General features: G+C 69.5%; 49 protein-coding genes (1 of these 49 only partly in view). 23 read left to right on the plus strand and 26 right to left on the minus strand.

Features of this window, described 5'->3' with window-relative positions; genetic code table 11:
* Positions 1–128 precede the first annotated feature (128 nt).
* The 3 genes from ACFU95_RS11260 to ACFU95_RS11270 are packed head-to-tail and all read right to left on the minus strand — an operon-like array spanning position 129 to position 3554.
* A complete protein-coding gene (locus ACFU95_RS11260) occupies positions 129–1412 on the minus strand; it encodes a cation:proton antiporter (protein WP_383825095.1) in 1284 nt (427 codons plus the stop codon).
* Positions 1413–1446: 34 nt separating this feature from the next.
* Positions 1447–2580 (minus strand): ABC transporter permease, encoded by a 1134-nt coding sequence (locus tag ACFU95_RS11265; RefSeq protein ID WP_383825098.1) that lies wholly within the window; start codon positions 2578–2580, stop codon positions 1447–1449.
* Between the two features lie 38 nt (positions 2581–2618).
* Positions 2619–3554 (minus strand): ABC transporter ATP-binding protein, encoded by a 936-nt coding sequence (locus ACFU95_RS11270; protein ID WP_383825101.1) that lies wholly within the window; start codon positions 3552–3554, stop codon positions 2619–2621.
* A gap of 56 nt (positions 3555–3610) precedes the next feature.
* Here ACFU95_RS11270 and ACFU95_RS11275 point away from each other — a divergent pair, with 56 nt between their 5' ends.
* A complete protein-coding gene (locus tag ACFU95_RS11275; RefSeq protein WP_383825105.1) occupies positions 3611–4027 on the plus strand; it encodes a hypothetical protein in 417 nt (138 codons plus the stop codon).
* Positions 4024–4332, plus strand: a complete 309-nt coding sequence (locus ACFU95_RS11280) for a transcriptional regulator (RefSeq protein ID WP_383825108.1) — start codon at positions 4024–4026, stop codon at positions 4330–4332. Before ACFU95_RS11275 ends, ACFU95_RS11280 begins: the two co-directional genes overlap by 4 nt.
* A 199-nt stretch (positions 4333–4531) precedes the next feature.
* Here the strand turns inward: ACFU95_RS11280 and ACFU95_RS11285 are convergent, their stop codons facing one another.
* From ACFU95_RS11285 to lxmK, 4 genes are all read right to left on the minus strand, one after another.
* Positions 4532–4696 carry an LxmA leader domain family RiPP gene (locus ACFU95_RS11285; RefSeq protein WP_383825111.1) on the minus strand — a complete coding sequence of 55 codons (165 nt, stop codon included), beginning with the start codon at positions 4694–4696 and terminating at the stop codon, positions 4532–4534.
* A gap of 181 nt (positions 4697–4877) precedes the next feature.
* On the minus strand, positions 4878–6167 hold the full coding sequence (locus tag ACFU95_RS11290) for an NAD(P)/FAD-dependent oxidoreductase (protein WP_383825115.1): 1290 nt from the start codon (positions 6165–6167) through the stop codon (positions 4878–4880).
* A gap of 28 nt (positions 6168–6195) precedes the next feature.
* Positions 6196–7164: a T3SS effector HopA1 family protein gene (locus ACFU95_RS11295; protein ID WP_383825118.1), complete on the minus strand. Its 969-nt coding sequence runs from the start codon at positions 7162–7164 to the stop codon at positions 6196–6198.
* A 1-nt stretch (position 7165) separates the two neighbouring features.
* Entirely contained in the window at positions 7166–8272 is a 1107-nt protein-coding gene (lxmK, locus tag ACFU95_RS11300; RefSeq protein ID WP_383825121.1) for a class V lanthionine synthetase subunit LxmK, read from the minus strand.
* A 160-nt stretch (positions 8273–8432) separates the two neighbouring features.
* Between lxmK and ACFU95_RS11305 the strand changes: the two genes are divergently transcribed.
* The 11 genes from ACFU95_RS11305 to ACFU95_RS11355 all read left to right on the plus strand — a co-directional run bounded on the left by ACFU95_RS11305 (position 8433) and on the right by ACFU95_RS11355 (position 19457).
* Positions 8433–9713 (plus strand): M16 family metallopeptidase, encoded by a 1281-nt coding sequence (locus ACFU95_RS11305; RefSeq protein ID WP_383825124.1) that lies wholly within the window; start codon positions 8433–8435, stop codon positions 9711–9713.
* Positions 9710–10969, plus strand: coding sequence for a M16 family metallopeptidase (locus ACFU95_RS11310; protein ID WP_383825126.1), 1260 nt, complete (start codon positions 9710–9712; stop codon positions 10967–10969). The genes ACFU95_RS11305 and ACFU95_RS11310 overlap by 4 nt, the downstream gene beginning before the upstream one ends.
* Before the next feature lie 71 nt (positions 10970–11040).
* On the plus strand, positions 11041–12018 hold the full coding sequence (locus tag ACFU95_RS11315; RefSeq protein WP_383825129.1) for an LLM class flavin-dependent oxidoreductase: 978 nt from the start codon (positions 11041–11043) through the stop codon (positions 12016–12018).
* Positions 12015–12626, plus strand: coding sequence for a flavoprotein (locus tag ACFU95_RS11320; protein WP_383825131.1), 612 nt, complete (start codon positions 12015–12017; stop codon positions 12624–12626). The genes ACFU95_RS11315 and ACFU95_RS11320 overlap by 4 nt, the downstream gene beginning before the upstream one ends.
* Positions 12623–13585, plus strand: coding sequence for a hypothetical protein (locus ACFU95_RS11325; RefSeq protein ID WP_383825134.1), 963 nt, complete (start codon positions 12623–12625; stop codon positions 13583–13585). The genes ACFU95_RS11320 and ACFU95_RS11325 overlap by 4 nt, the downstream gene beginning before the upstream one ends.
* Before the next feature lie 57 nt (positions 13586–13642).
* Entirely contained in the window at positions 13643–13945 is a 303-nt protein-coding gene (locus tag ACFU95_RS11330) for a transposase (RefSeq protein WP_383825137.1), read from the plus strand.
* 76 nt (positions 13946–14021) lie between these two features.
* Positions 14022–15812 (plus strand): ABC transporter ATP-binding protein, encoded by a 1791-nt coding sequence (locus ACFU95_RS11335; protein ID WP_383825140.1) that lies wholly within the window; start codon positions 14022–14024, stop codon positions 15810–15812.
* Between the two features lie 143 nt (positions 15813–15955).
* A complete protein-coding gene (locus tag ACFU95_RS11340) occupies positions 15956–16234 on the plus strand; it encodes a glutaredoxin domain-containing protein (protein ID WP_383825143.1) in 279 nt (92 codons plus the stop codon).
* A 706-nt stretch (positions 16235–16940) separates the two neighbouring features.
* On the plus strand, positions 16941–17219 hold the full coding sequence (locus ACFU95_RS11345) for a polyprenyl synthetase (protein ID WP_383825146.1): 279 nt from the start codon (positions 16941–16943) through the stop codon (positions 17217–17219).
* Positions 17209–18264: a polyprenyl synthetase family protein gene (locus ACFU95_RS11350; protein ID WP_383825149.1), complete on the plus strand. Its 1056-nt coding sequence runs from the start codon at positions 17209–17211 to the stop codon at positions 18262–18264. The genes ACFU95_RS11345 and ACFU95_RS11350 overlap by 11 nt, the downstream gene beginning before the upstream one ends.
* A 32-nt stretch (positions 18265–18296) precedes the next feature.
* Positions 18297–19457, plus strand: a complete 1161-nt coding sequence (locus ACFU95_RS11355; protein WP_383825641.1) for an oxygenase MpaB family protein — start codon at positions 18297–18299, stop codon at positions 19455–19457.
* Positions 19458–19804: 347 nt separating this feature from the next.
* On the opposite strand, the gene chvE is transcribed toward ACFU95_RS11355, so the two are convergent.
* Positions 19805–20890 carry a multiple monosaccharide ABC transporter substrate-binding protein gene (chvE, locus tag ACFU95_RS11360; RefSeq protein ID WP_383825152.1) on the minus strand — a complete coding sequence of 362 codons (1086 nt, stop codon included), beginning with the start codon at positions 20888–20890 and terminating at the stop codon, positions 19805–19807.
* Between the two features lie 793 nt (positions 20891–21683).
* Between chvE and ACFU95_RS11365 the strand changes: the two genes are divergently transcribed.
* Together ACFU95_RS11365 and ACFU95_RS11370 are read left to right on the plus strand one after the other, a co-directional pair.
* A complete protein-coding gene (locus tag ACFU95_RS11365) occupies positions 21684–22352 on the plus strand; it encodes a glycoside hydrolase family 11 protein (protein ID WP_383825155.1) in 669 nt (222 codons plus the stop codon).
* Between the two features lie 70 nt (positions 22353–22422).
* Complete coding sequence (locus ACFU95_RS11370) at positions 22423–23121, plus strand: polysaccharide deacetylase family protein (protein WP_383825157.1); 699 nt, start codon at positions 22423–22425, stop codon at positions 23119–23121.
* 192 nt (positions 23122–23313) lie between these two features.
* On the opposite strand, the gene ACFU95_RS11375 is transcribed toward ACFU95_RS11370, so the two are convergent.
* The 8 genes from ACFU95_RS11375 to ACFU95_RS11410 all read right to left on the minus strand — a co-directional run bounded on the left by ACFU95_RS11375 (position 23314) and on the right by ACFU95_RS11410 (position 33311).
* Complete coding sequence (locus ACFU95_RS11375) at positions 23314–24654, minus strand: ferric reductase-like transmembrane domain-containing protein (protein ID WP_383825160.1); 1341 nt, start codon at positions 24652–24654, stop codon at positions 23314–23316.
* A gap of 247 nt (positions 24655–24901) precedes the next feature.
* The gene (locus ACFU95_RS11380) at positions 24902–27688 is read right to left on the minus strand and encodes a glycosyl hydrolase (protein WP_383825163.1); all 2787 of its coding nucleotides are present in this window, start codon (positions 27686–27688) and stop codon (positions 24902–24904) included.
* 226 nt (positions 27689–27914) lie between these two features.
* On the minus strand, positions 27915–28337 hold the full coding sequence (locus ACFU95_RS11385; protein WP_383825166.1) for a roadblock/LC7 domain-containing protein: 423 nt from the start codon (positions 28335–28337) through the stop codon (positions 27915–27917).
* Positions 28334–30499, minus strand: coding sequence for a nitrate- and nitrite sensing domain-containing protein (locus ACFU95_RS11390; RefSeq protein ID WP_383825169.1), 2166 nt, complete (start codon positions 30497–30499; stop codon positions 28334–28336). Before ACFU95_RS11390 ends, ACFU95_RS11385 begins: the two co-directional genes overlap by 4 nt.
* 321 nt (positions 30500–30820) lie before the next feature.
* Entirely contained in the window at positions 30821–31156 is a 336-nt protein-coding gene (locus ACFU95_RS11395) for a hypothetical protein (RefSeq protein WP_383825172.1), read from the minus strand.
* On the minus strand, positions 31153–32508 hold the full coding sequence (locus tag ACFU95_RS11400; RefSeq protein ID WP_383825175.1) for a hypothetical protein: 1356 nt from the start codon (positions 32506–32508) through the stop codon (positions 31153–31155). The genes ACFU95_RS11395 and ACFU95_RS11400 overlap by 4 nt, the downstream gene beginning before the upstream one ends.
* Positions 32505–32846: a hypothetical protein gene (locus ACFU95_RS11405; protein WP_383825178.1), complete on the minus strand. Its 342-nt coding sequence runs from the start codon at positions 32844–32846 to the stop codon at positions 32505–32507. Before ACFU95_RS11405 ends, ACFU95_RS11400 begins: the two co-directional genes overlap by 4 nt.
* A gap of 60 nt (positions 32847–32906) precedes the next feature.
* Complete coding sequence (locus tag ACFU95_RS11410; protein WP_383825181.1) at positions 32907–33311, minus strand: hypothetical protein; 405 nt, start codon at positions 33309–33311, stop codon at positions 32907–32909.
* A gap of 167 nt (positions 33312–33478) precedes the next feature.
* On the opposite strand from ACFU95_RS11410, the gene ACFU95_RS11415 reads away from it, so the two are divergent.
* Positions 33479–36829, plus strand: coding sequence for a BTAD domain-containing putative transcriptional regulator (locus tag ACFU95_RS11415; protein WP_383825184.1), 3351 nt, complete (start codon positions 33479–33481; stop codon positions 36827–36829).
* 61 nt (positions 36830–36890) lie between these two features.
* On the opposite strand, the gene ACFU95_RS11420 is transcribed toward ACFU95_RS11415, so the two are convergent.
* The 4 genes from ACFU95_RS11420 to ACFU95_RS11435 form a co-directional block, all read right to left on the minus strand.
* Positions 36891–37460 (minus strand): SAM-dependent methyltransferase, encoded by a 570-nt coding sequence (locus tag ACFU95_RS11420; RefSeq protein WP_383825187.1) that lies wholly within the window; start codon positions 37458–37460, stop codon positions 36891–36893.
* Between the two features lie 115 nt (positions 37461–37575).
* Positions 37576–38220 carry a LuxR C-terminal-related transcriptional regulator gene (locus tag ACFU95_RS11425; protein ID WP_383825190.1) on the minus strand — a complete coding sequence of 215 codons (645 nt, stop codon included), beginning with the start codon at positions 38218–38220 and terminating at the stop codon, positions 37576–37578.
* Positions 38184–39512 carry a histidine kinase gene (locus ACFU95_RS11430; protein WP_383825193.1) on the minus strand — a complete coding sequence of 443 codons (1329 nt, stop codon included), beginning with the start codon at positions 39510–39512 and terminating at the stop codon, positions 38184–38186. The genes ACFU95_RS11425 and ACFU95_RS11430 overlap by 37 nt, the downstream gene beginning before the upstream one ends.
* Before the next feature lie 60 nt (positions 39513–39572).
* The gene (locus ACFU95_RS11435; protein ID WP_383825195.1) at positions 39573–40790 is read right to left on the minus strand and encodes an MFS transporter; all 1218 of its coding nucleotides are present in this window, start codon (positions 40788–40790) and stop codon (positions 39573–39575) included.
* Positions 40791–40888: 98 nt separating this feature from the next.
* On the opposite strand from ACFU95_RS11435, the gene ACFU95_RS11440 reads away from it, so the two are divergent.
* The 3 genes from ACFU95_RS11440 (at position 40889) to ACFU95_RS11450 (ending at position 43326) form a co-directional block, all read left to right on the plus strand.
* Positions 40889–41872 (plus strand): ArsR family transcriptional regulator, encoded by a 984-nt coding sequence (locus ACFU95_RS11440; RefSeq protein ID WP_383825198.1) that lies wholly within the window; start codon positions 40889–40891, stop codon positions 41870–41872.
* Between the two features lie 9 nt (positions 41873–41881).
* The gene (locus ACFU95_RS11445; protein ID WP_383825201.1) at positions 41882–42391 is read left to right on the plus strand and encodes a glutathione peroxidase; all 510 of its coding nucleotides are present in this window, start codon (positions 41882–41884) and stop codon (positions 42389–42391) included.
* Between the two features lie 65 nt (positions 42392–42456).
* A complete protein-coding gene (locus ACFU95_RS11450; protein ID WP_383825204.1) occupies positions 42457–43326 on the plus strand; it encodes a MerR family transcriptional regulator in 870 nt (289 codons plus the stop codon).
* Between the two features lie 149 nt (positions 43327–43475).
* Here ACFU95_RS11450 and ACFU95_RS11455 read toward each other — a convergent pair whose 3' ends face one another.
* The 3 genes from ACFU95_RS11455 to ACFU95_RS11465 form a co-directional block, all read right to left on the minus strand.
* Complete coding sequence (locus ACFU95_RS11455) at positions 43476–43667, minus strand: DUF397 domain-containing protein (RefSeq protein ID WP_030050570.1); 192 nt, start codon at positions 43665–43667, stop codon at positions 43476–43478.
* Between the two features lie 216 nt (positions 43668–43883).
* Positions 43884–44741: a helix-turn-helix domain-containing protein gene (locus ACFU95_RS11460; protein WP_383825207.1), complete on the minus strand. Its 858-nt coding sequence runs from the start codon at positions 44739–44741 to the stop codon at positions 43884–43886.
* A gap of 369 nt (positions 44742–45110) precedes the next feature.
* Complete coding sequence (locus ACFU95_RS11465; protein WP_328881031.1) at positions 45111–45866, minus strand: GPP34 family phosphoprotein; 756 nt, start codon at positions 45864–45866, stop codon at positions 45111–45113.
* A 233-nt stretch (positions 45867–46099) separates the two neighbouring features.
* Here ACFU95_RS11465 and ACFU95_RS11470 point away from each other — a divergent pair, with 233 nt between their 5' ends.
* Positions 46100–48691 carry a D-alanyl-D-alanine carboxypeptidase gene (locus ACFU95_RS11470; protein ID WP_383825210.1) on the plus strand — a complete coding sequence of 864 codons (2592 nt, stop codon included), beginning with the start codon at positions 46100–46102 and terminating at the stop codon, positions 48689–48691.
* Between the two features lie 191 nt (positions 48692–48882).
* Positions 48883–50739: an MFS transporter gene (locus ACFU95_RS11475; RefSeq protein ID WP_383825212.1), complete on the plus strand. Its 1857-nt coding sequence runs from the start codon at positions 48883–48885 to the stop codon at positions 50737–50739.
* Positions 50740–50759: 20 nt separating this feature from the next.
* Here ACFU95_RS11475 and ACFU95_RS11480 read toward each other — a convergent pair whose 3' ends face one another.
* Positions 50760–51599: a hypothetical protein gene (locus ACFU95_RS11480; protein ID WP_383825214.1), complete on the minus strand. Its 840-nt coding sequence runs from the start codon at positions 51597–51599 to the stop codon at positions 50760–50762.
* 76 nt (positions 51600–51675) lie between these two features.
* Between ACFU95_RS11480 and ACFU95_RS11485 the strand changes: the two genes are divergently transcribed.
* Complete coding sequence (locus ACFU95_RS11485; RefSeq protein ID WP_383825216.1) at positions 51676–52461, plus strand: SDR family oxidoreductase; 786 nt, start codon at positions 51676–51678, stop codon at positions 52459–52461.
* A gap of 126 nt (positions 52462–52587) precedes the next feature.
* On the plus strand, positions 52588–54156 hold the full coding sequence (locus tag ACFU95_RS11490) for a sodium:solute symporter family protein (RefSeq protein ID WP_383825219.1): 1569 nt from the start codon (positions 52588–52590) through the stop codon (positions 54154–54156).
* 82 nt (positions 54157–54238) lie between these two features.
* On the opposite strand, the gene ACFU95_RS11495 is transcribed toward ACFU95_RS11490, so the two are convergent.
* Together ACFU95_RS11495 and ACFU95_RS11500 are read right to left on the minus strand one after the other, a co-directional pair.
* Entirely contained in the window at positions 54239–55354 is a 1116-nt protein-coding gene (locus ACFU95_RS11495) for an ADP-ribosylglycohydrolase family protein (RefSeq protein ID WP_383825222.1), read from the minus strand.
* 209 nt (positions 55355–55563) lie between these two features.
* Positions 55564–57671, minus strand: the 3' portion of a protein-coding gene (locus ACFU95_RS11500) for a tetratricopeptide repeat protein (protein WP_383825225.1). It continues 1213 nt past the right edge of the window; the window shows 2108 of its 3321 coding nt (coding positions 1214–3321); the start codon falls outside the window, past its right edge — the gene reads right to left on this strand; the stop codon is at positions 55564–55566.

Genomic DNA, 57671 nt, shown 5'->3' on the forward strand with positions numbered 1-57671 from the left:
TCAGAAACTTTTCGGAAGGCTCCTTCCAGCAGAACCGTGTGCGCAGTCCCGAAGGTCTGGTGAACCACGAGAAAGTGTGGCGGGGGCTCCCTTCCGGAGTGTCGGAAGGGAGCTGCCTACAACACTTTCTAGATCGTGCGGTGCTGTGAGTGCTCCTGTTGAGGCATGCGCAATGACTGCTGGGACACCCGATCCAGATAGGAGAGAAGTGGACCCGTCATCGCGGTGGTTGTCAGCGCCATCACCACGAGGGCCAGGACAAGCGGTGTCGTCAGGATCCCAGCACTGTAGCCGGCCTGCAGCACCACCAACTCGGTGAGTCCACGAGTGTTCATCAACACCCCGATCCGAATCGAGACATCCCGTGGTTGGCCACCGAGTCTGGCCCCGGCATACCCTCCAAGCCCCTTGCCCAGGACTCCGAGCATGATGGCTAGGGCGATGATGGCCCAAGGGACCGCCGAGAACGGACGATTGAACACCATGATCCCAGTCACCACGAAGAAAGCGGGCACCAGAACACGCCCGACCCGTGAAACCGACGCGACCGCCTGTTCCCAAGGAGTCGATTTCCCTGTTGGAATGGAAAAGCCGACGAGAGCCGCTCCAAGAATCGCCGTCATCCCGAGGTGCTCCATGCTGATCGCCACCACAAGTGCGCTCGCGCCAAGCAGAGTGGCAGCCCAGCGTGGCGCTCTCCTGCAGAGGTTCCGCGCGCCTCGTGAGCACAGGCTGTACCGAATCGCCAGCGCACACACCAAGCCGAGTACGAGTGCCCGCATCGAATGGAGAAGACCGTCGGGGCTCCCTGAAGCCAGGCTGATTGCCACCGTCAGCAGCAGCCAACCAACAGCGTCAATAACGATGGCGGAAGCCATCGTTATTGTGCCAGCCGCTGAATTCTCCATGCGTCGCGCGGTCAGGATCCTCGCCATCACGGGTACGGCGCTGATGGACATCGAGACTGCAGTCATCAGGACGAATGCGGGTAAGGGTGCGGTACCTCGTACCGTGACGTCATGACTGGCGATCACCCAGCCAGCAAGCACAACGCCGCACAGCAGCGGTGGGACCAGAGCTCCCGCCGACACCCACAGGGTCGACCGCCGGGGAGGGGAGTTGGGGCCGGTCCGCATGTGGCGAGCCAGACCGACGAGGAACAGAACCAAGCCAGCCTGGCCTACGAACTTCAGGGTATCGAGCACGCCTTGCGGCAACACCGCATGAAAGGGCCCGCTGCCGAGCAGGGCAAGTGCCGCAGGACCGGCCAGCAAGCCGGCGGCGATCTCACCGATGACATCCGGCTGGCGCAGCAGCCGAGCGACGCTCCGTCCCAGCCAGGCGATGAGAAACACCGCGGCGAGCGCCACAGCTACGTGCGCGGCATGAAGGGCAGGGCCGAGGGCGCCCATGGCAAGGATCCTCTCCTGATTTCTCGGGCGTGACTCAGGCCGCCAGAGCCTGTCGCCAGCTGACCGCTGTCCCGATCTTGAGAATTGAATTGCGGTACACACGTGCTGCAAGCCACATGCAGGCTGCCGTCGCCAGCAGCATCACGGCCGCGGCGGCCAGTTGCTGCGCCACCGAGACGCCCTCAACGCTGGCTTGCAGTGGCATGAGCAGCCCGGAGAACGGAGGGACGTACTGGATAACGCTCACCCACGACGCCGACAGCGACCCTGCGGCAGCGACCGCGACGCCGACAGGCGCCAGGGCGATGACCATGACGGGCATGAGGACGGACTGGAGGTCCTCCGGCCGCGACACCAGTGAACCGGCGGCCGCGAAGAGACCGGCGAACAGTGCGAACGAGAGCAAGAACCAGACCACACCTGATAGGAGCGCCGCGGTGCCGGGCAGTCCCTCTGTCCGGCCACTCATCGCCGCGCGCGCGCCGGCCAGCGACCCGAGCAGGACGAAAATCTGGACGATGGCCGCCGTTCCGATGCCCGCGACCTTGCCGATCATCAAGCGGATCGGGGTCAGGGTCGAGAGTAGGACCTCGACGATACGGGTGGACTTTTCCTCGACCACTCCCTGGGCCACCAGGGACCCCTGGGCGATGATCTGCATGAACAGCACGATGACGAGGCTGATGGCGGCGCCCAGCTGCTTCTTGTCGTACGTGCCGTCGCCGACGGTGACGAGATGCGGTCCGGCCTGGGCGATGCTCTCGTTGAGTCGTGCGGTGTCGACATGCTGCTGCTTGTAGGAAGTGGCAGCGGCCCAGAAGCGTCCCATGACCAACGCGGCGTCCTGGGCCTCCTGTTCCGAGTCCGCGCGCACGAGCACGGACACCCGGCCGTCGTGGACGGCCACAGCGGCGTCCACGTCTGCGCTGTCGGTCTGGGCACGGGCAGTGCTGAGATCGGTGCACGGACGGACACGGATGCTGTCGGGAGCAGGGCCGAAGGCGGACTCGGGGGCACCGCACACAGCGACGGTGTAAGTCTTGGGCGAATTCAGTTGATCAAGGCCGAGTACGACTCCGACCACGGCGATCACCATGACCAGCAGGCTGATGAAGTAGCCCTTCGACGTCATGCGGGCGTCGATCTCGCGCCGGTACACCAGCAGCACGCCCTTCCACGATCCGCGCCGCAGATCCGCAGGGGAAGTCATGCGGCCACCTCGTCTTCCATGGGCTCGATCAGGTCGCGGAACATCTGGGTCAGCGTCGGACGCCGCCAGACCATCTGGCGTACCCGGCCGTGCTGCATGGCCACGCGCAGTACATCGTTCTCGTCGCAACCAGGGGCTAGTTCCACCCGTGCCCCACCGTCTTCCTCTTCGAAGGAGGCAACGGCCGGTGTACGGGCGGGCCAGTCGGCGGGAGCGCCGTCGACCTGGAGGTACAGGCGGGCCGCTTCCCCCTTGCCGCGCAAGTCCTCAAGGCTGCCGCAGGCGGCCAGTTTCCCGGACCGCACGATGCCGACGCGGTCGCAGAGCCGCTCCACCAAGTCGAGTTGGTGGCTGGAAAACAGCACCGGAGTGCCTTGAGTGGCCTTGTCCTTCAGTACCGCGCTCATATCGTCGACGGCCAGCGGGTCGAGTCCGGAGAAGGGTTCGTCGAGGATCAGTACATCCGGGTCATGGATGAGCGCCGCGGCCAACTGGACGCGCTGCTGGTTTCCCAGACTGAGGGAATCCACGGTCTGGCCGCGGTAGTCGGAGATGCGCAGACGATCGGTCCACCGCTCCATCGCGGACTGCGCCGCGGTGGCCGACAGCCCGTGGAGTCGGCCCAGGTAGACGAGGTGCTTGGCCACGGTCATCTTCGGATAGAGCCCGCGCTCTTCAGGCATGTACCCGAAGCGGGCGACATCCTGCCCTGCCACGGGAGCGTCACCCCAGCGCACCTGGCCGCCGTCGGCGGACAGCACCCCGACGAGGATGCGCATGGTCGTGGTCTTGCCCGCTCCGTTGCTGCCGACGAAGCCAAAGATCTCGCCAGCGGGGACGGTGAACGACAGAGAGTCGAGCGCCACGCGCTCGCCGTAGCGTTTCGACAGGGAGTCGATGACCAGCGGTTTCAATTCGAGCTCACTTCCCAAGTTTCCTGAACGAGCAGTACTTGAAGAGTAGGAAACTAGATGCCATGATGGCAACCATGGACGCTCACGAAGCCCGAGACGATCTCGAACAGGCACGGCGCTCGTACATCGCCTCCGTGCAACCGGTACTGCCCCGCTGGGCGCCGCCTGTGTGCGGCCTGCTCACCGCCGCCGGAATAACCCTGGCTGGCCTGGCTCCCGCCTCCGCCCAATGGCGGCTCGTCTCCATCGCCATAGCGGTACTCCTCGCCGTGTCCGCCCGGTTGCTCGTGCTGCGCATCCGAGCCCGCCAGGGAGTCAGGGGCATTCGTGGGCCGGCTCGCAAGACGTGGACCACGCTCGGGCTGTGCGCGGTGGCCTTCCTCATCAGCGCGAACCATGCCGCACCCTCGACACGAGGGCTGTACGCCGCCATGGGTGTTGGGGTGGGTATCTTCGTCTGGATTGTGTTGAGAAAGAAGGTGCGCCCGTGATCGATGGCCTGGACGAGACCTTCCGAACTGCCACCCGGCTGCGGATCTCCGCGTTCCTATCAGGGTGCGACGAGGCGGAATTTCGCGCCGTCCAGGAGTACTGCGATCTGTCGCCGTCCGCACTGTCAAAGAACGTCTCCGCGCTGGAGGACGCCGGATATGTGACTGTCCGCAAGGGGCATGTCGGTAAGACCCCCCGGACCTGGCTGGCGCTGACTCCAGCCGGACGAGAGGCACTTGCCGGGCATCTTGCGGCACTGCAGCACATCGCCGACACGGCCGCGCGCCACGCCCGTTCCGGATGACTCGTTCGGATGGTCAATGACTTTCGTGGCGTCCGGCTGGCCGCAACGGCGCGGTCCCCGGCGGGGGTCCGGGAGACCGCACCGTTGTGGTCATCAGCCGAAGGCGGGGAAAGACAGCTCCCCCGACTCAGACGCCTGCGTACGACGGGACAGCAGATCCTCGCTCACGATCGGCACGTCCCTTGATCGCGACGCTGATTCAGCAACCACCCTGCCAGGTGGCCGCCACGCTGGCGGAAGCAGCGGCCGACGCGATGGTGATGGTGATCGTCTCGACGGAGGCCGGGGCGTCACCGGTCGCGGACGCACCGTACTCGTCGGCCGTGGTGTAGGCGGCGTAACCGGCAATCAGGTTCTCGTTCATAACGAAATCCCTCCCAAGGATTTGCGTGACGGCTCCGTGAATGCCGTCGAAAACGAGTTCACCATGCGGGATTCACGCCGTCGAGGGATTTGGTGCGGCCTCATTTATTCGGTGAGCCGCTGACCTCGGTCTTTGGGCTACCAAACGAAACTTACAGCCGAAGGTTGACAGGGGTCGAATGTCACTCTTCCTTGGCGACGGCAGCTGCGCGAGCCTGCAGGATCTCCTGCATTCCTTCCAGCCCCATGGGGTCGAAGCTGACAAGCTCCGGCAGTGCCTTGATTCCGGAGATCAGCGAGATGAATCCGACCCGCGAATTCTCCGTATACATCCGAGTCACCTGCTGAGCACGTTCGAGGTAGTCCTCGCGCAGCCGATTCGGGTTCATGAAGTACCGCACATAACCCAGGATGTCGTTGAAGAGCTGGTGGTAGACGCCGTCGAACCGCTCCAGCGCCGTATCCTGCTGCACCGGGTCACTCAGGGCAGCATCGATGGCCCGGGACGCCAGCCACGCGCCGGAGGTGGCCAGCCACACACCCGAGGAGAACAACGGGTCGATGAAGCACGCCGCGTCGCCCACCGCCACCCAGCCCGGGCCGTGGAACCGATCGCTGACGTGCGACCAGTCACGCGTCGTACGCAACTCACCGATGTCGCCCGCATCGACCATCGTCTTCGCGACCCGGCTCGCAGCGAGTCCCTCGGTGAACACCTCGCGCTGGGATCGCCCTTGGCGGGTAGCTTCCGTCATCTTATCTACGGACAGGACATAGCCAAGGCTCAGTTCGGTCTCCGACAGCGGGATTCCCCACATCCAGCCCCCACCTTCGATGGCCTCGACCAGGATGTCGCCAGGCGCCTCGATCGGCTTGTAGGAGGCGAAGTAGCCCCAGACTGCGACGTTGCGCAGGTCCTCCTGCCAGGACACCTGGGTCAGCTTCCGGGTGACGGTCCGGTTCTGTCCGGAAGCGTCGACGACGAACCGGCTTCCCACCCGGTGTGTGCGCCCCTGGTGCGTGTACGCCACACCCGCCACCGCTCCACCGCTGTCGGTGAGTACTTCGGTGACTTGGGCCTCCTCAACGACCTGCGCGCCGAGCTTCCTGGCGTTGTTCAGCAGGAGCTCGTCGAACTCGCTGCGTGTGACGTGCCAGGAGTGGTCATAGGCACCGCCGGCTGCGGCGAAGTCTGTGCGCCACGGCTGGGGATCGTTCCCCCAGACAAGCGTGATGCCCCTCTTGGGGTTGAACCTGGCTTCGAGCTCGTCGACGACGCCCAACTCCTCCATCACCGGGATCATGCCGGTGACCAGGGACTCGCCGATGTGATAGCGGGGAAAACTCTCCCGTTCGAGCACCAACACGCGGTGACCGCGTTTGACCAGGAGACTGGCTGCGGTGGAGCCGGCCGGCCCTCCGCCCACGACCACCACGTCATACGTGCCCTGTGCATCTATTGCGTCTGGCATGTTCCCCAGCCTTTCTTTTTCGAAGGTTTCAGTAGGACCGCAGAACGTCCACGACCGGCGAGGACAGGTTCCGGGCCGGTTCGAGCGGGTCGATCCCGGCATCCACGAAAGCCGCGGCGATGGTGTCTGTCACAGGTTCCTGTTCACCAGCGGGCTGTGCGGCGTGCCTGACCAGCGCCTCGGCGAATATCTGCGTGCGATGCTGGCCGAAGCTCAGGTCCCGTCGGGACGGCCTCTTGTCGTCCGGTTCGAACGCGCAGCCCACTGAACCGGTCACCGCGTGAGTGAACGGCGAGACGCCGTCGCCCAGCAGGCCGGTGTCCTGGAGCAGTTCGGCGCACGGGCGGGCCACACGCCACGCCGGGCGCGGCAGGTAGACGACGACGGCGTCATTGCGCGGGTACAGCAGACGCGTCGAGGAGATCTTCGCCCGCCATGGGACACCGGCGTCCTCCAGGAACGCCACCAGTTCACGCCATACGCCGGGCGCGGCATCGGCATCGTCCAGACGTCCGTAGAGTCTGAGCAGCGGACCGCCTCCGGTGCTCGGCCCCCTACTCGACGAAGCGAGGAAGAAGCCGGGAGACAGCCCGGGCCGCGCGCACGGCAGGACGACCGTGGCCGTGTCGCCGGATCCTTCGGCGACCGAACTGTGGGGAACCCGCACCCGGAGCCCGTCGAACTCCACGAGCGTGCCGTCGTCGTCAGTGCCGAGAACCCGTCCGGAGACGGCAGTGGTCCGCTGCCCGGTCGCCTCGTCCAGCGCCTCGTCGAAGGCGCGTTCGCGAAACGTCCGCAGGTTGACGTCGAGGGGCCTGTCCCGTCCGCTGTGCAGTGTCTGGTACAGCGCGGCTCCGAGTTTGCGCGCGACGGTCTGTGGGTTGCTGCCTTCGTGGATCTCTCCTGCAGCCTCGGCCTTCAGCCCGCCGTCGGTGACGGTGATGTCGTCGAGGAGAGCGGTGATCTTTTCAGCCAGTTGCAAGTTGCCGCGTGACATGTCAAGCCTCCAAGCCCAGGGACGAAGTGAAGTCGGCTGGAGACAAGAGCACCGTACGACCGATGCCCGCTGCTGCCTTGGTGATCGGCGACAAGGTGGCCGAGCGCGCCGCGGTGGCCAGCATCCGGTCCAGCATGTGCCAGCCGGCGTAGGCCGCTGCCCTCACCCCGAGCTCCTTGTCCTCGGCAACCGGCGTGGGCGCCGCGTCAAGGTAAGAGCGGAAGAAGTGCCGGACATTCGGGCTGCGCTGCTCTATCTCTACGACGCCCGTGGCGATGATCTCCTCGTGCGTAGCGGTGTGGCCGAGGGGCGACGCGTCGGCCAGGGTCAGGGGTATGGCGGCGGCGGCCTGGTAGAGCCATTCCCCGGCAAACGCGCCGATGTCCCGTGCCGGGTCGCCCATCCTCGACTCCTCGAAGTCGGTCACGTACAAAGTGCCGTCCGCGAGCAGGAACTGGTCGAGGCGTACGTCGCCGTGGATCGGGGTGCGGGACGGTGTCCGCTCGACGTCCGACGAACGCAGTTCCCTGAGCGCTTGTGCGAGTGGTGCGTCGGCGTGCAACAGCCGCCACATCGCCAGTTCGGCGGCCGACGCCTGTGTGTAGTACCGGAGCGGGAGGGCATCGAGATTCGCGACCGGCGGCAGCGGGTGCTCGCTGGTGTCGAACCCTTCCGCGTCCAGGCCGTGCACGGCAGCCAGTGCCGAGCCGATGCGGTCGCACAGGGTTTCGTCGAAGGAGTCGTCGGCAGCCAGATCGGCACCGGTCTCCGCGCTGGGCAGGTATTCGAACACCAGCAATGCGTGGTCCGGGTCGGTGCCGATCAACCGAGGGGTGTCCAACCTGCCGCGGGCGGCGGCGCAGATCGTCTCCGTCCGCCTCATGCGGACGGCGCGGTCTCCCTCGGTGAGCCGCTTGACGAACACTGGCGTACCGCCGGCGGTCGTACCCACCCAGTTGTCGTTGCGTCCCAGGACACTGCCGACTGTCGTGGGGTCGAAACGTCCCACCCCGAGCCGGATCAGCAACTCATCAACGTAGGGGACGTCTGCAAGGTCAACCGGTTGGACCCCAGGCGCCCGTTCTCGGGCAGAGATACTTTTCACCATGAGTCGGGACCCTAAGGATCCACTTGATGGCGCAGCAACGTTCAACTTTCAATGTTGATTGACCCTGCATAGGCTCCAGCCCAGCGTCCACGCAGGTTCCGTCGCCTGAGAGTTCAAGAAATAGTTGATCCACCTGTGAGGGTGGGATCTAATCTCGGACATGGCGGATGCGATACATCACACAACGCTGAAGAACGGGCTGCGCGTTATCGCCCAGAAACTTCACGGGATTTCCGGTGTCGGTATATCCGTAAACTACCGGGTTGGCTTCCGTACCGAATTCCGCTCACGATCCGGATTCGCCCACCTCTTTGAGCACATGATGTTTCAGGGTTCGCGGAACGTGTCACGTGGGGAGCACTTCGCCCGCATCCAGGCTTTCGGCGGGACAGTCAATGCCAACACCTTCCCCGACTCAACCGATTACTACCAGGTGGTGCCTTCCAGTGCCCTGGAACACGTCCTGGAGTTGGAAGCCGACCGGATGGGTTTCCTCGATGTCACGCAGGATGCGCTCGACACCCAGCGGGACGTCGTCAAGGAAGAGATACGACTCCAGGTCGCCGGTCGGCCCTACGGGGGGTTCCCCTGGACAGTCCTGCCGTCGGTTCTCTACCGCAAGTGGGAGAATGCCCACAACGGATACGGCGAGCTGACCGACCTGAACGCAGCGACTGTGACGGACTGCGCCGAATTCTTCGACGCCTTCTACGCGCCGGGGAACGCCGTCCTGGCCATGTGCGGCGACATCGATCCACGCAAGGCATTGGAAGCAGCACAGCGCTGCTTCGCGCGGGTACCGGCCCGAACCGTGCCGCACCTGCCAGACATCTCGGAACCCCTCGGCCATGAGCCGTTGTCCGGGACGTGCTACGACCCATTGGCACCACGCCCGGCCCTCGCCATGGGCTGTCGGCTGCCGGACGCCGCGACTGACCTGAGCACCTACGCGGCGCACGTCGCGTTGTCCCATCTGCTCACCAGCGGCGCAGGCGCCCGGCTCCGGTCGGCCCTTGCCCCACTGGGGGCTCAAGTGGACTCCGCCACAGGGCTGTTCGGACCTCTGATGGTCAAGGACCCCGACACGTTCGTGATCGTCGTCCACCACCCGCCGGGTCTGGCGGACGAGGTCGTCTCCCTCGTCACAGAGCAGGCAGCCAAAGTGGCAGACGGTGCAGCTCGCGGTGTGGAAACCCAGCGGGCCATAGCCACTGCAGTGAGCAGGCACTACCAAAATCTGGACTCCCTCGCGCATCGGGTGCGATCTCTGGCCCGCGGCGCTTTGCTCTTCGACCAGCCCGGCATCGCTGAGGAGCTGGCCCGGGCAGTAGCCAGGACTAAGACGGACTCGCTTGCGACGGCGGCTGCAGCCCTCGCTCAGCCGAACGGACGCGCAGTGCTGGCCCTGATCCCCGAGGAAGCGAAGGAGACTGCCGCATGATGCCGACCGCCGTGCGCATGCCGGACCTCGCGACGCACCATGGACCGCACGGGCTGACGATCACGGCGTCGGCCCTGGCCACCGTTCCCTTGGTGCAGGCCCATCTCGCGATACCGCTGGTGCTGCGCGACCGGTTCGACCTGGCGGTGTGCGATGTGCTGGCCGCGTGCTGGCCCGATCTGCCCGCGTGCACGTACTTCGAGCAGTTTGGCGGGACTGTGGCCATCAGTCGCAAGCGACAGTGGCTGATCCTTTCGCTGACGTGTACTGCCGATCTGCTGCCTTTGCTGGCCGACACTCTCGCCGCCGTTGTGGGCGCCCAGTACACCGACGACCGGGTCCGCATCGCATCCTCGAAGGCCGGCCAACAGGCGTCCCTGGTCACGGCCCAGCCCGCCGCCGACTCCGCACGCCGTCTGTGGGGGGAGTTCTACGAGCAGCCACCGCCGTTCGCCGATCCGTCCCCGGACCCGGACGACGTGGCCGAGGTGTCCGCTCGGCAGGTCGCAGCGGCGCATTCCGAGTGCATCTCCCCCGGCCGGTCGCAGCTGGTCGTGGTCGGCGACATCGATGAAGAACGCACCTTCGACTGCCTCGAAAGGGCACTCAGTGTCTGGATCGAACCGCCGCTTGCGGCACGGGAGGACACCACCGGCCGACCAGCCCGTGCGGCCGGGTATCGCATCGTGACGCATCACCGTCCAGGATGGCAGCAGTCTCACATCCGCCTGGCCGCAGAGTCCATTTCCCGTACGAACCGCTCCGGCTTCGCCGCCGCTCAGATCGCCTCACTGATCCTGGGCGGCGCCTTCTCCTCCCGCATCAACGCCGTGCTGAGGGAGGAACACGGACTGGCCTATCGCGCCCTCGCCTCCGTCACCGACCATCTGGACGACGACGTCCTCGTCATCGAGGCCGATGTCAGCTCCTCCGGCACCGCTGAAGCCATGTCCCATCTGGCTCGGTTGCTGGAGGAATTCGCCGCCGCCGGCCCCACTGACCGTGAACGCGAGGCGGCGATCGGATATATCACTGGAAAGCATGCTCTCAGCCTCGGGTCGCAAGGGGGGCGGGCGGCCTGCGTGCTGTCGTATCTGACGTCAGGAATTCCCGCTTCGGGCATAGCCGACATCCTCGAACGCATCGCCCGGCTGACACACGCCGAAGTCCGGGCGGCGGCTGCTCTCTACGGCCCCGATCGCATGAGCGGTGTCGTCTGCGGCAACGCAACGGAACTCCCCGACAGGTGGTTTTAGAAGCCGCTGTCGTACGACCACGGCGTCACTGTCATGACATCAGCATCCAACACGCACGAGGGGACCAACGGATGCCCACAACCAGCGTCTTCTATCCAGCAATGCCCGCCGCTATCGGGTCCGTCGTACCGTACGCCCGCGTCGCCGAGAACACCTCCGCTCGCCGTCTGTGGCTGGGGCAATCCCTGGCCATCGAGACACACCACGTGTTCGGCGCGCTGGCCGGAATGGGGCTCGACATCGGTTTCGGCTCAGCGGTCACGTTGATGCCGATGCGCCATCCGATGACGGCCGCCCTGCACGCCCGCTCCGTTGCCGCCCTCTCCGGGCGCCCCTACATCGCGGGCATCGGACCGGCCGCCGCGAGCATGCAACGGAGCCTGCTCGGTGTGCCCTATCGTGCCCCCATCACCGCCACCCGCCGCTACGCGGCCATGATGCGGACTCTCCTCGACGGCGGAACCGTCGTCGAAAGTGGCGGCCTGTGGCCGACCGATGGGCTGGCGCTGCCACCGCTGCCCGACGCCCCGGTGGAGATCGGGCTCGGTGTCCTACGTGAACCCATGGCGCGGCTCGCCGGGGAGATCGCGGACTGGGCTCTCACCTGGCTCACCCCGGACACGTATATCCGGGACCGCATCGCCCCGGCCATCTCTTCTGCGGCCACTCAGGCGCAACGGACCGCTCCACGCATCGCCGCCATCGTCCACTGCGCGGTGAGCCGGCCCCGACGGGACCTGGGGCAGATCGCGTTCCACGCGGCTGGGACCCATCTCTCGACACCTCATTACTGCGACATGCTGAACCAGGCGGGCCTGTCCGTCGATCCGTCCGACCCTCGCAAAGGGACGTCGTTGCTGGTCGAACACGGCGTGATCGCCACTGGCACGCCCGACGAGATCGCCGCGACGCTAGATGCTCACCATGCGGCTGGCGTCGAAGAGGTCATCGTCAACGTCGGCGGAGTCCACTTGGCCGAAGGCCCCGGCGCAGCCCTGCGGGACTTGTCCTTGATCCTCGCCGCGGTCGAAAAGCGAGGCTCCCGGTGAACGAGCCACAGCCTTTCATCCCCGCCGAGCCACCGGCCTTCCACGCCAAGCGTCTGCTCTATCTGGCGACCGGCGGTGTGCAGACCATGTTCCTGCCCATGTGGCTGAAATGGCTGCGCACGAGCTATCCCGGTACCGAACTCCGCTACGTAATCACCCCCTCAGCACGCCGCTTCGCCACCCCCACGGCCATCGCGGCCACGGCGGGTGCCGGGCTCCCGATGGTGGACGCCTGGCCTGACGAACCTGACGGTGCTCTCCACGTTGAGTTGGCCTCCTGGCCTGACGCGGTCCTCGTCCACCCGGCCACCATGCACTTCGTCGCCCGCTTCTCTCTCGGTCTCGCCGACACCCCGACTCTCCTCGCTCTCCAGTGCACCCGCGCTCCCATCGTGGTCTGCCCGGCCCTCCCTCCGAACGGGCACTCCAACCCCGCCTACCGTCGGCACATCGTCGAGTTGTCCGAGCGCGACAACGTCACCGTCCTGCCCCCGATCCGCGGAGCAAGCATGTCGAGCGGCGAGGTGGGGATTGGCACGGCCGCCCTCCTGCCACACGCCATCAGCGCGCTGGAAGACCTGCGTTCCTGGACGGAGTCCGCCGCATGACAGACCTCGGAGATCGCCAGGAAGAACACCGGGTGCTGGAGAGTTTCGGCACCGGCCTTCAGACGACCCGTGTGACAGCGTTGCCAGACGGACGCATCCACTGGCAGCGCACCCCCGGCAGCAGTCACCCCGGTACCTATCCCCCGGTGCGGTCGGGCTTCGTCCGCCGGCTCCGGGCCGCATCGAGTCCACACATACGCTTCGCGGCTCCCACGGTCTCTGAAGCAGGGGAATACCGCTGGGAAGTCGCTGGCCGCAGCAGCCTCGGCAACCTGGTGCTGACCGAGGATGTCCCCACCGCACGGCTCCAGGAGATCATCAGCCATCTCGGCTGTCGGCTCCAGGTACTACATGACCAGCAGGACAGCGCTGACCCGCCCAGCCACTACCCGCCGCCTCCCGGGCCAACGCGGCTGATGGCCTGGCTGGACAGCGGCCGAGCCCCCCGCGCTGGCGCGGGATTCCACTACCGGCTGCGGACCCAACTGGGGCCCGGCAGGTGGGAGAAGCTGCGCGACTTCACTCACCACATGCTGCGTCCAGGACCGGAGGACCGGACCACGGTGGTGCATGGCTGGTTCTCGCTCGGCAGCATCATCGTGGCCGATGCCCCGGACACCAAGCCGGGCGCCGTTGTGCTGTCAGGTGTCGAGGCGGCCCAGGGGCGCCCGGAGACCGACCTCGCGTGCCTGCTAGGTGAACTCACCGAGTATGCCTTGGCGGCCGAGCGGCGCCGCATCGAGCTGCCTGTGCTCGACTCGCTCCGGGACGGCTTCCTCTCGCGCTACGGGCCAGCCTGGGATCGCGACACGTTGGCCGCCGGTGCGGTGGTCCGCGTCGTCACGCACGCACACGACTTCGCCGCCTACGTCGGCTGGAACCCGCAGCTGCACGGTTACATCCCGATGCTCGCGGACTTACTCGACAGCGACGGGATGTCAGCACTGCCAACGGCATGAGCACACACGTCCCCTGTCCCTTGTTTCGACTTCGTCGCCGATCTCTGGGAGTCGCCTGTGCCACGGCAACCCGTCATACCTCCTGAAGACAAGGCCCGCATCGTTCTCGATCTCCTTTCGGGCCGCACCACCTTGTCCCACGCGGCGAACGAGGCAGGGGTCTCGCCACAGGCGGTGTCCGTATGGCGTCGTCAGTTCATCGAAGCCGGTCATCGCGGACTCCAACCCTCCGTGCGGCAGACAGAAGCCGCGCGACGTGAACGCGAACTCTTGGAACAGATCAAGGGCCTAAAAACCGCGCTGGGCGAAGCGCACCTCGCGCTGAGGTCCAGACGGAACGGCAAATTGACCAGTACCTGATCCATCAGGTAACCCACCTGACATGACCCGCTATCGGGAGACACGACCGCCACCTCAGCAGCGCTGGAGAGATCCCTTGACAACACATCACGATCACCTACCTCAAGTTACAGACGCCGCGTCGGGACGTATCCGGCTGCGCCGTGAACTGGCAGCCTTCCCTGGCCAGTTGGCCGCCGCGCTCCTGCTTGCCCTGGTCGCAACCGCCGCAGCCCTCTCCGTACCTCTGCTCGTCAAAGAGATCATCACGGACTTCGCTACCCATCAGTCGATGCTCACTCCTGTGCTGTTGATGTGTGCGGCGGCGATCGGCGGAGCCGTGACCCAAGCGGTCTCGGGATTTCTCATCGCCCGAGCCGGGGAGCACATGATCTACCGGCTGCGCGCCCGCATTATGGGCCACACCATGCGTCTTCCCTTGGCGACGGTGCGTGCCCAGGGAGCCGGCAACCTGACCGCCCGCATCACCTCAGACGCCCTCTTGCTACGGCAAGTCGTCGATCTGGGAGCTCAGTTGCCCCTCGCCGCCCTGACCGTGGGGTTCACGCTTGTAGTGATGGTGTGGATCGACTGGGTTCTCACTCTGGTCACTGTCGCCTCACTCGCGCTCGTGACCATCGTGATCTCCCTGATCCTGGCCCGGGTTAAATCCAATGTCACCGGTCAGCAGGTCGCCATCGGAAAGATTGCCCAGAGGTTCACATCCAACCTCGATGCGCTCACCACCATCAAGGCGTACCGGGCCGAGTCTCTGGCAGCCCGTACCCTGGCGGGTGATGCCGAACAACTTCGGACCGTGTCGTTGCACGGGGCCCGCCTGCAATCGGTGATCCCCGCGATAACGGCCCTCGGGAACCAGGTCGCCCTCATCGCGGTGATCCTCACGGGTGGCACCCGTATGGCTGCCGGTGATCTACAGATGGCGGAGTTCGCCGCGTTCCTGCTCTACCTTCTGCAGACGATCCCGCCAGCCACTGCACTGACCACCGGATTCAGCCGCCTTCAGGCGGGCCTGGCCGCTCGGGAGCGGTGCAACGAGTTGCTATCCCTCCCCTTGGAGACCGAGACGACGTCGTCCCGCCCGTCCGCCCCGGCCCCAGTGCCCGGAGCACCCTCCATCAACTTCGACGCCGTGTCATACACCCACCCCGGCGCGACCGGATCTGCCCTGCACAACGTCTCCTTTACCACACCGCGCGTCGGGCTCACCGCGATAGTCGGTCCCTCGGGAGCCGGTAAGACCACGGCCCTCTCTCTCATCGACCGATTCGTCCACCCTGCCTCCGGGCGCATCAGCGTTCTCGGTCACGGCGCCGAGGACTGGCCCCTCGACGCGATGCGGGCGCGCATCGCATACGTCGACCAGGCATTCACGTCGCTGGAAGCCACCGTGCGCGAGAACCTACAGCTCGGCCGTACCACGCCGGCCGCCGACGATCGGCTGACCGCCGCCCTGGACGCAGTGGACCTCACCGACGACATCGCTGCCCTTCCTCAGGGCCTCGACACGCCACTCGGTCGCGAAATCGACCTCTCAGGCGGCCAGCGCCAGCGCATGGCGCTGGCCCGTGCCCTGCTCTCAGACGCAGACATCGTGCTGCTGGACGAACCAACCAGCCAGCTTGACGGCATCAACGAACAACGGCTCCGCGCCGTCGTGGACGAACTGGCCACCAGTCGCGCCGTGATCGTTGTCGCCCACCGCCTGTCGACCGTCCAGCACGCCCATCACGTGATCATGATGGCGGCGGGAGGTGTCGTGGACGCCGGAGACCATGCCACGCTGATGACGCGCTGTCTCGAATATCGGGAGCTGGTCGCTACCCAGGCCATAGACACCGTCGATGTCATCGCGAGCGGTCGATGACCCGGAAGCGGTAGCGGGCCAGCTCGATCGGAGTGGCCAACCGGGCGCCAGTCAGACTGGCGTGGATAACAATGGATCAACCCCGACACCGACGGGCGCCTCGCCTAGGCTCAGTCCAACACCCAAGGAAACTAGGGGAATCCGTGACCCAGGAACATGACGGTGTGGTCGTCTACTGGCGCCCTATGTGCACGTACTGCATGAAGTTGCTACTGCGTCTGCGCTTTACCCGACTGCGGTACACCACCGTGAACATCTGGAGGGACCCGGATGCTGCGGCGTTCGTCCGCTCGGTCGCAGACGGGAACGAGACCGTGCCTACGGTGACCGTGGCGGGACGGGCCATGGTGAATCCGTCGAAGAAGGAACTTCTGGAAGCCGTCAAGGCTCATGCCCCGCACTTGCTGCATCCAGCTCGGTGATTCGTGGTCTCACAACGGGTACGCCGTTACCTCGAAGTTCTGTGGCCCTGCTTCCCCGCCAACGAAGCTCAGGGACGTAACTCGCCTCAAACGGTGCCCATTCGAGAGGCTGCTTGCGTGAGCGATGCGTGAGCGGACGGCGCAGCACAGGTGATCCCGGGCCGAAGCAGGAGTCATGTCCCATGGCGCTGACCAGGCAGAACAGCAGTACGCGGCAGGTGCGAGCACTCTTCGGCAAGGATTCGATCCCACTCCTAAAGCGGGTGTCGCAGGTTCGAATCCTGCCGGGGGCACAGCTTGCACAGCAGGTCAGAGGATTGACGGCCCCCCGTTCCTGTCGAACGGGGGGCCGCTTTCATGACCCCATGCCACATGGATGCCACATGCCCAGTGATCTTCCACGAGAGGGGCACGCACCAGGGCGTGCCGGCCATGGCCGAGCGCCTGGCCCGGGTGGGAGGCCGGCTGAGTATCGGCCGCAGTGAGGACGGCCGAGCGACCGTGTAGGCGTGGGCGGCGGAACCGCCACAGTGACCAGCCCGGCCCCGGACTGACGAGTCCGGGGCCACCGCAGCTGCGATCCGCACGATCGAGCGATGTGATCACCCGATCGTGAGTTCTTCCAGACCCACGCCGGATGTGACGCGATGCTCGGAGGGACGGCGTGTGACCGGCGCCGCCCGGATGGGCTGGGGTGGGGAAGAGCATGGCGCGAGGAACGGGACGGCGCGAAAGCCTGGACGAGCAGGCGTTGCTGCTGGTGGCCGGGCTGGCCGATCTGACCGTGAGCACGCTGGGTTCGGCCGTCGGCGCGGTGCGGGGGCTGTTGCGCCGCTCGGATGCCGCGGAGCTCGCCGCGCAGGCCGAGCACGACCTCGCGGCGCGTGGACGCCTGGTGCTGGACCGGTACGCGGCCGCACCCCCGGCCCACCTGGAGATCCTCGCCCGGCACGTGTCGGCTCGGCGGAGCGCCGATGATGACTGACTGGTGGGAGCCGGTCGCGTTCAAGGTCCGCATCGACGAGGTGCTGCGCCGGTTCGTCGCCCAGGAAGCCGATCAGTTCGCTGCGATCGATCCGCTCCTGGGCCCGGTGGCCGAGCAGGTGGAGGCCGCGGTCGCGGAGGGCAAACGGCTGCGCGCCGCGTTCTGCTACTGGGGCTGGCGCGCGGTGGGCCAGCCGGACAGCGACGCGCTGGTGCGGGCCGCGGCGTCCATGGAGCTGGTGCACGCCGCAGCGGTCGTGCACGACGACCTCATCGACGACAGTCCGCTGCGGCACGGGCGCCCCACGGCCCACGTCGCCCTGCGCGATGCCGTACGGCGTCGTCCGCGCGGCGCGGCGGCGGCAAAGTCGCTGGCGATGCTGGTGGGAGATCTGCTGATGGCGCTGGCCGGGCAGTTGTTCGCCACCAGCGGCCTGCCCGCCGCGTACCTCGCCCGTACCCGTCCCCTGTGGTCGGTGATGGCCCGGGAACTGGTCGCGGGCGAGTGCCTGGAGATCCTGCGTACCGGAGCCGGTCCGGACACCGAGGCGTCGCTGAAGGTGATCCGCTACAAAACCGCCAAGTACACCGTCGAGCAGCCCCTGTTGATCGGCGGCGCCCTGGCCGGGGCCGGCCCACGACTGCGCGAGGGCTACTCCGCGTACGGGGTGCCGCTGGGCGAGGCGTTCCAGCTGCGGGACGACCTGCTCGGTCTGTTCGGAGACCCGGAGCGCACCGGCAAGGCCAACGCCGACGATGTGGAGGGCCACCGGCCCACGGCCCTGCTGGCAGAGACCTGGCGCCTGGCCGGGGAGGACGACCGCGCGCGGTTGCGCGCCCTGCTGGGCCGACGCCGCCTGGACTCGGATGCCCTGGACACGGTCCGCGAGGTGATGCGCGTGCTGAGGGCACCCGACCGCATCGAGGACATGATCGGCGTCCGGGTGGAGGAGTCGCTCGGTGCCCTCGACGAGCTGGACGTACCGGCCCCTGCCCACACCGCCCTGACCGCACTGGCCCGCTCCGCGGCGGACCGCCAGTTCTGAGAACTCAGCCACCACGGAGACCTGCCATGACGATGACGTACACCGACGCGTCGATGGACGCCCTGCGGCAGGCCGGTGACGAACTCGCCGACGCCACCGTCGCCACGCTCTTCGAACGCGGCCAGGTGGGCACGTTCAACACCCTGATGCGCTACGTCTCCACCGCCGGCGCTCCCCTCCCGGACGGTCTGCCCGACGTCGCCCGGGAGTACCTCGATGCCACCCGTGTCCCGCCGGCCTGGGTGGACTGGTCGGAGATGGAGAAGGCCCGGCTGTTCTTCATCGACAACAACGTGCACATCTCCACCGCGCTGTCCTTCGCCTCCATGCCCGCCTGCTACGTCGTACCGCACGTGGCGAAGCTGCTGTCGGCCACCCACGGACTGAAGTACCCCTCCAAACGGATGGCGGAGACAGGCCAGTTCACCGTCTACCTGATGCAGCCCGACGCCTTCGAAGCCGGCGGCCGCTTCATCCCCTCCGCCCAGAAGGTCCGCCTCCTGCACGCCTCCATCCGCCACCACCTGGCGCGCGAGAACCGATGGGACGCCGACGCTCTGGGGGTGCCGATCTGCCAGGAGGACATGATCGGCGGGCAGATGTTCTTCTCCCTGCTCGTGCTGGACAGCCTGCACCGCCTTGGCATCCACATGTCGCAGGAAGGCGCGGAAGCCTACTACTACGCGTGGCGGGTGGTCGGAGCCATGCTCGGCGTCGACCAGGACGCGGTCCCCCGGACCCTCGACGAGGCCCGCCGGTTCCTCGACCTGTACATGATCCGGCACATGGGGCCTTCCGAAGAGGGCGCGCAGCTGACCCGGCAGCTCATCGACCTCTACGAGGAGATCGTGCCCGGCACCTTCTTCGACCCGATCGTCTCCGCTCTGATCCGCCACCTCATCGGCAACACCTGCGCCGACTGGCTCGACGTACCGCACACGCCGTGGGACACCGTCGTCAAAGCCGTGCCCCACCTCCTCGGCGTCCTGGAGACCATCGAGGACCGCTCCCCTCTCGGTGCCTGGGCCCTGGACCGCCTCGGCCACCTCACCACCGTCTTCGAACTGTCCTCCCTCACCCGCGGACGCGTCATGCACTACGCCATCCCCGAACAGCTCAAGAAGGACTACGGCATCTCCCCTGCGGTGCCCCGCACCCGCCGATGGGATCCACCCGCGGCCACGGTCTGTTGATCACACGGATGCCCAGGCTCCGGTATTGCACGCTCCAGGGTTCGGGAAGCCCCACGAACACGTGAGAACTACGGAGAGATGTTTTCCCGGGCCAGGCACCCCACAGTCGACGTTTCCGCGGGTCACAGCCCCGCCCAAGGAAAACTCCTGAAGCGGGTGTCGCAGGTTCGAATCCTGCCGGGGCACAGGCACATGGCTGTTCAGAGGCCCCTCCGTCCAGATCACGGAGGGGCCTCTGCGCTTCCAGAACCCGTGCGGTGCGCGAAGAAGGGGACGCTGTCCCAGGCCGGTGGGTGTACTCGGACTGAAGAGCGTCGTGCAGGCGTCGTCGTGTGGAGCCCGTGCCGCTACTTGAGCTCGGCGGCGGTGAAGTAGCCGTCCGTGACAAGGACGTCGTAATTGGTCTTGTCGACGCTCGTGGGCTGCAGCAGAACGGCGGGCACGGCCTTCACGCCGTTCTTGTAACCCGTGGAGTCGTCCACATACGGCACCCTGTCGTTGAGTATGTCGTCGACCATGGTGATGGCGGCCTCGGCGAGCCGGCGGACGTCCTTGTAGACGGTCTGCGACTGCTGACCCGCGATGATCGACTTCACCGAAGCCAGTTCGGCGTCCTGGCCGGTGATGGTGGGGAGGGGCTTGATGCCGGAGCCGTAGCCGCCCGACTTCAGCGCGGACAGGACGCCCCTCGAGATGCCGTCGTACGGCGACAGGACCGCGTCGACCCGCTCGGTGCGGTACCACTTGCTGAGGAGGCCGCTCATGCGTCTTTGCGCGGTGGGCCCGTCCCAGCGCGGGGTGGTGATCTGTTTCAGCTCGGTCTCGCCGGACCGGACGACCAACTGCCTGCTGTCCAGATACGGCCGCAGGTGCGTCATCGAACCGTCGAAGAAGTATTTGGTGTTGTTGTCGTCGGGGGAACCGGCGAACAACTCGATGTTGAACGGGCCTTTGTCGTCCTCCAGGCCGAGCTTGTCGATGATGTAGTGGGCCTGGATCATGCCCACCATCTCGTTGTCGAAGGAAACGTAGTAGTCCACGTTCTTGGTGCCGAGGATGAGCCGGTCGTAGGAGATCACCGGAATGTCCGCGTCGGCGGCCTGCTGAAGCACCCCGTTCAGCGACTTGTTGTCGATGGCCGCGATGATCAGGGCGTCGACGCCCTGCTGGATCAGTTTCCCGATCTGTGAGACCTGGGCTTTCGGGTCGTCGTCGCCGTACACCAGCTTGGTCTTGTACTCCCGGGCCTTGAGGCCGTCGACGACGCTCTTGCCGTCGGTGAGCCAGCGTTCGGAGGACCGGGTCGGCATGGCGATGCCGACGGTGCCGCCCTCGGAGCTGTCCTCTGAGCCGTTCTCACTGCCCTTACCGCAGGCGGACAGGGTGAGACCGAGGGAGGCGGCTCCGGCGAGGACGGTTCTTCGATTGAACATGGTGATTCGTTCCTTGTCCTTCTCGTCTTTGAGGGGATGGCGGCGTTTCAGACGTCGAGGGGAAGCGGTGGAGCGGGCCGGGGAGTCGGCGGGCGGGTCGAGAACGAAGGGGACGCGCCGCATCCGCTCCCGGGCGGTGTCGAGGGTCAGGTCCCGCACATGGGTGCCGCGCAGGTGGCCCCCCAGGCGCCCCGGACAGACCGACCTTCAGACCGAACTTCAGACCGAACTTCAGACCGGGCCGTGCACCGTGACGGATCAGCGGTTCGAATCGGTGCCGCGTTCCGACCACGTGCGTGCTGATTCCGGCAGCGCACAGAGCACCCGCCTTTCCCACGTTCGAAATATGGTCACATGTTCGAAATATTGGCGCGACGTTAAGGGGAAGCGGGTGGGGTGTCAACAGATCGAACTGGAACGGTTACAGAAGGTGTACCCACGGGGCCGCTTGGGCCGGCGCGTCCCGCACCCCGCAGCCGTCCACAACGAGCTTGCCCGAGCCTGCCCGAGCCTGCCCTTCGAAACATTCGGCGATATGGAATCGAGCTTTGATCTCGCCATAGTGGGCGTTGACGATCAATGTCGATTCACTTCATTGAGTGCGGCCATAACCAGGAGAAATGCTCTCAAGGAAACGACCGAGCCCAACGAATGTTTCGAAACAAGTGCCGAAACAGTTGACAGTTGGCAGGGTCATACCAAAACTGTTCGCCGTTGGCAGAGCTCAACCGCTGTCGACGCGGGCTGGTGCCCGGCCCCGTCGGCCTCACGACGACGAGGAGGAAGCACGCTCATGAACGACGGACCCGCGAACCCGACGCGCCGCAGCGTCTGCACCCTGCTGCTGGCCACCGGGGCCACGTTGGCCCTGCCTGGCACCGCCGAGGCGGCCACGGTCATCAGTACGAACCAGACCGGAACCGACAACGGGTACTACTACTCGTTCTGGACGGACAGCCAGGGCACGGTCTCCATGACCCTGAACTCCGGTGGGAACTACAGCACTTCGTGGAGAAACACCGGGAACTTCGTCGCCGGCAAGGGCTGGAGCAACGGCTCACGCCGGACCGTGACCTACTCCGGCAGCTTCAGCCCGTCCGGCAACGGCTACCTGACGCTCTACGGGTGGACGTCGAACCCACTCGTCGAGTACTACGTCGTCGACAACTGGGGCACCTACCGGCCCACCGGCACGTACAAGGGCACTGTCACCAGCGACGGCGGCACGTACGACATCTACCAGACCACCCGCTACAACGCCCCGTCCGTCGAAGGCACCCGCACGTTCAACCAGTACTGGAGCGTGCGGCAGTCGAAGCGGACCGGCGGCACCATCACCACCGGCAACCACTTCGACGCCTGGGCCCGCGCCGGAATGCCCCTGGGGAGCTTCAAGTACTACATGATCCTCGCCACCGAGGGATACCAGAGCAGCGGGAGCTCCAACATCACGGTGAGATAGGCCAGTTCGGAGAGGGGGGCGGCTGCCTCCCTGCCCCCCTCGATCCCCCAAGACCGGAGGACCGTTCTTCATGAAGGCCACACCACGTCTGTCGTTGCTCGCCGTCGTCACACTCGCCGTCGGCGCCCTCACCGTCGACGCCGCCGCCCCGGCGCAGGCCGCCGCCTGCAACGGGTACGTCGGGCTCACCTTCGACGACGGACCGTCCAACAGCACTCCGGCCCTGCTCAACGCGCTCACCCGGAACGGGCTGCGGGCCACCATGTTCAACCAGGGCCAGCACGCCGCCGCCTACCCGGCCCGGGTCAAGGCGCAGGTCAGTGCCGGCATGTGGGTAGGCAACCACAGCTACACCCACCCGCATCTGACCCAGCAGAGCCAGGCGACGATCGACTCGGAGATCTCCCGGACCCAGCAGGCCGTCGCGGCCGCTGGTGGTGGCACGCCGAAGCTGTTCCGGCCGCCGTACGGCGAGACCAATGCGACGGTGAGGGCCGTCGAGGCCAAGTACGGCCTCACCGAGATCCTCTGGAACGTCGACTCGCAGGACTGGAACGGCGCGAGCACCGATGCGATCGTGGCGGCGGCCGGCCGGCTCACCAGCGGCCAGGTCATCCTCATGCACGACTGGTCCGCCAACTCCCTCGCGGCGATCCCGCGCATCGCCCAGGGGCTGGCCGCCCGGGGCCTGTGCGCCGGCATGATCTCCCCGCAGACCGGCCGCGCCGTGGCTCCGACGGCAGCCGTGACGCCGGGAGCGGCGCGATGAAGGCCGGGGGCACGACGCGCTGCCGCGGCTGAGCGGTAAGGCGGTGGGGCGGTCCTACTGGCAGCGGATGCGGCGCGGGACCGCGGAGTCGGGGAACATCGGCTCCCGCTGAAGGAGCCGTTGGAGTTCCGCGGTGTCCCGTACCTCGGAGCGTTGGTCTTGGGGCCAGTTGGCAGGGAGACCGGCTTCCGGTCAGGCCAGGCCGAACCTCTCGGCGTGCACCTGTCGCGCCGGGACGTGTAGCTCTCGCAGGCCGGAGAGCACGGCCGCGGTCATGGCGGGCGGGCCGCAGACGTATACGTCGCGTTCGGTCACGTCGGGGACCAGCCGGTGCAGACTGTCCGGGCCGAACGGCGGGGCGGCGCCCTCGGCGGTACGGCCCGTGAGCAGGTGCAGCCGCCCGCCGCGGAGCGCGACCAGCCGGCGCACCTCGTTCAGCAGCACGGCGTCGGCCTCGCTGCGCACCCGGTACAGCACTACGACGTCACCGGCCGCCTGCTCCTCCAGCATCGCCCGCACGGGCGTGATCCCCACGCCTCCGGCGATCAGCAGGGCGCCGGGGCGGGTCCGGTGCAGCGAGGTGAACGCCCCGTACGGCCCCTCGACGAAGGCGCGGCTGCCGACCGGGACGTCACGCAGGCCGGCGCTGGCGGTGCCGGCCGCTTTCGCCGTGAGGCGCAGCCCTCGTCCGTCGGGCGCCGCCGAGAGGGAGAAGGGGTTGGCCAGCCACCAGTGGTGGTGCCCGGGGAACCGCCAGATGCAGAACTGGCCGGCGCGGGCCGGGAGTTTGTCGAGGTGTCGGCCGGTGACGTACACGGAGACCACGTTGTCCGACTCCGGCACGACGGCCGTCACGCGGAACTGGTGGCGGGCGTTGCGCCACAGCGGCACGACGACACGGCCCGTCAGCAGGGCGCCGAAGGCGAACAGCCACAGGATCCACCAGTAGGCCGTGGCGAACGCGGAGGACGTGAAGGTCGTCGTCTCCTGCAACTGGTGGACGAACGCCAGGCCCAGGGCGACGTAGAGCAGCAGGTGCAGGCCGTGCCAGACCTCGTACGGTAGCCGTCGCCGCAGGGCGCGGGTGGAGATCGCGGCGATCACGACGATGACGGCCGCGGCGAGCATGCCCAGCAGGGAGGCCGGTACCCCGCTCAGGGCGACGAACGTCTTTCCCATGGAGGTGTCGTCGAGCGTCGCGTAGCCGAGCACCACCAGCGTGGCGTGGGTGAGGACGGTCCACAGCAGGGTGAAGCCGACCCAGCGGTGCCACACCGTGAGCCGGTCCATCCCGATGCGGCGGTCCAGCCACGGCAGCCGGGCCACCAGCAGCAGTTGGAACAGCATCAGCAGGGCCGCGTGCAGTCCGAAGAACTTCGCGACCGTGAGTACGCCGTTCTTGCCCGAACCGGCGCTGAGGAACAGCGCCTCGACGATGACCACGTTGACGATGACGAACGTCCACATCGCCCAGCGCGCCGCGTCCACCGGAAGCACGGTGCCGCCGCGCACCGCGTTGCTCGTCGCCGCCATGGCTGCCTCTCGTCCCCCGTGGCCGCAGTACTCGCGACCAATAAGCACAAACCCCATGAAGACCGAGGGATTCGGTCGAATGCGCACCCCGATCGGGTAAGGATACGGCGGGTGGGCCCGATCCGTTCATGCCGGAACCGTCGAATCTGACCGCCTTTGGTGCGTTCGGCGGCCTGGCGCTCCACACAGGGCATGGACCATCCCGGCCCTGATGTTCTCCGGAGCGCCAGATCCATGGCGGCGCCGGTCAGTCGTAGGGAATCACCAGAACCGACCGCTCCGTCCCGGTCTGGAGCCGGGACGCACCGTTGCCGACGGCACTCCAGACCTCCAGCCGTACGGTCCCGCCGTTCAGGTCGCCGAGGGTTCCGGTGGACGACTTGAGGCCGCGGGACTGGGTGTACTCCTCCCAGCCCGTGACCGGGTCGGTGGCGAAGTACTGGTAGGTCTCGGTTCGGTCGAACGTGCCGTCGCCCGTGAGGTCGTAGCTGATGCGGGCCTGTTGGCCGAGGCCGACCGTGGTGTCCGCGTCCACCTGGAGACGGAAGGAGGTGACGGCGCCCGGGGTGAGGGTGCCGTTGACGCCCTTGATCTCGTACACGAGCGGTTGGTACGGGGTGCCGTCGTGGTTGGCGCCGCCGGCCGAGGGGACGGTGTCGCCGGCGGCTGTGGCGCCGGTCGCCGTGGTCAGGGTGCCGCCGGAGCGGAGCTGGTAGGTGTTTCCGGTCGGCGGTTCGGGGTCGGGGTCGGGGTCCGGGTCGCCGCTGCCGGTGCCCGTGGCCGTCGCCGTCGAACGCGCGGGGACGGAGAAGGACTTGCCGTCCGAGAAGGTGACCGTGCGTGCCGTGGCACCGTGGTTGTGGGCGACGTACGTCCGTACGGTGCCCTTGGTGAAGACGGCCGAGGTGGGGAGGTCGCCGGTCACCGTCGCGTCGGGGGCGCCGAACTCGTTCAGGGCGCTGATCCAGTGGTAGGTGTGGGCCCTGGACTCGCCCTCTTCCGGGGTGTAAGCCCCGTTGCCGGCGTCCCATTTCGCCTTCGCCGCCGCCGGGTCGGCGAGGGACTGGAACTCCCAGAGGATGTCGCGCCATTCGACGGCCGGGCCGCCGTTCTCCCTCTCCAGCTCCGCGAGGTTGCGCCGGATCGCGGCCTTCTCGCCGCCGAGGTGGAGGCTGGAACCGCTGGTCACAGGAAGGACGTTGATGCCGTGGATCTCCTCGGGGTTGGCGGTCCACCAGGTGGCGTAGGCGGCGCCGCTGCCCCAGACCATGCCGGCGGTGTCATGGCCGAAGGAGGACGGGAAGACCTGCTCGTCGGCGTCGAACCAGTACTGGGCGATCGCCTCCGACTCCGTGGTCAGCAGGTAGCTGCCGAGGTCGCGCAGTGCGCTGTCTCCGGTGGCCGAGCCCCACAGGACGAGGGCGGCGCTGAGGTTGGTGGACTCGGACGACGACTCCTGGTTGTTGCCGGCGGCGAAGCCCTGGTGCCCGGACGCCCAGCTGTGTCCGGCGTAGACGTCGAAACCGCGCAGGAAGGGGAAGGCGCTGTCGGTTCGGCTGGGGTTGGCCGTGTCGCGCACCAGTGTCTTCACCATGCCGCCCCAGGCCGAGTCGGCGGCCCATGCCTGGTCGTACTGGGCGACGATGGCGGCCGCGTAGACGTAGTAGCCGTAGTGGAAGTGGTGGTCGTTGAGTTCGGTGTCGCTGCCGTAGGACGCCGGGTAGCCGGTGAGGGTCTTCCAGGCGTTGTCGTAGGAGAACTCGTTCGCGCCGCCCGCGGTGAACCAGTCCTGGAGGCGTCCCTTGATCAGGCCGAGGAACTTGTCGCGGATCGCGCCCTCGCCGATCTGGTCGGCCACGGGCACCAGTTGGGCCAGCTTGCCGAGCGCTTTGCCGGTCCAGTAGGTGTCGGTGGCGCCGGAGAAGGGGTCGGCGGCGTCCGCGACCTCGTTCAGATAGCCCTTGAGCCGGGCCGCCTCGACGCCGCTCGGTTTCGGCAGCGCGGGGAGCACGGGGGAGGCCGGCCGGGCGGTGGTGAAGGACGCCGACTCGCGGACCTTCATGGTGCCGCGCGGGGAGACATAGGTGTACGGGGTGAGGGCGTCGGTGGTGTTGAGCCACTGGTGGCGGTAGAGGGCCTGGAGCGTGCCGCGCTCGGTGCCCTCCTCGGCCTCGGTGGTGAGGGTGTAGGTGGCCTTCACGGTGCCGCCGGTGGAGCTCCAGTTCACGGTGGAGCCGGTGACGAAGCTGTACGCGTACTTCCGGTACGTGGCGAGGGCGTCCGTGGTGGGGAGGACCGCCACGGAGAAGTAGTCCTTCGAGCCGAGGCCGGCGCTGACGGTGGAGCCGGAGACGTTCCAGTCACTGCCGGTCGGCGCGAACAGCGCGTAGTGGTGGCCGGCGACCGTGATGCCGAGAACGCTGCCCTGGTCGGCGAAGACGGTGGGGGCCTCCGCGGTGGTGATCCGGGCATCGCCGCCGGAGCCCTTGGCGTAGACGAAGGGCATGCCGTGGCCGATCGTCGTCCGCAGGGTGCGGGTGCCGTCCGACCAGTACGGGGTGACCGTCCAGTCGGACCAGTCGTCCGCCTTGGTGTCGGGCGAGTTCAGGCCGGTCAGGCCGATGGTGAGGTCGCGCTTGTGCGCGTACTCGTACTGGCGGCCGTCGCCCACGATCGCGGGGCTCGTCGGGTAGCCGACGTCCAGTCCGCCGGAGACGGCCTGGTAGGTGAGGGGGTGGCCGTACATGGGGGTGGAGTACGGGTTGTCGCCGTAGCGCTGGAAGGCGAGGGAGGACCACCAGTCGTTGGTGGGCACGGGCCGGTCCTTGGCGGCGGCGGTGACCTTGGGCACGACCGGAGTGCCGGTGTTGGTGGTGGGGCCGGACGTGCCGGCGGGCCGGGTGTCGGAGTAACTGCCGGAGCCTACGGGGACGGTGGCGGCCGCGGCCGGGGCGGCTGCCGGACCGAGTCCGACGGCGGCCAGGGCGGTGGCCAGGACCAGCATCGCGGCCGGTCTGGTGTGGGGGGCTGGCATGGTGCACCTCATGTCATCGCGACGGATGGGGAGGACTCATCACGAACCGGACGAACCTTGAGAGCGCTCTCAGATTTGCCGAGAACCTACGTCCGCTGACCATGGGCGTCAATAGTTGTAACAACGACGGGACTTGGGCCCCACCCGGCGCGTCACGGCCCGTCACGTGTTCGGTTCCTGACGGCTGCGCGGACTTCAGGGAGCGTCAGGAGACCTCAGAGAGACGTCACCGCCCCGCGGCCAGGGGCGTGGAGTTGAGTTCGCGTACCAACTGCGGGGTGAGGAGTTCACCGGCACGGTCGGCGAGGACGGACATCTCGTAGCCGACGAGACCGACGTCGCATCCCTCGGCGGCGAGGACACCGAGGCAGCTGCCGTCGCGGATGCGACCGACCATGAAGAAGCCCCCGATCATTTCGATCATGACGAGCTTCATGCCGTGAAAGCCGTGGGTCGTCGCCGCGTTCTGGGCCAGGCTGGTGATGCCGGAGACGACCGCGGCCAGGTGGTCGGCGCGATCTCGGCCGAGGCTGTCCGAGGCGGCCATCAGCAGGCCGTCGGAGGAGACGGCTATGGCGTCGGTGACGCCGTCGGTGGTGCGTACGAACTCGGAGATGAGCCAGCCGAAACTCTGGACGGCGGTGGTCACTGTGACACTCCTTGGGTGCTTCGGGTCTCGGCTCGGGCGACCCCTGCTCGGAAGCCGTTGAGCAGCGAAGAGACAGCGGGCTTGGCGGGCGGGGCCGCGGCGGTGCTGTCCTGAGCGGGGGCCAGCAGGCGTCCGGGGAGGACGAGCAGTGCGGACAGGCCGCCGCCCGGGGTGTCGAAGAGCTGGACCCACGCGCCTTCACCGAGGCGGTGGGCCAGGCGGCCGACGACGAGGTGGCCGAGGAAGCGGGTGGGCGCGGCGAGAAGGGCTTCCTCTCCGGAGTCGGAGAGGCGGGCGTTCGCACGTTCCTTGTCGGCTTCGGACATGCCGATGCCGTGGTCGACGACAGCGAAGCAGTACGTGTCGTCCTCGGTGTCGTACCAGCCGTGCACCTCGACCGGTTCGGCCGGGGGCGAGAAGTTCAGCCCGTTCTCGATGAGCTCGGCGAGGAGATGGGCGACGTCGGCGACGACGTGCCCGCGCACCCGCACCGGCTCCACGACCGCGATCAGGACCCGCCGGTACTGCTCCACCTCGGCCACGGCGGACTGGACGACCTCCAGGCCGTCGGCGGGTGGGGCGCTGGGCCGGGGCGGGTTCTGCCCGGCCAGAACCAGCAGGCTCTCGGCGTTGCGCCGCATGCGGGTGGCGAGGTGGTCGAGCTCGAAGAGCTCGGCAAGGGCATCCGGATCGAGTTCCTGCCGCTCCAGGCGGGTGATGAGGCTGAGCTGGCGACGCACGAGGTTCTGGTTGCGGCGGCCGAGGTTGGCGAGCGATTCGGTGGTGTTGCGGCGCAGGCCGGCCTGCTGGGCGGCCAGGTGGAGAGCGGTGTGTTCCACCTGACGCAAGGACGCCGCGACCTCGGCGATCTCCGCCGCGCCATCCAGCAGCCGCGCCCCGGGGGCCCCCGGGGCGTCCGGGGTCTGCGCCACCGGGAGGAACTCCCCCTGGCCCTGCGGGGGCTGCTGCATACGGGCGACGGCTGCGGGCAGCCGATGCCGCGCCACTTCGTGGGCGGCCTCGGCGAGGGCGCCGAGCGGGCGGGTGAGGGAACGCGAGGCGAAGGCAGCGAGGCCCACGACGAGAGAGGCCATGAGCGTTCCCACGGCGAGAAAGGCGGCGAGGCCCAGCTCCGCGTCGTGACTGAGCCGGTCCGCCCGGTTGCGTACGTCGTGGCCGACCGACCGCTGGACGGCGTACAGATCGTCGACGAGTACGGTCATCGCGTCCCACCAGGTGCCGGCCTCGACGCGCAGCGCGGAGCCGTCGGCGGCGCCTTCCGCCCGGTTTTCGTGGGCGGTGACGCGTCGGGCGTCCTCGGTGCCGAAGGCCTTCCGCAGAGCCGCGCGCTGAGGTGCGGTGGCGACCTGCCGGAAGCGGGCGAGGGCGGCGACACGGGTGGCGCGCACCTCGGTGAAGGCGAGGTACTCGCGGCCGTGGAAGGCGCCCTCGGCGAACACGCCGTTGAGGAGGCCGCGTTCGAGAGCGACCGACTCCTTGGCGACGGCCAGCTCCCGCAACGCGGCCAGGCCGTCGCTCAGTTCACGGTCGGCACGGGTCGCGGTGGCCGCCACGGGATCGACGGCGTTGAGGGCGTCGACGGCGGTGGTGTAGAAGGTGAGAGTCGCGGTCCGGTCGGCGTTGCCCTTGTCGGGGGTTCCCCTGTCGGCGGTTGCCCTGTCGACTGCGGCACGGATGGCGGTGAGGCGCCGCAAATGCCGCTGGACGACGTCCTCGACGGCTCGCTCGGGTCGCATTTCGCGCAGCGCGGTGTCGACGCGCTCGCGTGTGGCGGCGAGCGGAGTGCGGAATCCTTCGCCACCGCCCAACAGGCCGTTCGTCAGGCCGCGTTCGCGTTGCAGCTGATGTACCAGCGCCTGGACCCGCAGACTGAGGCCGACCTCGGCACGGGTCGTCCTGGCATCACCGAGGGCCTCGGCACGCCCGTACACGGCCAGACCGGCCACTGTCAGCAGCAAGCAGACCGGGACCGTGATGACCACCGCCACCCGGCCTCTGACGCTGCGCCAGCCCGGCATCGGCCGGCGGCCGGGAGCCGTCGGGCCACTGCGGCGGCGCCCTGGACCACCCCTGCCGGAAACGCTCTTGCCGATCGCGCCGAGGCAGCCGGGCAGCGGCCGTGATGGCGTCCACACCCTCATGGTCCGAAGCTAGTCCGACTGCCGCCGTGGCCGGTTTCCGACCTGTTAGACCCGTGGGACCTTCGGTTGCGCCGCCCTCACACCGCAGGCCGGGAGAGTGTGACCGGGTGGGACCGGAAGGGTGGCCTCCGTCGGCGTCGGCCGCCCTGGCTGTCCCCGCCCGGCCCGCGGTGACCAGCCCTGGCAACGCCTCGTCAAGGACTCCGTGCCCCAGGCGGACACCTGCTCTGTGTCCTGCCCGTGCACAGCGACCCCGCGACCTTCGAAGCCGGCGCCAACACGTGGTCGTGCCTGGCGAGGGCGTGCGCCCATCACGGCAGGTCAGCGTGCCGGGAAGAACACGGTGAGGCGTCCCCAGGCCGCCGCCGTGACCAGCACACACGGAACGAGCCACCACGGCCGCAGCCAGCGGCGTGTGACGGCCAGAACGGCGACCGGTGCGTTGAGCAGGGCGAAGAAGAGCCCGAGGGTGCCGAACAGCTGGATGTGGTCGTAGGACTGGTGGTCCCAGGGGCCGAGCGGGTTCGACAGGTAGGCGACAGCGGTGGCCGCTCCCGCCAGGAGGAAGCCCGTGACCAGTACGACCGCGCAGGCGACACCTCTGCCCCGGGACGCCCGTGGCGTCCGCGTCGCCCTCGAGGGCCCCGCCCCGGTCATGATCCGAGTGCCCGCTTCGCGTCGTCCACGTGCGCGTCGAATCCCTGGCCGTAGGCCTGAGCGTGATCGCTCCGGTAGTAGGGGCCGCCGTTGTAGCGCGTCGCGAGTTCCCGCATCTGCTCCCGGGTCATCTGCTCCGGCGGCACGTCGGCGAACTCGCTCTCGGCCTTGACCTGGGCGAGGTACTCCGAGGCGATGTAGAGGTTCTGGCCCGGGTCCTTGGTCGCGTCGACCACCTCTTCGCGCTGTGCGTCCGTGAGGTTCTCCGGGTCGTAGCCGAGCACTTCGGCGGACCGGCGCACCTGGATGGCGATCGGCCCCATGGAGGTCTGGTCCGCCTCTCCCGTACCGGGTACGTGACGTCGGACCCCGTAGGCGGCCTCGTCGATCCAGGAAGGGTCACCCTCGACTTCCATCCAGGCGATGCCCGCCACCATCTCGGGGGGCAGCCCGGAGTGGCGCGCGGCGTCGTTGATGAGCGCCCTGTTCCCCGAGATGTACTCGCGCCGGCCGGCGTCGTCGTCGGACGGCAGATAGAGGTAGTGGTCCTGGGCGCCGGGCAGATGTGTGAGCCTGTCCCGGATGCGCTGCAGCGTCGGCGAGACCGCGGTGTCGCTCGATACGCCGGGAATCGAGTCGATCTTCACGCCGGTGCCGGGAAGCTGGGCGTTCGGGTTGTGGCTCGCGTCGCTCACTTCGCGGCGCAGCGCGTCCACGGCGCCGGCCAGCAGGGCGGGGTAGGTGCTGTCTCCGCCACGGAAGTCCGGAAGGGACCGCAGGGCTGCCCGTATCTCGTGCACGCAGTCCTCTCGGGCCGCGGACTCCACCCGCCCGGCGTCGCCGTAGTGGTTCCTGGTCGCGTTGTAGTAGTGCTCGGCCTCTTCGCGGATGGCGTCCACGTCGGCGGTGAGTTCCGCCGCCCAGTCGAGGAAGCCGGTGGTGCTTCTCAGGTCCTCCCACTGACGCAGTGGCTCGGCGGCGCGCGCCGTGGGAGTGATCGCGACGGCTTCCCGGGACATCACCTCGACCAGCCGGTCTTCTGTGGCCTGCCCGCTCGCGAAGTGCCCCTTGGCCAGTTCGACAGCCGTCGCGTAGTCGTCCAACGCCCCGCGCACACGCCGGAAGGCCGCGCAGAGGTGCTCCGCCAGGTCGAGTGCCTCCTTCAGCCGCTGGGTGTACCGCTCCCGGTGTTCGCTCTCCCACTCGACCCTGCCGGCCTTGCGGAAGTCGTCGTCGCACGAAGCCAGGAGGGTGTGCAGGCGGCCGTACTCGGCTGCGGCCCGTTCGATCAGCTGCGGGTTCGACGCGTCGAGGAACTCCACGTCCGCGCGGTAGGCCATGCGCTCGCTCACCGGTCCTCGGGGGCGACGTAGCGCCCCTTGTCGAGCAGGTCGTCCATCGCCCGCCGCGCACCCGCGTCGGCCTTCACGTAGGCGTTCCCCGTCGACTGGAGCTTGGTCGACAGGGCCGACAGCAACGTCACCAGGTCCCCGTACTGGTCCTGCGCGTACCGAGCGAAGTCCGTGACGGCTTCGGCCACTTGGGGATGTGAGCGCGGCACGCGACACTGCGTGGCGTTCTCGCCGTCCATGCGCCCGGCGTACAGCAGTCCGGCCAGCTCGTTCAGAAGATGTGAACTGCCGTCGATGGACTCGGCTCGTGCCGAGAACCCTCCTGGCCCTGTGCTCATCGTTCCCCCGATGTCGACAGTGATCGCGACCGTGAGCATGCCAGTTGCGGCTGCAACCTGTCACGTCCTGCCCGGCCGCCCGCCCCCCGCCCACGCCCTCCGCTCCGCCGCCCGGGCCACCACGGGGTGGCTCGTGCGGCGCTCCGCGCGGAGCACGGCGCGGGCCGCCGCGAGGATCTCCGGATCCCCCTCCACCGCGACGCCCGTCAGGGCCTGGAGCAGCCGCGTCCGCCAGACGTCGGGGTCGGTCTCGTAGGCGTCCAGCACACGTACGCCGTAGCCACCCGTGCCGCCGCCCGCGCCGCCCCCGCTGTGCCCACCGGGGGTGCCGCTCCCGGCCAGTCGGCGGTGGACGGCGGCCTTCAGCCCGGAGTAGAGGTCGTGGACGGTTCCGCTCGCGGTGTCCGTGAGTCCGGACGCCGCTCCTGCGGCCAACGCGGTGGCCACCAACTCGGCTTCGGTCACTCGGGCCCCCTTCGGTTGTGCGGGTTGTGCGATGTCGTGTCCGCCAGCCTGTCCGGGGGTGCTGCAATGCTGATGAATTTCCGATGATGGGCCGGAGCGGGCGCGGTAGGGCGAGTTGGGGTGGGGCACGGGTGGGCGGGAGATCTCCTCAGGAGCTTCGAATAGAGGTGCTCGGGCCGTTACGGGCCTGGCGGGGCGGCACACTCCTGGATCCGGGGCCCCTCAAGCGGCAGGCCGTGCTGGCGGCGTTGCTGCTCCGTCAGGGTGCCGTGGTGAGCCATGAGCAACTGCTCGACGGGGTGTGGGGATCGGAGCCGCCCGCCTCCGGAATCAAGGTGCTGGCCAGTCACGTCAACCCGCTGCGCAGGGCGCTCGACGCGGAAGGCGTCCGGCACACGGCGTCGGTGATCCGCAGCGGCAAGGGCTGGTACCGGTTCGTCGTCGACGAGGTCCGGCTCGATGTGGCGGACCTGGTCGAGCGGGGCGATGCGGCCCTGCGTACGAAGACGTCCGGCGACCTGGCCACCGCGACGGAGCGACTGTCCGCGGCGCTCGCGCTGTACCGCGGCGAGCCCCTGGCCAACCTGCCCGGCCCGTTCGCTCGGGCCGAGCGGGAACGGCTGCTGGAGCGGCGGCGCACCCTCCGGCTGGGCCGCCTCGAATGCCTGGTTCTGCTCGGCCGGTTCGGCGATGCCCTGGACGACATCGCCACGCCGTCCGCCTCCGACCGGTACGACGAGTCACTGCTGGCATGGCGGATGCGTGCCCTGTACGGCTGCGAACGCCAGGCCGAGGCGCTCAACGCCTTTCAGGAGATACGCATCCGTCTGCGTGAGGAGCTCGGCGTCGATCCCGGTGAGGAGCTGCGCCGGGTGCACGAGGCGGTGCTGCGCCAGGACGACGCCCGCCTCCTCGCTCCGGCGACGCCTCCCACCCGGACGGCCGCCTCCGGACTCGTCCTCCGCGACGGACCGAACGGCCCTGACGGCTCCGGCGGCCCTGACGCCCCTGACGGCTCTGTCGGCCCTGACGACCAAGCAGCGGTCGTGCCGGCCGAACTGCCCCACGACGCCGCGGGATTCGCCGGACGCACCGGCGAACTCGCCCGACTGCACGCGCTGCTTCCGCCGGAGCGGGGCCAGGGCCGGGGCCACAGTCCGGCGAACACCGTGGTCATCTCCGCCATCGGCGGCGCCGCCGGGATCGGCAAGACCGCCCTGGCGGTCCACTGGGCGCACCAGGTGCGCGATCGCTTTCCCGACGGTCAGTTGTACGTGAACCTTCACGGGTTCGACCACGACCGGCCGCCGCTCGAATCCGGCGAGGCCCTCGAACTCCTCCTGCGCGGCCTGGGGCTGGAAGCGTCGGAGATCCCGTCGAGCGACGAGGCCCAGGCCCGCAGGTACCGGACGCTGCTGGCCGGCCGTCGACTGCTGGTCCTGCTGGACAACGCCGCTTCGGCGGCTCAGGTCCGGCCGCTGCTCCCGGGCAGCCCGTCCTGCTGTGTCGTCGTCACCAGCCGCAACCGGCTCGGCGATCTCGTGGCCCGTGACGGGGCGCACGCCCTGCCGTTGGACCTGCTGCTGCCGGACGAGGCCCGCGCGCTGCTGGGCGAGGCACTCGGCGCGGAGCGGCTGTCCGCCGAGCCGCTCGCGGTCGACGCGCTGATCCGGCTGTGCGGCAGCCTCCCGCTGGCGCTGCGGGTGGCCGCCGCCCGGCTGGCGGGCGATCCCGGCCTGCGCCTGGCCGACCTGGTCACCGAGATGTCCGGGGGCAACCGGCTGGAGGCGCTGGAGCCGGACGGTGACGACAGTTCCCCGCTGCGGATGGCGTTCTCGGCGTCGTACCGCGTCCTGCCTCCTGCCGGGCGCCGGCTGTTCCGCCTGCTGGGGCTCTTCCCCGGACCGGAGTGCACCGCCGAGGTCGCCGCGACCCTCCTGGACGTGCCGCTGTCCCAGGCCCGACGGCTGCTCAGCTCGTTGGCCGCGGCCCACCTCGTCGAACCCGCGGCAGCCGGCCGATACCGGTTCCACGACCTCCTTCGTGAGTACGCGCGCAAGCGTGCGCGGGCGGAGGAGACCGCGGCGGACCGCGGTGCCGCGTCGCGGCGCGTCCTGGTCTGGTACGTGAACGCCGCTCGCACGGTCTCGGGGACCTGGCTCTTCCCGGAGCTGCCCCGCGACCTCCACCACTCCGGTCAGCCGGGCCTTCCCGCCGCGGCCGGAGCCGCACAGTGGCTGGAGGCGGAGCGGGCGAATCTGCTCGCCCTCATCCACCATGCCGCCCGCCACGGTCCCCGCCCCGCCGCCTGGCACCTGGCCAACGCCCTGTTCGGCTACTTCTGGCTCCATCTGCCGAGGTCCACTTGGCAGGCCACCGCGCAGGTGGCGCTGGAGGCGGCCACGGCGGAGGGCGACCTGTTCGGTCAGGCGGCCATGCACAGCAGCCTCGGGCTGCTCCAGTCGGACCGCGGCCGTGCCGGGCAGGCGATGGATCACCACACGCGCGTCATGGAGATCAGCCGGAAGGCCGGCTGGGCGACGGGGCAGGCATCGGCGCTCGGCGGGCTGGCCCAGGCCGAGTGGAGCATGGCGCGCCTCGACAGCGCCCACGAGCACGTCACCACGGGCCTGCGGATCGCCCGGGAAGCCGGCAATCGCCCCCTCGAAGCGCTGGGGCAGGTCGTCCTCGGCGTGACCTGCCGGGATCTGGGCCGGCTGCGCGAGGCCGCCGACCACCTCGAACTGGCCATCAGCCGAAACGAGGAGATCGGCTGGAACGACAACAGCCTGGCTCTGCAGAACCTGGGCTGGGTGTACTGGGAACTCGGCCGGCTGGCCGACGGCCTCGACATGCTCGGGCCCGAGGTGAGCGCCGACGAGAGGAGCGGTTTTCGCAACGACCGCGCCATGATGGTCGACGCCGTCGCGAAGATCAATATCGAGCTCGGCCGCCAGGAGGAGGCGCTGCGGCAGGCCGAGCGTGCCTTCGCCATGGTCGAGGGCAGGGGACGGCGCTGGATTCAGGCCGGCATTCTCACCACGGTCGCTGCCGCGCACCGCGAACTGGCGGATCTCGACCGCTCGCTGCTGGCCGCCCGGCAGGCCCTGGTCCTGGCCCGCGAGGCGAGGTTCAGGCGCACCGAGGCGGACAGCCTCCTGGGGCTGTCCCTCACCTACATGCGGTCGGGCCGGCACGACCAGGCCCGCGGCCACGCCGAGCAGGCCCTGAGCCTGGCGCGCGAGCACGGTTTCCGCGTGGTGGAGGGCCAGGCTCTGACGGCCCTGTGCGAGCTGGCGGGGTCCGAGGCGGCGTACGGCACGGCCGTCGCGCTCGGCCGGGAGGCCCTGGCCGTCCACCGCCGGACCGGCCACCGACTCGGCGAGGCCCGCACCCTGGTGGCGCTCGGCCGTGCCCTCCGCGGGACCGCGGACCCGGCGGCCGGACCGGCGATGCGGCAGGCGTTGGCCGCCTTCTCGGACATGGGCGTGCCGACGGAGGAGTACGGGCGCCCGTGAGTGCCCGGGCGGGGAGAGCCCGCCGTGAGGAGCCCCGCGGCCCCGGCCGGCGGTCGGCCGCTCAGAGCTTGCGGCCCATCCCACAGTAGGCGTCCACGGCCGTCGAAGAGGCGGCGATCTCGCCGATGCTGCGCACGTGGTACGGCACCGCGCCGCTCGCGTTGTACGCCTCCGACGCGGCGATCATGCCCTCGCTCGTCGCCGTGCTGTCGCTGATCACGAGGTGGCTGCCCGAGGGGAGGCCGGCCAGGAGGCGGCGCACCAGGTCGCGGGCCCGGTCGTGGTCGGCGACGTGGCCGAGGGTGTTGAGGATCATCAGGGCGACCGGCCGGGAGAGGTCCAGTGTGGCCGCGGCGGCGTCCAGGACGGCCTCGGGCGCGTGGAGGTCGGCGTCCAGGAACGCGGTCATGCCCTCGGGGGTGCTGGTGAGCAGGGCGCTCGCGTGGGCGAGGACGACGGGGTCGTTGTCGACGTAGACGATCCGGGCGTCCGGGGCCACGCGCTGGGCGACCTGGTGGGTGTTGTCGGCGGTCGGCAGGCCGGTGAGGGCCACGTCGACCAGGCCCGGGAAGATCTCCTTGATCTCGTCGCCGGACCGGACGCCGTGTGACGCCCTTCCCCTGGACGTCACACGGCGCTACCAACCTAGGTCAACTCCCTTGTCCAACAAGCGAGTTGACGCGCATCTACCTCACACACCGTGAGGTTTTGGCCAACCCGTTCCCCTGCCGGAGGCCGGGCGGACGTCACTGGTCCAGATAGGCGAGCACCGCCAGTACCCGGCGGTTGTCGCCGTCCGTCGGCAGCAGCCCCAGCTTGGTGAAGATGTTGCCGATGTGCTTGGCGACGGCCTTCTCCGAGATGAACAGCCCTTGTGCGATCCCCGCGTTGGAGCGGCCCTGGGCCAACCACTCCAGGACCTCGCGCTCGCGCCCGGAGAGGCTGCCCACGGCCGCGTCGCGCTCCTTGCGGGCCAGGAGCCCGGCGACCACCTCGGGGTCCATCGCGGTGCCGCCCTCGGCCACCCGCCGGATGGAGTCCAGGAACCGGGCCCCGTTGGTGACACGGTCCTTCAGCAGATAGCCGACGCCCCGGCCGCCGCCGGCCAGCAACTCGCGCGCGTAGAGCGGCTCCACGTACTGGGAGAGCAGCAGGACCGGCAGGTCGGGCAGCCGCTCACGGGCCGCGAGCGCCGCGCGCAGCCCCTCGTCCGTGAACGTCGGCGGCAGGCGTACATCGACGACCGCGACGTCCGGCCGCTTGCTGACGAGCACGTCCAGCAGTTCCGTACCGTTGTCCACGGCGGCGACGACCTCGTGGCCGTGGGCGCCGAGCAGCCGGACGAGCCCGTCCCTCAGGAGGAAGTGGTCTTCGGCGAGGGCAATACGCACGGAAGCTCCATCGTCACCAGGGTCGGTCCGTTCACGGGGCTGTTCACGGCCAGCACCCCGTCGAAGGTGGCGAGCCGGCGCTCGATGCCCCGCAGACCGCTGCCGCGCGAGGCGTCCGCGCCGCCCCGGCCGTCGTCGGTGACGGTGATGCGCAGCGCGCCGTGATCGTAGTGGATGTCGATCGACGCCCGGTCGGCGCCGGAGTGCTTGGCGACGTTGGCCAGGAGCTCGGAGACCGCGAAGTACACGGCCGACTCGACCGGCATCTCCGGGCGGCCCGGCAGGTCGACCTGGACCTCGGCGCGGACCGGGCTGACCATCGCCAACGCCCTTACCGCGTCCGCGAGTCCACGGTCGGCGAGGACCGGCGGATGGATGCCGCGGACCAGGTCGCGCAGTTCCGCCAGCGCCTTGGCGGAGGACTCGCGGGCCTCGGCGAGCAGGGCCCGGACGGCCTCGGGGTTGGTCTCCAGGAGGTTCTCGGCGGCGTCCAGGGTCATGCCCATCGCCACCAGGCGGGCCTGGGCACCGTCGTGCAGGTCTCGTTCGATACGGCGGATCTCGGCCATCTGCGTGTCCACGGCGTCGGAGCGGGTCGCGGCCAGGTGCTGGATGCGGCCGGCCATCAGCTCGCTCTCGCTCGGGGCGAGCATCGCGCGGGTGTACAGGGCGTGCCGGCGCACGACGCGCGGCGCCGACCACAGCGCCAGCGGCAGCTGGAGAGCGCCGAGCACACCGGCGAGCACCGCGGTGGCCCGGCCCTCGACCGGGATGAACTGGTACCAGAGGCCGTCCCACTCGGCGGAGAGCGGGACGCCGAAGAAGGCGAGGAAGACGCCCCACACCCCGCTGAGGACCAGGGCGAGGGGGAGGAAGGCGAGGAGCGCGCCCGCCAGGGGGTCGACCAGCACCCAGACGTACTCCCGCCGGGTCTGCGGGTCGCTCATGATCCACCGGTAGCGGGCGACCACCCCGGAGGCACCCTCGGGTGCGGGTGGCAGCGGTCCGGGCGGGCCCGGTATCTCCACGCCCGACCAGCGCAGCGCCAGTTCGCGCCGGCGGGCGGCCAGGTCACGGATCCCCTCCATGGCGCGCGGCACCAGACCGAGGCCGGGTCCCATCAGGCTGATCGCCCCGCAGACCGACAGCGACCGGCCGAAGGCCGCCGTCGCCGTCCAGCACAGGGTCAGCGCCCGCCGCAGTCCCACCCATCCGGCCGTGACGGAGAACCCCCTGGGCTCCTTGATCTCGTCGGGCGGACGGTTCCCCCCGAGCCGCGTCGCGTGGTCCATACGACTCGCTCCCCTCTGTCCCCTGTGCGGTGCGCGGGCCAGGCGCCCGTGCACGTGCTCTCATTCTGGCGACACCCGGGGCGCGACGTCGGTGGGAAAAACTCCCCTTTCCCCGTCCCGGGCATCACTGCGGCTCACCACCGCCAAGGTCACGGTCACCGTCAGCGAGCTGACCGCCATGACCGTCATCGCCGTCGCGGGAGAGGTCAGTTGGGCGACCGAACCGGCCAGGGCGGCGCTCACGCCCTGCATGGTGAGCATTCCGGAGCCGTGCAGTCCGAGGGCGTGGCCGCTGAGTTCGGTCGGCGTCAGGGCCATGAGCCGCTCCTGCTGGACCAGGCTCGCCCCGAAGCCGACCGAGGCCACGGCGACGGCGAGCGCGGCGAGCGGCAGCGGCGGACGCAGGAAGAACAGCAGATACGGCGTCGCCAGCAGGACCAGCAGCGGGGTGCCGAGGCGTCGGCGCACGGCGGGCGGCACCAGCCGGCCCACCGTCACGTCCCCGACGAACATGCCCAGCGCCGCACAGGCCAGCAGCGTGCCCGCGTGCGCGGGGGCGTAGGGGACGTAGAGGGACTCGCAGCCGACGACGAGACCGTTGGGCAGCCACAGGCCCAGCAGGAGGTGGCGGCGGGGGCGGGAGGACCACAGCAGGGCGTTGGCGCGCCAGGTCGCCGCGACGGACGGCCGGCCCTGCGCGCGCGGCGGGCGTGCGGTCAGACACAGCCGGACCACGACCGCCGACACGACGTACAGCGCCGCCGCGAGCAGCAGACACACCCGCGGGGAGAGGACGGTCACCAGGATGCCGCCGGTGGCGAATCCGAGGATCTGCGCGATCCCGACCATCATGTTGAAGACCGAACGCCCCAGCATGAAGCCGTCCTTGGAGAGGATCTCGTTCACCAGCCCCCAGCGCACTCCCCCGCCGAGCGAGGCGACCAGACCCTGGCCGAACAGGACGACGAAGACGGCCCAGACGGGAAGCGCGGGCAGGGCGAGTACGGCCGTGGCGGCGGCGAAGACGAGGGCGATGCCGGTCAGGGTGGACCGCGGGGGCAGACGGTCGGCGCCCGACAGCAGGAACGTCGCCCCGACCACCTGCGTCAGCGAGGGCCCGAACATGCTCACCGCGGACAGCAGGGGCGAGGCCGTCGCCTGGAACACCAGCGTGCCCAGGGCCAGACCGCCGATCGTCTGGGCCAGCACGTTGGCCGAGGAGGCGAGGAAGAGCGGGGTGAACTCCGGGGTGCGGAAGAGCTGTCGGTAGCTGCGCATACGCGGAGTCTGCGGGGACCGGCGACGCGTCGTTATTGTTTCGCGGGGGCGCGAAAGGTAGCCCGGGGGAACGACAGAGCGAGGGGGCGGGCGGCGGTATGGGCTGGTGGCAGATCAACGCCGACACCCTCGCCGGGAGCCGCTTCCTCATCTCCCCGCTCGCGGAGACCTTCGCCGCGCTGAAGCTGCTGCACTCGGAGGCGGCCGCCCACCCCGGTGAACGCTCCTGGCTGGACGCCCGGCTGCCCGGCTACCGGGCCCGCCTCGCCGCCGACCCGGTCACCGCACGGCTGGTGCGCGCCGGGCTCGGCAAGGGCTGGATCGCCGACTTCCTCACCCCCACCCCGAGGGACGGGGAGACCATCGAGGAGGGCCTGGCACGGGTCCGCGCGGCCGACCCCGGCGAGGCCCGCGCCCACCTCACCGTCTCCCTCGCCGGCCCCCTCCCCGCCGTACTGGACCGGGACGACCTGCCGGAACGCGCCGCCGCGCTTCTCGCCTACGTCTGGACCGAGGCCGTACGCCCGGACTGGGACCGGCGCCGGCGCGTCCTGGAGGCCGATGTGGTCGCCCGGACCGCTCAGGTGAGCCGGGGCGGCTGGGCGGCCGCCCTGGACTCGCTGCGGCCGGGGCGCACGCGCTGGCTCGGCGACAGCCGGCTCCAGGTGAATCTGCAGGAGTACCCGCCACGCGAGATCTCCGGCGCCGAACTCGTCTTCGTGCCTGTCACCCCGAAGGGCGGCTGGGTGTCCTGGGAGGACCCCGACCGGTACGCGATCGTCTACGCGTGCGCGGGCGCCCTGGCCGACCCCGGCGCCCGGACCGTGCCCGCGAGCCTGGGCGCGCTGCTGGGGGCCGCGCGCGCCGCGGTGCTCGTCCTCCTCGACTCCCCTCTCTCCACCACCCAGCTGGTCGCCGTGACCGGGCAGGGGCTGGGCTCGGTCGGGCGGCATCTGCGGGTGCTGCTGGACGCGGGGCTGGTGGAGCGGCGGCGGGCGGGGCGGTCGGTGCTGTACTCGCGGACGGCGGCCGGGGAGGTGTTGGTGGAGGCCCAGCGCCGACCCGACACTTACCGGAGTTAGCATCCGCTTATGACGACCACAGAGAACAACGGCACCTCTCCCCTCGACGTCGAGATCGGCACGCTGAAGGGCGGCCCCGCGCACCTGGCCCAGTACGCCGGCAAGGCGGTCCTCATCGTCAACGTGGCCTCCAAGTGCGGCCTCACCCCGCAGTACACGGGCCTGGAGAAGCTCCAGGAGCAGTACGCGGAGCGCGGCTTCACCGTGCTCGGCGTGCCCTGCAACCAGTTCCTCGGCCAGGAGCCGGGCAGCGCCGAGGAGATCGCCGAGTTCTGCTCGGCGACGTACGGCGTGACCTTCCCGCTGACCGAGAAGGTCGAGGTGAACGGGGAGGGCCGGCACGCGCTCTACGAGCGGCTGGTCGGCTTCGCCGACGCCGAGGGGCACAGCGGCGACATCCGCTGGAACTTCGAGAAGTTCCTGATCGGCCGGGACGGCGAGGTCGTCGCCCGCTTCTCGCCGCAGACCGAGCCGGAGTCCGCCGAGCTCGTGTCGGCGGTGGAGGGCGCGCTCGCCTGACCGGCGTTGACCTTGCCCCAGGGGCAGGGTCGAACCTCCTTCTCACCGGGCGGAAGAGCCGCCCGGTGACGGAGGATGAGGCCGTGGACGACGAACTGCTCACCATCGGCGCGTTCGCCGCGCGGGCCAGGCTGTCGGCCAAGGCCCTGCGCCTGTACGACCGCCTGGGGCTGCTGGCCCCGACGCACGTCGACGAGGTCAGCGGCTACCGCTACTACCGAGCCGACCAGATCGAACGCGCCCGTCTGGTGGCGCTTCTGCGCCAGCTGGACATGCCCCTCGCGCGGATCGCGGAGGTGCTCGAGGCGCCGGACGGGGCCGCGGCCGCCGCCCGGCTCGACGCGTACTGGGCGGACGTCGAGGCGCGGGTGGCGGGGCAGCGGACACTGGCCGAATACCTCCGTGGACGGCTGTCGGGGAGGAGCTCCGAGATGTACGGGAAGTTCGTGGTCGAGACGGTGGATGTGCCCGAACAGGTGCTGATCACCGAGACCCGGCATGTGCTGGCGAGTGAGCTGCCGGCCTGGATCGGCGCGTCGCTGGGACGCCTTGAGAAGGCGGCGGAGGAGTGCGGCGGTATCACTGCGGCGCCGTTCGTCGTGTACCACTCCGACGTGTCGATGGAGAGCGACGGACCGGCCGAGTCGTGCGTGCCGGTGGCCGACGAGGCGGCGGCCCGCGAGTGGGTCGAGAAGCGCGGCCGTACGGGGGAGACAAAGGTGCGCGTGGAACCGGCCCAGCGGCTCGCCTATACCCGGATCACCAAGGCGCAGGTGGCCCATCCGCAGATCCTGGCTGCCTTCGAGGCGGTGGAGACATGGATTCCGCAGCAGGGGCTGTGGCAGGCGGGCCCGTGCCGGGAGGTGTACTTCGCGGACTGGGACGCCGCGGGGTCGGAGGACCCGGTGTGCGACGTGGCGTTCCCGGTGAAGTGACCCGGCGGACGGCCGGGGCGTAGGCACAGGGGCACAGCCGAGCCCTCTCGGCAAGGACGGCGGGCTGGTCGAGAGGGCTCTTCCTGTGGTGCTTGTGCAGTTGTTGTCCGTGCGGTCGGTTGCGGGTGAGGATCAGCCAGAACCGCCCCTTACGCCTTGACCGACGCCACGAAGGTGTTCCACGCGTTCGCGGGGAACGCCAGGATCGGGCCCTCGGGAACCTTGGAGTCCCGTACCGCCATGGCCGCTACGGCCGGCGACTTGATCTCGACGCACGCGCCGTTCCCTGTGGAGTACGAGGACTTGGTCCACGTGTCCGTGGCACCCTGACGAATTGCCATGTTTGCTCCGAATTGCCAGATGGTGAGTTGCTGTCACCACGCCGCGCGTCCGGACCGGACCCCGCAGCGCGATTCGCGCCAACCTTTGTTGCTCGGTGGCGTGATCGACGCTACTCGCCAACATCGGCTGACGAAGCGACTATTCACTCGGCCGGGTGGCATATTCCAGTGGAGTCTTCCATCCCGGCCTGGGGAAGGTGTACGGTACGGCGCTTCTCAGCGCGCGTACTCCTTGGCGATGTCCGCGATGAACTGCCGGGACTGGTCGACGTTCAGGGCCTGCGCCCTCAGGTGCTCGTACATCACGCTGTATTTCTGCACGTCGTTCGCCTTCTCCAGGTACAGGTCGCTGGTGACGCCCTCGATGTAGACGACGCTGGAGTCGGCCGCGTCCGGGAACTCGAGGATCGCGTACTGCCCGTTGAGGCCGGGGTGCGCGCCCATCTCGAAGGGGATGACCTGCACGGTGACGTGCGGCAGCTGGGACTGCTCGACGAGTTGCTCCAACTGGTCCCGCATGAGGGAGCGGTTGCCGACGACGCGGCGCAGTGCGGCCTCGTCCAGCACGGTCCACAGCCGGAGCGGGTTCTCCTCGGTGGAGATTCGTTCCTGTCGGCGCATCCGCACCTGGACCCGCTTCTCGATCTCGGCCGACGCCGTCTCCGGCAACGCCCCGGCGATCAGGGCCTCCGCGTACTGCTTCGTCTGCAACAGCCCCGGAACGACCTGCGGGTCGTACACCCGCAGACTCGCCGCGTCCGTCTCCAGCCCGATGTAGACGCTGTACGGGATGTCGCCGAACGAGTGCCACCACCCTTGCTGCCGCGAATCCTTGGCCATCTGCATCAGGGAGTCGACGATCCGGTGGTCCTCCACCTCGTAGACCCCGCACAGATCGCGGACGTCGCGCTGGCTGATGCTGCGCCGCCCGTTCTCCAGCCGGCTGATCTTCGACTGCGACACCAGCAGCCGCTCGGCCACTTCTTCGGCCGTCATGCCCTTGAGCTCGCGGAGCCGGCGCAACTCCTGGCCCAGCCGGCGTCGCCTGACGGTGGGATTGACATTGGACGCCACGGGACGTGCACCTCCGGCTGCCTGCCTGTGATTGCCACTTTGCGTATCTGCTGTTGAGCAGACTGCCACCAAGGTGCTTACTACCGCTGGCAAACGGTGGATATGCGCTGGATACACGCCAGTTCGGGGACACCCCCGGCAAAACCCCGGCACATACGGCCGCGCGGGGCGACGGGACCCGGTCGTCGTCCGGACGTACGGTCCCGTCACCCCGCGCGGACAGCGGCTCCCGAACCGGTCGTGGGGACTGCGGTGCGGCGCTGCGCGTGGCGTGCGTATGGAGCATGTGGTGCGTGCGAGTGGTACGTGCGGTGCGGGTGGTGCGGGTCCAGCAGATTCGCCCGGTGGTGCGGGTCGTGGAACTGCGGCTCAGTGGGCCACGACACGCGCCATGGATCCGCGGCGCGGCTGCACCGGAACACCGCGGGCGGGTTCCGCTGCGGCCCTGCCTCCGGGGGCGGCCTGCCGGCCGGCCGGGGCCGGGCTGCGACGCGGCTGGGCCGCCGCGCCGTTCTGGACGTCCATCACGGCGTGCGCGACGAGACCGCCCATGGGGTCGTGCCTGATCAGATCCCGCAACCGGGAGCGAGAGGACCGCCCCTCGTTCCCCGGATACAGGTGCTTGCCGAGGCCGACCGCGTGTGCCAGGGCGGCGAGCGCCGCGGTCCGCGGGTCCGGCGGTACGCCGGTACGGATCGCTGAATCCAGCCGGGCCCTGATCTCCCGGCTGATGGCGTTGTCCGTCGCCTGGTAACGAGTCGTCGGCAACACCCCGCACATCTGACCCGCCACGGCATGCACCATGCCGCACCGTTCCAGATGCGAGAGGTAGGTCTGGCGCAGCCCCAGCCGGGGCCCGCCGATCCAGTGGACGGCACGCACGGGAGCGCCACGCCTTCGCAGCAACTCCAACGCGCAGTCCAGTGTCGGATCTCCAGTCGGCCGTGGTGCCACCACGGCGATACGATCCCCGTCTGGGGCTATCCGTCCGGCCAGCGCCAGCTCCACTAGCTGTGCTCCGGCCAGACCAAGGTCGAGCGACTGCGGCTGTGCGGTGGTACCCGTGGTCGGGTCCAACGCCAGCAGTAGAAGCTCCTCCGGAATGGTTCTGCGGCTCCTGCCCATCCATGCCTCCCCGCGTGGATGAAAGACAGGGTGACCCCTCTCACATTCATCTGTCGAGGGTGCGTGACCGGTTCGTAAGGGAACCGGTAGGTATGTCGTTCTCGTCTACCGCGTCAGATGAGGGCCGCGCACAGGACACTGGTACATGTTCGGACAGCGGCACGGGGGTCGTACGGGCACCGTGTCCGGGCAACGGCTCACGGTTCGGCAGACGCGCGCAGGGCGTGCGGCACATGGAGGAGGCATCGGTGGCGGGCGAGTCCCCCGACAGGTCGAAGCAGCGCGAGTCGTCGGCAGAACCGACGTCGGGGAGCGCGGTCCCGGTTCCCGAATCCCGGCCCGACCCTGACGGCCCCACCCGAGCGGACGCGGCCGAGCGCCCCGACCCGCGCCTGGCGGTGGCCCGCGATGCCGCGCCGCGGGGTGGCGTGGATACGGCGACGAGGGTGCTGTCGCGGCAGGAACTGGACGCGGTGAGGGCGAAGACGGGGAAGACCGGGGACGCCGGGGAAGGCGCTGCCGGGGACGCCGAGGCGCCGGGTGCCGGGAACGCCGAGGCGGGGGTTGCCGGGGACGCCGAGGACGTGAAGGCCGAGGGCGACGAGGCCGAGGCCCCCGAGGACGCGAGCGCAGAGGGTGCGAGCGCAGAGGGCGCTGGCGCCGCGGCCGACGACGCCGGGAGCGCGAGCTCAGACGTCGAGGACGCGAAGGCCGAGGGCGACGACGCCGAGGCAGCTGCGGGCACAGGCGCGAAGAGCGCTGAGGTCCAGGACGCGAGCTCAGACTCCGAGGTCGACAAGGCCCAGGCCCCCGAGGACGCGACCGCGGAGGGCGCTGACGCCGAGGGCGACGACGCCGGGAGCGCGAACTCGGACGCCGAGGGCGCGGTGGCTGAGGACGACGAGGCTGCTGAGGACGCGAGCACGCAGGACGCCGAGGGTGCGGAGTCGGACGGCTCGCAGGGCGCCGGGGGCAAGAGTGACGATCGGCTGAGGGCGGCTGTGGCGGCTTGGGTGGCCTCCGGGGACGCCGAGGGCGCGGACGAGGCCGCCCAGGACACCGACGCGCGCGGCGAAGACGCGGCGGACGTCGAGGATGCGGACTCCGCCGAGCCCGTCGCGGACGAGGCCGGGGAGGACGGCCCGGACGGCACACCGGCACCCGCCGACGGCGAGGACGCCCCGCAGGGGCCACCCGCACCCGACGACGAGAGCCGCACGGGTGGTGCGGGTGGGAACACCAAGGCCGAAGGCGAAGGCGAAGCCGAGGCCAAGGCCGTCGATCAGCCGACCGCCGTCTTCAAGGCCGTACGCCCCGCCAAGCCCGCCGTCGACCAGCCCACCACCATGCTGAAGGCCCCCAGGCCCGACGCCGAAACCCCTGCCGAGCGCACCAGCAAGTTCGTCGCGCTCAAGCCCGACATCAAGCCGGACACCCCCAAGGCCCCGGCCCCGGCCCCGAGGTCGGCCCCCGCCCCCACCCCCGATGTCACCGCCGCCGTCCCCCAGGTCGGCCCCGAGCGCACCACCCAGCAGCCGCTCCCGCCCCGGCCACCGCTCGACCTGCTCGCCGAGCTGACCAACACGCCCCCGCCGCCGGACACCCCCGTCCGCACGGCCATCCGACGGGTCAAGATCTGGACCCCGCTGGTGCTGCTGCTCGTGATCGTCTTCGCGGTCGTACAGAGCATGCGCCCGCTCCCGGCCCCCACTCTCGACCTCACCGCCGAGGACAGCTACACCTTCGACGGCAGCAAGATCGACATCCCGTGGCCCGCGCAGGGCCAGGCCGCGCTCGACGTCGACGGCATCGGCACCTTCGGCTCCTCGGGCGACCAGAAGCCCGTGCCGATCGCCAGCGTCGCCAAGGTCATGACCGCGTACCTCATCCTGCGCGAGCACGAGCTCGCGAGCGGCGCCGAGGGCCCGGACATCCGGATCGACCAGGCCGCCGAGGATCAGTCCAACGCGGGCCAGGAGTCGACGGTCAACGTGACCAAGGGCGACAAGATCTCCCAGCGCGAGGCCCTGGAAAGCATCCTGATCGCATCCGCGAACAACGTCGCCCGCCTCCTCGCCCGCTGGGACGCGGGTTCCGAGAAGGCGTTCGTGGCGAAGATGAACGCCACCGCCGAGGACCTCGGCATGACGAACACGACGTACACCGACCCCTCCGGCCTGAACGACACCACCGTGAGCACGGCCGTGGACCAGGTGAAGCTGGCCAAGGCGGCGATGAAGGAGCCCGCCTTCCGCGAGGTCGCCACGATGATGTCGTACGACGACTACAAGGGCGTCAACCACTCCAACTGGAACCAGCTGGTCGGCAAGAACAACGTCGTCGGCATCAAGACCGGCACCACCACCTCCGCCCTCGGCAACCTCGTGTTCGCGGCGAAGAAGGAGATCGGCGGCGAGACCCGCACCATCATCGGAGCGGTCGTCCGCCAGCCCGCCGGCGGCCCGGAGAACACCATCCTCAGCGCCGCGCTGGACGGCGGCGACCAGCTCATCCGCGCCGCTCAGGGCGCGCTGGAGTCGGCGACGATCCTGAAGAAGGGCGACGTCGTCGGGTACGTCGACGACGGTCTCGGCGGCCGTACGCCGGTCGTCGCCACGAAGGACGTCAAGGCCGTCGGCTGGTCCGGGCTGAAGGTGAGGCTGACCTTCGCCCCCGACGAGGTGCCGCACACGGCGAAGGCCGGCACCAAGGTGGGCACGCTCACCGTGGGTGACGGAAGCAGCGGCGCGGTCAAGATCCCGGTCGCCCTGCAGAGCGATCTCGCCGAACCGGGCTTCACGGACAAGCTGACCCGCCTCGGCTGACCGGCGAGGGCGAAGCAGCGCGGCACCGCAGCCCGCCGACAGGCCTCGTCGGCGGGCTGCGTGCTAGCGTCACGAAACGGGCAGGTCGTCGCTCACGAGGCGCGGCCGGAGAAGCTTCAGGGACAGGGCCGACAACACGCGGGATCCGGGACGCGGCCAGAACAGAAGACAGCACGGGGAGTGCCTCACACGTGGCCACTGCGGAGCCGACACGCGCCGACGACGCCGATCCGGGACGGGGAGCCGGCCCGCGAATACGCGTACCCGCGCCACGCCAGGGAGACGGCCCACGCCGTACCGAGGACAGACCGCCGTCGCGTCTGACCGCCGCCGTCCATGCCCTGCGGGAGCGTCTGCTGCGTCACCCGGTGCTGTCGATCACGACCCTGGCCGGGCTCCTCCACGTCATCTGGTTCTTCACGTTCGCGAGCAGCGGCGGCGACCTCGCGGCCCAGGACGCCTGGGCCGAGTTCGTGGGCCGGCATCCGGACTCGGCGTACAACCTGGCCTGGTACGGCGGGATGCACCCGGTGTCGTACAGCGTGGTGTCGCCGTATCTGATGTCGGTCCTCGGGGTCCGTACGACGATGATGATCGCGGGGACGATCTCCGCGGGCCTGCTGACGCTGGTGCTGCTGCGCAGCCGCTCGGTGCGCAACCCCCTGTGGGCGTCGCTCGCCGGGGTCTTCGGGCTGATCGCCAACGCGATCTCCGGGCGGGTGACCTTCGCGCTGGGCACGCTGTTCGCGCTCGGCGCGGTCGCCGTCGTGTTCTGCTGGCCGCACCGGTGGCGCTACAAGCGGTGGGCGAAGGCGCTGTGCGCGGCCCCGCTGGCCGCGCTCGCCACCATGTCGTCGCCGGTGGCCGGCCTGTTCGTGGGCTTCGTGGCGGTCGCGCTGTTCCTTCAGAAGCGGCGGCCGGGCGCATGGGCGCTGGGCCTGGCGCCGACCGCCGTCGTGGCCGTGTCCGCGTGGCTGTTCCCGTTCTCCGGCACCCAGCCGATGGTGATCGGTTCGGTGCTTCTTCCGCTGCTGCTGGCGGTCGTGACGTTCGTGATCGCCCCCAAGGAGTGGAAGACGGTCCGGCTGGTGTCGGCGGTCTACGGCCTCGCGGTCATCCTCGTGTGGGTGGTCAGCTCGCAGATCGGCTCGAACATCACCCGGCTGGCGATGCTGTTCGCCGGGGTGGCGCTGGTGGCGGTGCTGCCGTACACGGTGCCGCGCTCGCGCCAGTGGTACGCGGGTGTGCTGGCGCTGGTCACCTTCGTCGGGTGGATCGGCTACAAGACGGTCGACGACATCATCCACGCCGCCCCGGAGGCCTCCTGGGCGCGGGAACTGGCGCCGCTGGTGAACGAGCTCCAGGAGGTCGGCGCCGAGAAGGGCCGGGTGGAGGTCGTACCCGCCCGCTCCCACCGCGAGGCCTCCGCGCTCGCGCCGTACTTCAACCTGGCCCGCGGCTGGAACCGCCAGGCCGACATGGAGCGCAACCCGCTCTTCTACGACGACACCCTCAACTCCGCGAACTATCACGAGTGGCTCAAGCGCTGGGCCGTGCACTTCGTGGTCCTGCCCAAGGACGAGCCGGACCCCACGGGCGCCGAGCGGGAGCGGGAGCTGCTCCAGCGCGGTATGCCGTACCTGCGGCAGGTGTGGGGCGACGCCAACTGGCAGCTGTTCAAGGTGGTCACCCCGGCCTCGCTCGCCGAGCCGAACGCGGTCGTGGAGCGGGCCGAGCAGGGCGAGATGACGATGCGGGTGAGCAAGCCGGGTCACGTCCTGATCCGCATCCCCTACTCGCCGTGGCTGAGCATCGTCGACGCCGAGGGCAAGAAGCTCGACCCGCCGCAGGAGACGGAGGCGTCCAAGAGCCGTCCCGACGACGAGCCGAAGTCGTACGACAACGTCAACGGCTGTCTGGTGGAGACGGAGGAGGACGCCTTCGGCGACCGGTGGACGATGCTGCTGGCCCCGAAGGCCGGTACGTACCGGCTGGCGGCGCCCTACGGGGTGCCGCGCGGGACGCCCTGCCCGGAGGAGCTGCGCTGACCGCCGCCGCGCGGTGACCGTCAGCGCAGCCGGTCCACGTACCTGTCCGTTCCCGGAACGGTCGGGATGAACGGCGCCAGCAGCTCCACCCTCCCCAGCCCCGACTCGTCGACCGCCGTGTCCAGACCCGTGAAGTGGTCGTCCCAGCACTCCCTCGGGTCCGCCTCCACGAACCACAGCAGCGTCAGGCGGGTGTCCACGCCCTCGACCTGCTTGACGTACGACATGCGGTCGAGCGGGAGCGGCGTGGGGCGGAAGACCGTCACCATGGCCGTCGGAGAGCCTGCCAGCCGCTTCGGGAGGTGGCGGACGCGCAGCCACTCCAGCAGTTCGGCGCGCCGCTCCGCCGAGTCCGCGTCGATGACCTGCACCACCAGGCCCGCGTAGGGGTGGTCCAGGGCGTGGAAGTCGCGGGGGCCGGCCGCGCCGTCGCGGTACACCGTGGCCTCGTGGTCCTGGAACGCCGTGAAGACGTGGGTACGGTCCTGGTAGACGCGGGCGTCGCGGTTGAGCCGCTTGTTGATGGCGACGGTCCAGCGCATGTGGTCGGCGTAGCGGCCGGCGGTGATCCAGTACGTGGAGAGGTAGCAGCCGGCGGTGACCGGCTGGGCGATCGCCGACTTCTCCGGGTGGCGCAGGAGCTGGAGGTCCCTGGTGGCCACCCAGCGGCGGCCGGTGTACATCCAGGGCATGGCCATCGCGCCGGCGTAGTAGTGGTCGTCCTCGTACCAGCGGTTGTAGGCGTACTCGTGGCCCGGGTGGGGTTCGACCATGGTGATCAGGGCGTGGCCCGGGTGGACCCCGTACGGGCCGACGGCGGCCAGTTCGGCGTACGTCTCGCTGCGGGTGTCCTCGCTCATGCGGTTCCCCTTTCCTGCGGTCACCCATACTCTGACGGGCCGTCAGATATTGCGTCCAGAGTCGGGAGGCAGCGGAATGTCACTACTCACGGGCAGGACCGTCGTCGTGTCGGGAGTGGGCGCCGGGCTCGGTCACCAGGTCGCCGCCACGGTGGTGCGCGACGGCGGGAACGCGGTCCTCGGAGCGCGCACGGAGGCCAACCTCGCCAAGAGCGCGGCCGAGATCGATCCGGACGGGGCGCACACGGCGTACCGGGCGACCGACATCACCGACGAGACGCGGTGCGAGGCGCTGGCGGCACTCGCGCGGGAGCGGTTCGGGCGGATCGACGCCGTCGTCCACGTGGCCGCCTGGGACAGCTACTTCGGCGGCCTTCAGGACGCGGACTTCACCACCTGGCAGTCGGTGATCGACGTGAACCTGTTGGGGTCGCTGCGCATGACGCGGGCCTGCCTGCCGGCCCTCAAGGAGCGCGGGGGCTCGGTCGTGTTCATCGGGACCCAGTCCTCGGTCGCCGCCCCTTCGCAGGTGCGGCAGGCGGCGTACGCGGCGTCGAAGGGGGCGCTGACGAGCGCGATGTACTCGCTGGCCCGGGAGCTCGGCCCGTACCGGATCCGCGTCAACACCGTGCTGCCGGGCTGGATGTGGGGGCCTCCGGTGCAGGCGTACGTCCGGTTCACCGCGCAGACGGAGGGCGTGCCCGAGGCGGACGTGCTGAAACGGCTGACCGGGCGGATGGCGCTGCCCGATCTCGCCTCGGACGGGGATGTCGCGGACGCGGTGGCGTTCCTGACGTCGGACAGGGCACGCTCTCTCACGGGACAGTCGTTGCTGGTCAACGCAGGGGAGCTGATGCGATGAGTTCACATGGGTGAACCCAGGACCTCATGACGAACACTTTTACCCTCCCTTGACCTTACGCTCACTTGTCGTGTTCACGCGACAGCGCCCACGATGAGCGCCGGGCTGAACCCTGGGAGGGCGCACATGAACGGTCTCGACTGGGCCGTGCTCATCGGCTACTTCGGCGTGATGGTGGCGATCGGCGTCTGGTCCCACAAACGGGTGGACAACGTCAGCGACTTCTTCACCGCGGGCGGCAAGATGCCGTGGTGGCTGTCCGGGATCTCGCATCACATGTCCGGATACAGCGCGGTGATGTTCACCGGCTACGCGGGCATCGCCTACACCTACGGCGTGACGTCCTTCGTGACGTGGTCCTTCCCTATCGCCCTCGGTATCGCCATCGGCTCGAAGCTGTTCGCGCCCCGTATCAACCGGCTGCGCTCACGGCTGCACGTGGCCTCTCCGCTGGAGTACCTGAAGAACCGCTACGACCTGAAGACCCAGCAGGCGCTGGCCTGGTCCGGCATGCTGCTGAAGATCGTGGACGTGGGCGCGAAGTGGGCGGCCATCGCGACGCTGCTGTCCGTGTTCACCGGGGTGTCGCTGAACCAGGGCATCCTCATCACCGGTGGCATCACCGCCGTCTACTGCACCATCGGCGGGCTGTGGGCGGACGCGCTGACCGAACTCGGCCAGTTCGTCATCCAGTTGCTGGCCGGCGTCGCGATGTTCGTCGCGGTCATCATGAAGCTGAACGACAAGGGCATCGGCTTCCTGGACGCCTGGGACCGGCCGGAGCTCCAGGGCCACGGTGAGCCGCTGGTCGGGCCGTACGGCACCGTCTTCCTGCTCGCGTTCCTCTTCATCAAGCTCTTCGAGTACAACGGCGGCATGCTCAACCAGGCCCAGCGGTACATGGCCACGGCCACCCCGCGCGAGGCCGAGCGCTCGGCGCGGCTGTCGGCGATCCTGTGGCTGGTCTGGCCGGTGGTGCTCTTCTTCCCCATGTGGATGTCGCCGCTGCTGGTCGAGTCGCAGAAGACGGACGGCTCGGACTCGTACGGCCTGATGACCGAACAGCTGCTGCCGCACGGCCTGCTGGGCCTCGTCATCGTCGGGTTCTTCTCGCACACCATGGCCATGTGCTCGTCCGACGCCAACGCCATCGCCGCCGTCTTCACCCGGGACTGCGCGCCGGTGATCTGGCGCCGCGCGCGGACCTGGAGCGAGGGGCAGGGTCTGCGGGTCGCCCGGATCACGACCGTCGTCTTCCTCGGTCTGTCCATGGCGGCGGCGACCCAGGTCAACTCCCCCACCTTCAAGGACATCATCACCGTCGTGATCAGGTGGGTCGCCGGTCTGATGGGCCCGATGGCGATCCCGATGATGCTGGGCCTGCTGCGGCCGTTCCGCCGCTCCGGCCCCACGGCCGCGCTCACCAGCTGGTCGATGGGCCTGCTGGCCTTCTGGCTGGTCAACTACCCGATCAGCTGGCAGATCGAGGGCGGAGTGCCGCTCCAGTACCAGGTCTCCATCCCGCTGGCGGTGTCGCTGGTCCTGTACATCCTCATCGGCTTCGTGAAGCCGGAGGACACCCCGGAGCGGCTCGCGATCGTCGAGAAGATCAACACCGACGACGACGGGGCCGCGGCGGCCGCGGTGCCGGCGGGGCCGGTGGAGGACACCGTGCGTACGGGCGCGAAGGACTGAGGGTCTGAAGGAGGCGGGGCTGGGCCCGGCGCCCGAGACATCCGTCACGGGGGCCGGGACGCGGCGCGTCCCGGCACGGGGCTCATCCCCGCGGATAGCGCGCCAGCCACGCCGGTGAGGCACCCGCCGGGCCGTGCAGGGCCGGCCCCTGCGTCATCTCCATGGCGAAGTCGTCGGCGAGTTCCAGGATCGTGGGGCGGCCCTCCAGTTCGGCCAGCCAGTCCGGGGGCAGGGCCGTCTCGCCGTGCAGGGCGCCGAGCAGGCCCCCGGTGAGGGCGGCCGCGGCGGCGGAGGGACCGTCGTGGTTCACGGCGAGGCACAGTCCGTGGCGGACGTCCTCGCCGACCAGGGCGCAGTACACGGCGGCCGCTAGCAGCCCGTCCGCCGAGCCGTCGGCCGCGAGTTCCTCGACCCGCGCCGGGGTGGGCATGCCCTGCCGTACGGCGCCCAGGGCGTGCTGCAACGCGTCCGACACGGGCTCGTTCCCGGGCCGGGGTGCGAGCAGCGCGAGGGCCCGCTGGACGGCCCCGTCAAGGCTCTCCCCGCAGGCCAGCCCGTGCACGATGACGGCGTACGCGCCCGCCGACAGGTAGGCGATCGGGTGGCCGTGGGTCTGCGTCGCGCACTCCACGGCGAGCTGCACGACGAGCTGCGGCTCCCAGCCGACGAGCAGCCCGAAGGGCGCGGAACGGGCGACGGCCTCGGGCCCGAGCTCGGCCGCGTTCTTGGGCGACTCCAGTGTCCCCATGGTCTCGTCGCCGAGGCCGATCAGAAGCGCGCGGGTCGGGTCGCGGCGGGCGTACAGCCACTCCTCGCGCGCCAGCCACCCGTCGTCCTTGCGGCGCTCGTCGGGCCCCCAGTCCCGCTGGGTGGCGGCCCAGCGCAGATACGCCCGGTGCAGATCGGTGGGCGGGTGCCAGGCGCCGGTGTCCCGTCTGACCTGGGCTCTTATCAGCCCGTCCACGGAGAAGAGGGACAGCTGCGTGAGATGGCTCACGGCACCGCGCCGGCCGTGCCCGAACCCCAGGTCGACGAGGCCCTCCGCGCCGTACTGCTCCTGGATCTCCTCCAGCCCGAGCCCGTCGACCGGAGCGCCGAGGGCGTCCCCGACGGCCACGCCGAGCAGGGTGCCGCGCACCCTGCTGCGGAAGTCCTGCTGTTCGGTACGGCCCCAGACGGCGCCCAGCGTCGCACCCATCCAGACCTCCCCGTGACAGCGTCTTTCGCCCGACCGTTCGTCACTGTAATCGAACGGGGACGGTCGGTTCAGGGGGCGGATCGGTATGCGAGGTGTGACCGGATGCGGCCAAAGTGGTCAGGAGTGGTCAGGTATCAGCCGTACCAAGTGACATCGCGGCTCCTGCTCCCCCGGTCCACGATTCGTCCCGGCTCACGTAGCCGGGCGGGTCACTCCGCATAGCGCGCCCGGACGGCGTCCCGGGCCGCCGCGGCCGCTGTCACGCGGGGCGTCAGGCGGGCTCGGTCGGCGTCGGGGCTGTGGAGCAGTTCGGTGAGTGTGTCGACGAGGTCGGCCAGGTCGTCCCAGTCGGGGTCCGCGGCGAGGGCCTCGGACAGTGCCCGGTCGGCGCCGGGCCAGTCACCGGATGCCGCGGCATGGATGCAGCGCTCCATCGCGAGGGACGTCTCGTCCCATCCGGACTCGGGCAGCCAACGCGCGAGGTCCCGCCACAGGGGTGCGGCAGCCCTCAGGCCTTGGGTCCTGCCCACGGTCAGCGCCATGTGAAAGGTGCCGGAGTAGGGGTCCGCCGTGCCGATCCGCTCGGCGAGCATGCGTGCTTCCGCCCACCGCCCGGTGTGCCGGCAGACCTCGGCCCGCAGTGCGTCCAGGTCGTCGTCGGACGTGGACCGCCGGTCCGGCGCGGACAGCCGGGCCAGCGCCTCATCCACGTGGCCACAGCGCATCAGCAGCGCGACGCTCTCACCCCACGCCCAGTCCGCGTCCATGTCCAGGGCACGGCACCGGTCCAGGTCGGCCAACGCCTGCTCGTGTCTTCCGGTCGCGAGGCAGACGCGTGCGCGCTGTTGGTACGCCCAGCCGTTGTCCGGGCTCGCCGCCACAGCGCGGTCCAGATAGTGCCGAGCCTCCGTATAGGCCCCGCGAACGCGGTAGATGACTCCCAGCATGGCCAGCACTTCGGCGTACTCGGGATCCCGTTCGAGTCCACGTCGGAAGGCGACGATCGCCTCCTCATCACGGCCTGCACTCCAATAGGCGAGGCCCAGTTCGGCGGAGATCCAGTCGGCGGACTGCGGCCCTGCCTCAAGAGCCCGGTGCAGATCCTCGAACATGCCCGCCTCGTCGTCCAACGCCTTGCGCACCCGGGCTCGGCTCGCCAGCGCCCAGACATAGTCGGCGTCGATCCCGATCGCTCGGTCGAGGTCGGCCAGGGCCTCCTCGTCACGGCCCAGTTGGTGGAGAGCCGCTCCACGACTGGCCAGCGCCGAGCCGTAGTCGGGGCTGAGAGCGACGGCCCGGCCGAGCTCGGTGACCGCCTCCTCGGACCTGCCCGCGAGCCGGTACGCGTCGCCGCGCTCCGAGGCGACCCAGGCCGAGTCGGGCGCGAGTTCGACCGCCCGGTCCAGGTCGGTGAACGCCTGGTCCCACTCCTCCCTGACCCGGCGCAGACGAGCCCTGCGGACGAGAGCCCACACGTAGTCCTCGTCGAGGCTCAGCGCGCGGTCGAAGTCGGCGAGGGCCTGGTCGTACTGCTGAAGGGCGTGCCGGCACACGCCTCTGGACGCCAGAAAGTACGAGCTGGCCGGATCGAGGTCGATGGCCCGGTCGTAGTCGGCGATGGCCTCCTCGAATCGTCCCGCCTGCCGATAGGTCTCCGCGCGCTCCGCGATGAGTTCTTCGATCTCCTCGTCGTCGGGGAACAGTTGAAGGGCACGGTCGAAGTCGGCCAGGGCCGCCGCCATGTCGCCCAGGGCGCGGTGGGCGATACCCCGGCCGGCGTAGCCGACGAAGAGATCGGGATCGAGTTCGATCGCCCGGTCGTAGTCGTCCCATGCCCGCCCGTGCTCCCCGTTCCTGCTCACCCGCCGACCACGCACCGTGTGCGCCAGTGCCCGGCCTGCCCTGTCCAGACCGGGTCGGGACAGCAGCAGGTCCATCGCCCTGACCACTCCGGACGTGTCGTCGGCGAGGGCTTCGCGCAGCCGGCGGCCCCAGTCGCGCAGGGTCGGGCTGTCCGTGGCGTCGCCCGCGTCCTCCAGCATCCGTGCCCAGTGGTGGCCGGCCGCCTTGTCCATGCCGCTGACCCCGACCAGATCCCGCAGCGCCCCGGCCAGCGCTTCCTGCGGGCGGGCGCAGAGCGAGTGGTACGTCTCCTCCAGCCGCAGCTCCCGCCACTGCTCGTCGTCCCATTCGGCGAGGAAGGACCGCAGGTCCCGCGTGGAGTCCTCGCGCCAGGCCCGGAAGGCGTCCGCGAGCCTCTCGTGCCGCTCGGTCCAGCCGCGCCGGGAGCGGTTGCGCTGCAACCGGAGCATCTGTT

Source organism: Streptomyces sp. NPDC057623, assembly GCF_042800355.1.
GTDB lineage: Bacteria > Actinomycetota > Actinomycetes > Streptomycetales > Streptomycetaceae > Streptomyces.

Bases quoted from the DNA above. Each gene is read 5' to 3' on its own strand.
- ACFU95_RS11395 (WP_383825172.1), bottom strand. From the start codon at position 31,156: ATGACCGGGGCGGGGCCCTCGAGGGCGACGCGGACGCCACGGGCGTCC.
- ACFU95_RS11295 (WP_383825118.1), bottom strand. From the start codon at position 7,164: ATGTCACGCGGCAACTTGCAACTGGCTGAAAAGATCACCGCTCTCCTC.
- ACFU95_RS11490 (WP_383825219.1), top strand. From the start codon at position 52,588: ATGAACGGTCTCGACTGGGCCGTGCTCATCGGCTACTTCGGCGTGATG.
- ACFU95_RS11405 (WP_383825178.1), bottom strand. From the start codon at position 32,846: ATGAGCACAGGGCCAGGAGGGTTCTCGGCACGAGCCGAGTCCATCGAC.
- ACFU95_RS11290 (WP_383825115.1), bottom strand. From the start codon at position 6,167: ATGCCAGACGCAATAGATGCACAGGGCACGTATGACGTGGTGGTCGTG.
- ACFU95_RS11315 (WP_383825129.1), top strand. From the start codon at position 11,041: ATGCCCACAACCAGCGTCTTCTATCCAGCAATGCCCGCCGCTATCGGG.
- lxmK (WP_383825121.1), bottom strand. From the start codon at position 8,272: ATGGTGAAAAGTATCTCTGCCCGAGAACGGGCGCCTGGGGTCCAACCG.
- ACFU95_RS11440 (WP_383825198.1), top strand. From the start codon at position 40,889: ATGGGCTGGTGGCAGATCAACGCCGACACCCTCGCCGGGAGCCGCTTC.
- ACFU95_RS11365 (WP_383825155.1), top strand. From the start codon at position 21,684: ATGAACGACGGACCCGCGAACCCGACGCGCCGCAGCGTCTGCACCCTG.
- ACFU95_RS11325 (WP_383825134.1), top strand. From the start codon at position 12,623: ATGACAGACCTCGGAGATCGCCAGGAAGAACACCGGGTGCTGGAGAGT.
- ACFU95_RS11390 (WP_383825169.1), bottom strand. From the start codon at position 30,499: ATGAGGGTGTGGACGCCATCACGGCCGCTGCCCGGCTGCCTCGGCGCG.
- ACFU95_RS11350 (WP_383825149.1), top strand. From the start codon at position 17,209: ATGATGACTGACTGGTGGGAGCCGGTCGCGTTCAAGGTCCGCATCGAC.
- ACFU95_RS11435 (WP_383825195.1), bottom strand. From the start codon at position 40,790: ATGCGCAGCTACCGACAGCTCTTCCGCACCCCGGAGTTCACCCCGCTC.
- ACFU95_RS11305 (WP_383825124.1), top strand. From the start codon at position 8,433: ATGGCGGATGCGATACATCACACAACGCTGAAGAACGGGCTGCGCGTT.
- ACFU95_RS11370 (WP_383825157.1), top strand. From the start codon at position 22,423: ATGAAGGCCACACCACGTCTGTCGTTGCTCGCCGTCGTCACACTCGCC.
- ACFU95_RS11470 (WP_383825210.1), top strand. From the start codon at position 46,100: ATGGAGGAGGCATCGGTGGCGGGCGAGTCCCCCGACAGGTCGAAGCAG.
- ACFU95_RS11465 (WP_328881031.1), bottom strand. From the start codon at position 45,866: ATGGGCAGGAGCCGCAGAACCATTCCGGAGGAGCTTCTACTGCTGGCG.
- ACFU95_RS11445 (WP_383825201.1), top strand. From the start codon at position 41,882: ATGACGACCACAGAGAACAACGGCACCTCTCCCCTCGACGTCGAGATC.
- ACFU95_RS11495 (WP_383825222.1), bottom strand. From the start codon at position 55,354: ATGGGTGCGACGCTGGGCGCCGTCTGGGGCCGTACCGAACAGCAGGAC.
- ACFU95_RS11485 (WP_383825216.1), top strand. From the start codon at position 51,676: ATGTCACTACTCACGGGCAGGACCGTCGTCGTGTCGGGAGTGGGCGCC.
- ACFU95_RS11260 (WP_383825095.1), bottom strand. From the start codon at position 1,412: ATGGGCGCCCTCGGCCCTGCCCTTCATGCCGCGCACGTAGCTGTGGCG.
- ACFU95_RS11430 (WP_383825193.1), bottom strand. From the start codon at position 39,512: ATGGACCACGCGACGCGGCTCGGGGGGAACCGTCCGCCCGACGAGATC.
- chvE (WP_383825152.1), bottom strand. From the start codon at position 20,890: ATGTTCAATCGAAGAACCGTCCTCGCCGGAGCCGCCTCCCTCGGTCTC.
- ACFU95_RS11480 (WP_383825214.1), bottom strand. From the start codon at position 51,599: ATGAGCGAGGACACCCGCAGCGAGACGTACGCCGAACTGGCCGCCGTC.
- ACFU95_RS11455 (WP_030050570.1), bottom strand. From the start codon at position 43,667: ATGGCAATTCGTCAGGGTGCCACGGACACGTGGACCAAGTCCTCGTAC.
- ACFU95_RS11285 (WP_383825111.1), bottom strand. From the start codon at position 4,696: ATGAACGAGAACCTGATTGCCGGTTACGCCGCCTACACCACGGCCGAC.
- ACFU95_RS11345 (WP_383825146.1), top strand. From the start codon at position 16,941: ATGGCGCGAGGAACGGGACGGCGCGAAAGCCTGGACGAGCAGGCGTTG.
- ACFU95_RS11275 (WP_383825105.1), top strand. From the start codon at position 3,611: ATGGACGCTCACGAAGCCCGAGACGATCTCGAACAGGCACGGCGCTCG.
- ACFU95_RS11355 (WP_383825641.1), top strand. From the start codon at position 18,297: ATGACGTACACCGACGCGTCGATGGACGCCCTGCGGCAGGCCGGTGAC.
- ACFU95_RS11310 (WP_383825126.1), top strand. From the start codon at position 9,710: ATGATGCCGACCGCCGTGCGCATGCCGGACCTCGCGACGCACCATGGA.
- ACFU95_RS11375 (WP_383825160.1), bottom strand. From the start codon at position 24,654: ATGGCGGCGACGAGCAACGCGGTGCGCGGCGGCACCGTGCTTCCGGTG.
- ACFU95_RS11380 (WP_383825163.1), bottom strand. From the start codon at position 27,688: ATGCCAGCCCCCCACACCAGACCGGCCGCGATGCTGGTCCTGGCCACC.